This window comes from Halomonas sp. (assembly GCF_029263665.1).
Taxonomy (GTDB): domain Bacteria; phylum Pseudomonadota; class Gammaproteobacteria; order Pseudomonadales; family Halomonadaceae; genus Halomonas.
Genome location: NZ_JAJUFQ010000024.1, coordinates 1 through 57,671, shown reverse-complemented (window position 1 = coordinate 57,671; position 57,671 = coordinate 1). Strand labels below are relative to the sequence as shown.

At 56.9% G+C, this 57,671-nt stretch carries 52 protein-coding genes and 1 tRNA gene (1 of these 53 running past the window's edge); 31 read left to right on the top strand and 22 right to left on the bottom strand.

The features are described 5' to 3' along the window. Positions 1-2, top strand: partial view of a type II secretion system F family protein gene (locus tag Q1K07_RS18290; protein WP_300314364.1) — a 2-nt sliver only. The gene continues 1,207 nt to the left of window position 1, outside the view; just 2 of its 1,209 coding nucleotides fall inside the window; its start codon lies beyond the left edge, outside the window; only part of the stop codon is in view: it crosses the left edge, with 2 bases visible at positions 1-2. 207 nt (positions 3-209) lie between these two features. Here Q1K07_RS18290 and Q1K07_RS18285 read toward each other — a convergent pair whose 3' ends face one another. Beyond that, on the bottom strand, positions 210-728 hold the full coding sequence (locus Q1K07_RS18285) for a L,D-transpeptidase (RefSeq protein WP_300314361.1): 519 nt from the start codon (positions 726-728) through the stop codon (positions 210-212). Then, on the bottom strand, positions 728-1,417 hold the full coding sequence (locus tag Q1K07_RS18280; RefSeq protein ID WP_300314358.1) for a TetR/AcrR family transcriptional regulator: 690 nt from the start codon (positions 1,415-1,417) through the stop codon (positions 728-730). Before Q1K07_RS18280 ends, Q1K07_RS18285 begins: the two co-directional genes overlap by 1 nt. Before the next feature lie 281 nt (positions 1,418-1,698). Here Q1K07_RS18280 and lexA point away from each other — a divergent pair, with 281 nt between their 5' ends. Together lexA and dinB are read left to right on the top strand one after the other, a co-directional pair. Then, positions 1,699-2,364: a transcriptional repressor LexA gene (gene lexA / locus Q1K07_RS18275; RefSeq protein ID WP_300314355.1), complete on the top strand. Its 666-nt coding sequence runs from the start codon at positions 1,699-1,701 to the stop codon at positions 2,362-2,364. Positions 2,365-2,390: 26 nt separating this feature from the next. Further along, positions 2,391-3,449 carry a DNA polymerase IV gene (gene dinB / locus Q1K07_RS18270; protein WP_300314352.1) on the top strand — a complete coding sequence of 353 codons (1,059 nt, stop codon included), beginning with the start codon at positions 2,391-2,393 and terminating at the stop codon, positions 3,447-3,449. Positions 3,450-3,460: 11 nt separating this feature from the next. Here dinB and Q1K07_RS18265 read toward each other — a convergent pair whose 3' ends face one another. Together Q1K07_RS18265 and Q1K07_RS18260 are read right to left on the bottom strand one after the other, a co-directional pair. After that, positions 3,461-3,862, bottom strand: a complete 402-nt coding sequence (locus Q1K07_RS18265; RefSeq protein ID WP_300314349.1) for a hypothetical protein — start codon at positions 3,860-3,862, stop codon at positions 3,461-3,463. 58 nt (positions 3,863-3,920) lie between these two features. After that, positions 3,921-4,238: a succinate dehydrogenase assembly factor 2 gene (locus Q1K07_RS18260; protein WP_149285200.1), complete on the bottom strand. Its 318-nt coding sequence runs from the start codon at positions 4,236-4,238 to the stop codon at positions 3,921-3,923. 224 nt (positions 4,239-4,462) lie between these two features. On the opposite strand from Q1K07_RS18260, the gene Q1K07_RS18255 reads away from it, so the two are divergent. The 3 genes from Q1K07_RS18255 to lapB all read left to right on the top strand — a co-directional run bounded on the left by Q1K07_RS18255 (position 4,463) and on the right by lapB (position 6,358). Then, positions 4,463-4,759 (top strand): integration host factor subunit beta, encoded by a 297-nt coding sequence (locus Q1K07_RS18255; RefSeq protein WP_149285201.1) that lies wholly within the window; start codon positions 4,463-4,465, stop codon positions 4,757-4,759. Between the two features lie 108 nt (positions 4,760-4,867). Further along, positions 4,868-5,173 (top strand): lipopolysaccharide assembly LapA domain-containing protein, encoded by a 306-nt coding sequence (locus tag Q1K07_RS18250; protein ID WP_300314344.1) that lies wholly within the window; start codon positions 4,868-4,870, stop codon positions 5,171-5,173. After that, entirely contained in the window at positions 5,174-6,358 is a 1,185-nt protein-coding gene (gene lapB / locus Q1K07_RS18245) for a lipopolysaccharide assembly protein LapB (protein WP_300314342.1), read from the top strand. 2 nt (positions 6,359-6,360) lie between these two features. Here the strand turns inward: lapB and pyrF are convergent, their stop codons facing one another. After that, positions 6,361-7,065, bottom strand: coding sequence for an orotidine-5'-phosphate decarboxylase (gene pyrF / locus Q1K07_RS18240; RefSeq protein WP_300314339.1), 705 nt, complete (start codon positions 7,063-7,065; stop codon positions 6,361-6,363). 236 nt (positions 7,066-7,301) lie between these two features. Between pyrF and Q1K07_RS18235 the strand changes: the two genes are divergently transcribed. Next, a complete protein-coding gene (locus Q1K07_RS18235; protein ID WP_300314336.1) occupies positions 7,302-7,631 on the top strand; it encodes a ComEA family DNA-binding protein in 330 nt (109 codons plus the stop codon). 223 nt (positions 7,632-7,854) lie between these two features. Here Q1K07_RS18235 and Q1K07_RS18230 read toward each other — a convergent pair whose 3' ends face one another. Then, on the bottom strand, positions 7,855-8,616 hold the full coding sequence (locus Q1K07_RS18230) for an SDR family oxidoreductase (RefSeq protein ID WP_300314333.1): 762 nt from the start codon (positions 8,614-8,616) through the stop codon (positions 7,855-7,857). A gap of 351 nt (positions 8,617-8,967) precedes the next feature. On the opposite strand from Q1K07_RS18230, the gene Q1K07_RS18225 reads away from it, so the two are divergent. The 4 genes from Q1K07_RS18225 (at position 8,968) to Q1K07_RS18210 (ending at position 12,906) form a co-directional block, all read left to right on the top strand. Then, positions 8,968-9,528, top strand: coding sequence for an FxsA family protein (locus tag Q1K07_RS18225; protein WP_300314330.1), 561 nt, complete (start codon positions 8,968-8,970; stop codon positions 9,526-9,528). 281 nt (positions 9,529-9,809) lie between these two features. Then, on the top strand, positions 9,810-10,103 hold the full coding sequence (locus tag Q1K07_RS18220) for a co-chaperone GroES (protein ID WP_149285210.1): 294 nt from the start codon (positions 9,810-9,812) through the stop codon (positions 10,101-10,103). Positions 10,104-10,195: 92 nt separating this feature from the next. Then, positions 10,196-11,839: a chaperonin GroEL gene (groL, locus tag Q1K07_RS18215; protein WP_300314325.1), complete on the top strand. Its 1,644-nt coding sequence runs from the start codon at positions 10,196-10,198 to the stop codon at positions 11,837-11,839. A 323-nt stretch (positions 11,840-12,162) separates the two neighbouring features. Next, complete coding sequence (locus Q1K07_RS18210) at positions 12,163-12,906, top strand: RNA methyltransferase (protein ID WP_300314324.1); 744 nt, start codon at positions 12,163-12,165, stop codon at positions 12,904-12,906. A 111-nt stretch (positions 12,907-13,017) separates the two neighbouring features. Here Q1K07_RS18210 and Q1K07_RS18205 read toward each other — a convergent pair whose 3' ends face one another. The 3 genes from Q1K07_RS18205 to dmeF all read right to left on the bottom strand — a co-directional run bounded on the left by Q1K07_RS18205 (position 13,018) and on the right by dmeF (position 17,159). Beyond that, entirely contained in the window at positions 13,018-14,373 is a 1,356-nt protein-coding gene (locus Q1K07_RS18205; RefSeq protein WP_300314320.1) for a Na+/H+ antiporter family protein, read from the bottom strand. A gap of 313 nt (positions 14,374-14,686) precedes the next feature. Continuing rightward, a complete protein-coding gene (locus Q1K07_RS18200) occupies positions 14,687-15,721 on the bottom strand; it encodes a histone deacetylase family protein (protein ID WP_300314317.1) in 1,035 nt (344 codons plus the stop codon). A 463-nt stretch (positions 15,722-16,184) separates the two neighbouring features. Beyond that, on the bottom strand, positions 16,185-17,159 hold the full coding sequence (dmeF, locus tag Q1K07_RS18195; RefSeq protein WP_300314314.1) for a CDF family Co(II)/Ni(II) efflux transporter DmeF: 975 nt from the start codon (positions 17,157-17,159) through the stop codon (positions 16,185-16,187). 104 nt (positions 17,160-17,263) lie between these two features. Here dmeF and Q1K07_RS18190 point away from each other — a divergent pair, with 104 nt between their 5' ends. The 9 genes from Q1K07_RS18190 to Q1K07_RS18150 all read left to right on the top strand — a co-directional run bounded on the left by Q1K07_RS18190 (position 17,264) and on the right by Q1K07_RS18150 (position 27,094). Further along, positions 17,264-17,962, top strand: a complete 699-nt coding sequence (locus tag Q1K07_RS18190; RefSeq protein WP_300314311.1) for an ABC transporter permease — start codon at positions 17,264-17,266, stop codon at positions 17,960-17,962. Beyond that, on the top strand, positions 17,959-18,684 hold the full coding sequence (locus Q1K07_RS18185; protein WP_300314308.1) for an ATP-binding cassette domain-containing protein: 726 nt from the start codon (positions 17,959-17,961) through the stop codon (positions 18,682-18,684). The genes Q1K07_RS18190 and Q1K07_RS18185 overlap by 4 nt, the downstream gene beginning before the upstream one ends. 81 nt (positions 18,685-18,765) lie before the next feature. Then, positions 18,766-19,611 (top strand): substrate-binding domain-containing protein, encoded by an 846-nt coding sequence (locus Q1K07_RS18180; protein ID WP_300314305.1) that lies wholly within the window; start codon positions 18,766-18,768, stop codon positions 19,609-19,611. A 210-nt stretch (positions 19,612-19,821) separates the two neighbouring features. Next, the gene (locus tag Q1K07_RS18175; protein WP_300314302.1) at positions 19,822-20,991 is read left to right on the top strand and encodes an isovaleryl-CoA dehydrogenase; all 1,170 of its coding nucleotides are present in this window, start codon (positions 19,822-19,824) and stop codon (positions 20,989-20,991) included. Between the two features lie 4 nt (positions 20,992-20,995). Continuing rightward, on the top strand, positions 20,996-22,603 hold the full coding sequence (locus Q1K07_RS18170; RefSeq protein ID WP_300314299.1) for a carboxyl transferase domain-containing protein: 1,608 nt from the start codon (positions 20,996-20,998) through the stop codon (positions 22,601-22,603). 29 nt (positions 22,604-22,632) lie between these two features. After that, the gene (locus tag Q1K07_RS18165) at positions 22,633-23,466 is read left to right on the top strand and encodes an enoyl-CoA hydratase-related protein (protein ID WP_300314296.1); all 834 of its coding nucleotides are present in this window, start codon (positions 22,633-22,635) and stop codon (positions 23,464-23,466) included. 12 nt (positions 23,467-23,478) lie between these two features. Next, entirely contained in the window at positions 23,479-25,581 is a 2,103-nt protein-coding gene (locus Q1K07_RS18160) for an acetyl/propionyl/methylcrotonyl-CoA carboxylase subunit alpha (RefSeq protein WP_300314293.1), read from the top strand. Positions 25,582-25,611: 30 nt separating this feature from the next. Then, positions 25,612-26,523 (top strand): hydroxymethylglutaryl-CoA lyase, encoded by a 912-nt coding sequence (locus Q1K07_RS18155; RefSeq protein WP_300314291.1) that lies wholly within the window; start codon positions 25,612-25,614, stop codon positions 26,521-26,523. 184 nt (positions 26,524-26,707) lie between these two features. Then, positions 26,708-27,094 (top strand): hypothetical protein, encoded by a 387-nt coding sequence (locus Q1K07_RS18150; protein WP_300314289.1) that lies wholly within the window; start codon positions 26,708-26,710, stop codon positions 27,092-27,094. Between the two features lie 100 nt (positions 27,095-27,194). Here Q1K07_RS18150 and Q1K07_RS18145 read toward each other — a convergent pair whose 3' ends face one another. Continuing rightward, positions 27,195-27,794, bottom strand: a complete 600-nt coding sequence (locus Q1K07_RS18145) for a LysE family translocator (RefSeq protein ID WP_300314286.1) — start codon at positions 27,792-27,794, stop codon at positions 27,195-27,197. 123 nt (positions 27,795-27,917) lie between these two features. Here Q1K07_RS18145 and Q1K07_RS18140 point away from each other — a divergent pair, with 123 nt between their 5' ends. Then, on the top strand, positions 27,918-29,330 hold the full coding sequence (locus Q1K07_RS18140; RefSeq protein ID WP_300314283.1) for a PLP-dependent aminotransferase family protein: 1,413 nt from the start codon (positions 27,918-27,920) through the stop codon (positions 29,328-29,330). 118 nt (positions 29,331-29,448) lie between these two features. Here Q1K07_RS18140 and pmbA read toward each other — a convergent pair whose 3' ends face one another. Continuing rightward, the gene (pmbA, locus tag Q1K07_RS18135) at positions 29,449-30,789 is read right to left on the bottom strand and encodes a metalloprotease PmbA (protein WP_300314280.1); all 1,341 of its coding nucleotides are present in this window, start codon (positions 30,787-30,789) and stop codon (positions 29,449-29,451) included. A gap of 190 nt (positions 30,790-30,979) precedes the next feature. Here pmbA and yjgA point away from each other — a divergent pair, with 190 nt between their 5' ends. Continuing rightward, entirely contained in the window at positions 30,980-31,486 is a 507-nt protein-coding gene (gene yjgA / locus Q1K07_RS18130) for a ribosome biogenesis factor YjgA (protein ID WP_300314277.1), read from the top strand. Positions 31,487-31,542: 56 nt separating this feature from the next. On the opposite strand, the gene tldD is transcribed toward yjgA, so the two are convergent. From tldD to Q1K07_RS18095, 7 genes are all read right to left on the bottom strand, one after another. Next, on the bottom strand, positions 31,543-32,994 hold the full coding sequence (gene tldD, locus Q1K07_RS18125; protein WP_300314275.1) for a metalloprotease TldD: 1,452 nt from the start codon (positions 32,992-32,994) through the stop codon (positions 31,543-31,545). After that, positions 32,991-36,971 carry an AsmA-like C-terminal region-containing protein gene (locus Q1K07_RS18120; protein WP_300314272.1) on the bottom strand — a complete coding sequence of 1,327 codons (3,981 nt, stop codon included), beginning with the start codon at positions 36,969-36,971 and terminating at the stop codon, positions 32,991-32,993. Before Q1K07_RS18120 ends, tldD begins: the two co-directional genes overlap by 4 nt. A gap of 4 nt (positions 36,972-36,975) precedes the next feature. Further along, positions 36,976-38,439: a ribonuclease G gene (gene rng, locus Q1K07_RS18115; RefSeq protein ID WP_300314270.1), complete on the bottom strand. Its 1,464-nt coding sequence runs from the start codon at positions 38,437-38,439 to the stop codon at positions 36,976-36,978. Between the two features lie 117 nt (positions 38,440-38,556). After that, the gene (locus Q1K07_RS18110; RefSeq protein ID WP_300314267.1) at positions 38,557-39,174 is read right to left on the bottom strand and encodes a nucleoside triphosphate pyrophosphatase; all 618 of its coding nucleotides are present in this window, start codon (positions 39,172-39,174) and stop codon (positions 38,557-38,559) included. 7 nt (positions 39,175-39,181) lie between these two features. After that, the gene (mreD, locus tag Q1K07_RS18105; protein ID WP_300314264.1) at positions 39,182-39,670 is read right to left on the bottom strand and encodes a rod shape-determining protein MreD; all 489 of its coding nucleotides are present in this window, start codon (positions 39,668-39,670) and stop codon (positions 39,182-39,184) included. Continuing rightward, positions 39,670-40,572: a rod shape-determining protein MreC gene (gene mreC, locus Q1K07_RS18100; RefSeq protein WP_300314261.1), complete on the bottom strand. Its 903-nt coding sequence runs from the start codon at positions 40,570-40,572 to the stop codon at positions 39,670-39,672. Before mreC ends, mreD begins: the two co-directional genes overlap by 1 nt. Positions 40,573-40,990: 418 nt before the next feature. Continuing rightward, a complete protein-coding gene (locus tag Q1K07_RS18095; protein WP_149285252.1) occupies positions 40,991-42,028 on the bottom strand; it encodes a rod shape-determining protein in 1,038 nt (345 codons plus the stop codon). Positions 42,029-42,202: 174 nt separating this feature from the next. Here Q1K07_RS18095 and gatC point away from each other — a divergent pair, with 174 nt between their 5' ends. The 4 genes from gatC (at position 42,203) to Q1K07_RS18075 (ending at position 46,373) form a co-directional block, all read left to right on the top strand. After that, positions 42,203-42,490 carry an Asp-tRNA(Asn)/Glu-tRNA(Gln) amidotransferase subunit GatC gene (gene gatC / locus Q1K07_RS18090; protein ID WP_149285253.1) on the top strand — a complete coding sequence of 96 codons (288 nt, stop codon included), beginning with the start codon at positions 42,203-42,205 and terminating at the stop codon, positions 42,488-42,490. A 243-nt stretch (positions 42,491-42,733) separates the two neighbouring features. Then, positions 42,734-44,194 carry an Asp-tRNA(Asn)/Glu-tRNA(Gln) amidotransferase subunit GatA gene (gatA, locus tag Q1K07_RS18085; RefSeq protein WP_300314373.1) on the top strand — a complete coding sequence of 487 codons (1,461 nt, stop codon included), beginning with the start codon at positions 42,734-42,736 and terminating at the stop codon, positions 44,192-44,194. After that, positions 44,194-45,648 carry an Asp-tRNA(Asn)/Glu-tRNA(Gln) amidotransferase subunit GatB gene (gene gatB / locus Q1K07_RS18080; RefSeq protein ID WP_300314253.1) on the top strand — a complete coding sequence of 485 codons (1,455 nt, stop codon included), beginning with the start codon at positions 44,194-44,196 and terminating at the stop codon, positions 45,646-45,648. Before gatA ends, gatB begins: the two co-directional genes overlap by 1 nt. Before the next feature lie 173 nt (positions 45,649-45,821). Beyond that, the gene (locus Q1K07_RS18075; RefSeq protein WP_300314250.1) at positions 45,822-46,373 is read left to right on the top strand and encodes a cupin domain-containing protein; all 552 of its coding nucleotides are present in this window, start codon (positions 45,822-45,824) and stop codon (positions 46,371-46,373) included. A gap of 1 nt (position 46,374) precedes the next feature. Here Q1K07_RS18075 and Q1K07_RS18070 read toward each other — a convergent pair whose 3' ends face one another. Continuing rightward, on the bottom strand, positions 46,375-47,181 hold the full coding sequence (locus Q1K07_RS18070) for a helix-turn-helix transcriptional regulator (protein WP_300314248.1): 807 nt from the start codon (positions 47,179-47,181) through the stop codon (positions 46,375-46,377). 623 nt (positions 47,182-47,804) lie between these two features. Between Q1K07_RS18070 and Q1K07_RS18065 the strand changes: the two genes are divergently transcribed. Next, positions 47,805-47,881, top strand: a tRNA-Met gene (locus Q1K07_RS18065). Between the two features lie 145 nt (positions 47,882-48,026). On the opposite strand, the gene Q1K07_RS18060 is transcribed toward Q1K07_RS18065, so the two are convergent. Beyond that, positions 48,027-49,352 (bottom strand): M18 family aminopeptidase, encoded by a 1,326-nt coding sequence (locus Q1K07_RS18060; RefSeq protein ID WP_300314245.1) that lies wholly within the window; start codon positions 49,350-49,352, stop codon positions 48,027-48,029. Between the two features lie 213 nt (positions 49,353-49,565). Between Q1K07_RS18060 and Q1K07_RS18055 the strand changes: the two genes are divergently transcribed. The 3 genes from Q1K07_RS18055 (at position 49,566) to Q1K07_RS18045 (ending at position 54,108) form a co-directional block, all read left to right on the top strand. Beyond that, entirely contained in the window at positions 49,566-51,641 is a 2,076-nt protein-coding gene (locus tag Q1K07_RS18055) for a carboxy terminal-processing peptidase (RefSeq protein ID WP_300314243.1), read from the top strand. A gap of 230 nt (positions 51,642-51,871) precedes the next feature. Beyond that, positions 51,872-53,062 carry a zinc-binding dehydrogenase gene (locus Q1K07_RS18050; RefSeq protein ID WP_300314241.1) on the top strand — a complete coding sequence of 397 codons (1,191 nt, stop codon included), beginning with the start codon at positions 51,872-51,874 and terminating at the stop codon, positions 53,060-53,062. After that, positions 53,062-54,108 carry a proline racemase family protein gene (locus tag Q1K07_RS18045; RefSeq protein ID WP_300314239.1) on the top strand — a complete coding sequence of 349 codons (1,047 nt, stop codon included), beginning with the start codon at positions 53,062-53,064 and terminating at the stop codon, positions 54,106-54,108. Before Q1K07_RS18050 ends, Q1K07_RS18045 begins: the two co-directional genes overlap by 1 nt. A 184-nt stretch (positions 54,109-54,292) precedes the next feature. On the opposite strand, the gene Q1K07_RS18040 is transcribed toward Q1K07_RS18045, so the two are convergent. Next, positions 54,293-55,534 (bottom strand): benzoate/H(+) symporter BenE family transporter, encoded by a 1,242-nt coding sequence (locus Q1K07_RS18040; protein WP_300314236.1) that lies wholly within the window; start codon positions 55,532-55,534, stop codon positions 54,293-54,295. Between the two features lie 472 nt (positions 55,535-56,006). Continuing rightward, entirely contained in the window at positions 56,007-56,915 is a 909-nt protein-coding gene (locus Q1K07_RS18035; protein WP_300314232.1) for a LysR family transcriptional regulator, read from the bottom strand. Positions 56,916-57,019: 104 nt separating this feature from the next. Here Q1K07_RS18035 and Q1K07_RS18030 point away from each other — a divergent pair. After that, positions 57,020-57,671: SDR family oxidoreductase (locus tag Q1K07_RS18030; RefSeq protein WP_300314229.1), on the top strand; the 652-nt coding region annotated here is incomplete at its 3' end.

Below are 57,671 nucleotides of genomic sequence, written 5' to 3'. Positions count from 1 at the left end.
AAAGAAACACTGAATAAATTGCTGCGCTCGATATTCTGGTTGCCGGCGGTGCTCAAGATCCTCATTTACCCCCTTGTAAACTGCGGTCTTTCCGCTCGGGCGGCAACCAGCCTTTCATCCTCCGACATTTATACAGCGTTTGCTTAAGGAAGCATTTCTCCATCGGGCTTAGTCATTAACTCATCAGACTTAGCCATTACTTCATAGACTTAGTCATGTATCCACACCGGAGTGCCGGGGGGGGCTTCATCAAACAAGCGAAGCAAGGTTTCATCACGCATCCTGATGCAGCCGTGGGAATCGGCCTCTCCCATGGGTTTATCTGGTGGAGTACCGTGAATATAGATGTAACGGCGCTGCGAATCGACACGACCACCGCGGTTGTAATCCCGCTCCAGCCCTGACAGCCAGAGAATTCTTGTCAGTATCCAGTCCCGCTCTGGATAGGCCTCGCCAAGCGCATCATCATAGACCTCGCCAGTAGGACGCCTGCCACGAAAGACAGCCCCCACTGGCTGCTCTGCCCCTATGGCCGCACGAATCACATGCCATCCCAATGGTGTCTGGCCACTACCTTCTCGCTGGCCAGCACCATTGGCTGCAGTGGATACCAGACAATGCCAAGCCTGGGTATCACCGTGCCATACCGTCATGGTCTGGTTATTGGTATCCACCTCCACCCAGACACCATTCTCTGGCGGTAATTCTGCAAGCAGTGGAGTGACCATCAACCCGCTCCCGTCAGAACAGTTACCGTCTTGTCGGTATCCTGCCCATCCAAATCAGGCAAAGGCGCCTGCATTGCAGCTACCACAACAGGGCGCAGGCGCTTGACCAGATTACGCACCGAAACATGTTCACCATAGTCCTTTTCGGAAATGTCCCGCAGCGCATCAAGTCCAGAGAAGGTAAAGATCACGGTGCCAAGCACAAAGTGCAGGCGCCAGAACCGCTCTGCATCAGGCAATTCTGGGGTGGCTTGACGCACGAGCTCCACGAAACGCGTGAATACTGTGCCATATTGCTCCTGAATATATCGCCTCAGATGCCCTTGGGCCTGGCTGTATGCAAGTCCGAGAAGCCGCATGAACACTTTCAGACTATGCCGCTCTGCCGGGACTTCCAGGACAGTGCGTGCCATGGTTTCCAACAGCACTTCGAGAGGAATGACCTTTTCACCGTAGGTGGCTTCCAACTCATCGATAGCATTATGAAAGCGTTCGGAAAAAGGATCGAGATAGCGGGCAAAGACAGCCTGAATCAAGGCTTTCTTGGAGCCAAAATGGTAGTTCACGGCAGCCAGGTTGACCTTGGCCTTGCCAGTAATGTTGCGCAGTGACGTTTCCGCGAAGCCTCGTTCAGCAAAGAGGACCTCTGCAGTATCCAAGATACGGGTCACGGTATCAGTCTGGGCCATGTGGGGCTCCGTGGTCAGGACACGAGATAGCGTTTCCACAGTTGGAAACAATTGTTTTAATTATGCGCTGAGTGTAAGCGAGCCCCTGCATCGTCTCAATGCCCCAATCATCATTTGCGTTTGAAACAGTGTCGATCGAGCAAATGGCAGGAACTTTTTTACTGGACAAGCATCCATACTGTATACTTAACCAACCCCATGCTTCATTGTCGTCCAAAATAGCTTGATTGCCATCTAAACCCGCTTCGTCGCCATCTGAGCAAATGCCTGTGGGAGGCCGAATGACACGACCCCTGACTCCTCGCCAGCAGAATGTCTATGACTTCATCGTCAAGACCATGAACGAGCTTGGTTACCCTCCCACCCGTGCCGAAATTTCCCGAGCACTGGGATTCCGTTCACCCAATGCAGCAGAAGAGCATTTGCGCGCTCTGGAGCGCAAAGGTGCCATTCGTGTCATTCGTGGTACTTCGCGAGGTATACGCCTACCTGCCCAGGAGGCTGAAACCACCCCATCGCAACTGACTCAGCCAGAGCCCCCGTCTTCTCAAGGCCTACCGATCATTGGCGAAGTTGCTGCTGGCAGCCCTATCCTGGCAGCAGAGCATATCGACCGCTATTGCCCGCTACCTCCAGAGTACTTTACGCCCCGGGCCGATTACCTGTTGCGTGTGCGCGGCTTGTCGATGAAGGATGTCGGCATTCTTGAGGGAGATCTGCTGGCAGTACATCGCACGGATCGCATCCGCAATGGCCAGATTGTGGTTGCCCGCCTGGAAGACGATGTCACCGTCAAGCGCTTTCATCGTGATGGCCATCACGTCACGCTGCAGGCAGAGAATGAAGACTTCGCCCCGATTGAGCTGGACTTGCACCGGGATCATCTGGAAATTGAGGGCATAGGGGTCGGCGTGATTCGAGGGGGTAACGGCCAGGCTCTGGGTTGAACACTTTTCTATAGCCGGTACCTGTCATGACGTCTTCGGTGCGCAAGATTCTGCATGCTGATTGCGATTGCTTTTATGCAGCAGTGGAAATGCTCGATAACCCACAATGGCGCGATATCCCCCTTGCCGTTGGCATTTCTGCGGAACGCCGAGGTGTCATTACCACTTGCAACTATCCTGCGCGCAAGTTTGGCGTTCATTCAGCCATGCCAACTGCCCGCGCATTGCGGTTATGCCCGGACTTGTTGCTGGTGCCGCCAGATTTTGACAAGTACCGCAAAGTATCCCGGCAGATCCAGGCGATCTTCCATGAGCTGACACCGCTGGTAGAGCCTCTCTCATTGGACGAGGCCTACCTGGATGTCAGCGATGTCGATGGCTTTCAAGGCAGTGCAACATGGATGGCGCAGTGGCTGAAGAAAGAATGCCTGTCGCGTACAGGCATTGTTGTTTCGGTAGGCGCCGCACCATCGAAATTTCTGGCCAAGGTAGCCAGCGATTGGGAAAAACCCGATGGACTGACAGTCATTTCTCCCGAGCAGGTTGATGGCTTCATCAAGGCTCTACCGGTGAAAAAGTTGCACGGTGTTGGGCCTGCCACCAGCGCCAGACTGGCAGCCATGGGAATTGAAACCTGCAACGATCTTCGCGCTCTACCCATCGAACAGCTACTTCAGGAATTCGGCAAGTTCGGCAAGCGTCTGTTCGAGCTGTCACGAGGCATCGACGAACGCCCCGTGCAAGTGGCACATGAGCGCAAGTCCATCAGTGTCGAAACCACATTTGATCATGACCTCCCGACGCTGGATCACGTCCACGCCGCTCTTGCCCCGCTGCACGAAAAACTTGAAACACGCATTACCCGATACGACCAGCACGGCCTATCTAGCCTGTTCATCAAGGTTCGTTTCAATAACTTCTCAACGACCACCATGGATGCGCGAGGCATGGAGCCAAGCCTGGACAACTATCATCAACTGGCCGACCAGGCCTGGGCACGAGGAAAGCGTCCAGTGCGCCTGCTAGGCATTGGTGTCAGGCTGCTTCCAGAAGAAGCACGGCAACAGCTATCGCTGCCATTGTAGTTTTGCACTCACTATTCCACCCGCCCCTCGGCTATACCAAGCGGCACTCCCAACAACAATCGCCTCAACGCATGATGCTGCTCAGCTGGCATGGAGTCTGGCCAGATCCATAACGTACGCCGTTGGCAATGCAATCCGATGAGCCGCCCGCCAATAGCCACATGGCGAAGAGAAATGGCATGCCAATCCCCCTGCCCTCGAGGACGCCATTGCCACTGAACGAGTCCAGGAGCTGCCTGCGCCTTGCCTGAAGGTTCATCTGCCCTGCTGCAGCCGTCGACACCTTGAACGCCATCGCCAGGGTCACTATCAGCCAGACAACGCAGCTCCCCTATCGAAGCTTGCCGATAGGAAGAGATGAGCAGGCCCGCACCAACAACTGCAGCAACAGCACCCAAGAGCAAAGACGTCATGGCACCAATCAACAGCGTGACAACCGTCACCAGGGCACCATGAGCAAGGTGCTGGCGGTCAGAGGCCTCGATTGTGACCGTTAGAACTGTTCTCGGCATAGTCGACGATCATCTGCACAATACGCCGCTTCACAGGTTCTTCAGGCCACTCACGACGCATGAGCCATACAAAGAGGTCCTGATCCTCTTCAGTGATCAGAGCACGATAAGCAGCCTTGTCGTCTTCAGAAAGGTCGTCATAGCGGTGCTCCAGGAATGGCAGCAGAAGCAAATCCAGCTCCCACATGCCACGGCGAGAGTGCCAATGCAGTCGCTTTCGCTCAGCCTCGGCACTCGAAGCCACGGGTGAAGATTGTTGCTCCACGGGATACCTCATCGAAAATCCTAGAGTATGGCGCCAGTATACCTGATGCATGTCACCACGTATTGGCCGAGGATATTTGGCAGCCATTAACAGAGTGTTTATGTGCTGTATGATCGTCGTATGTTGAATCCTGTCCTAGTACGTTGTTTTATCTAGACTTGAAAAGTATGCTATCTAAAAAAACAACGACGCTGGGACAGCGCTCGTCAACCAGGCGGGACTCACGGAGAAGACCGATGACCAAGTCCGAACTGATAGAGCAGATCGCTATGCGACAACCGGAGTTGTCGATCAAAGACGTCGAGGCAGCCGTACGCCTCATTCTGGATGATATTACCGAGACTCTCGCCCAGGGCGGGCGCGTCGAAATTCGTGGCTTCGGAAGTTTTTCTCTGCATTACCGGGAGCCTCGGGTCGGCCGCAATCCCAAGACCGGAGAATCGGTCGCATTGGATGGTAAATTCGTGCCACACTTCAAGCCAGGCAAAGAGCTTCGCGAGCAGGTAGACGCCAGCCGAGCCTTGGGGTACTGATGCATTAAGACATTGGTGCCCGGTTGGCCCGACCCGGGTTAGCGTAGCTTATCGATTTCATATTTTTTCGCGCTCATCTTGCGTCTTTACTGATTGGGGAACTCGCACATGCGTTGGCTCAAAGGCTTGATCATGGCCATTATTCTGCTGCTGGTACTGCTCGTCGGCATCCTCTTTGCGACAAACAACCAGCAGGCAGTGCCGCTCAACCTGATCTGGACCGAGCTCCCCGAAGCATCCTTGTCTTTCTGGTTATTGGCGTCTCTGGCTGTCGGCGTACTGCTTGGCATGCTTGCCATGAGTGGCGTCTATCTTCGTCTGCGCGCACTGCTTACCCGAGCCCAGCGCCACAATCAACAACAGCGCAAGGAGCTTGATCGACTCCGCATCCAGGAGATGAAGGAACTCCCCTGAATGCCCGATCTTCTGCTGCTAGGTCTGCTGATTGTTGCCCTGGCCATTGGCTGGGGCCTAGGTCGACGCGAGCGCCAACGCAAGGAGAGGACAACCTCCTCTCCTACGTTGTCCAGAGATTATTTTGTTGGCTTGAACTACCTGCTCAATGACCAGCAGGATCAAGCCATTGAAACGTTCATCTCCGCCCTGGAAGTCAATAGCGATACCATCGAGACCCATGTCACCCTGGGCAACCTGTTCCGCTCCCGGGGCGAAGCTGATCGTGCCGTCAAGATCCATCAGAACCTTCTGGCCCGCCCTTTTCTCGACAACCAGCAGAGTGCTCGTGTACAGCTGGAGCTATCACGGGACTTCTTGCATCTTGGTCTGCTCGATCGAGCCGAGCGCATTCTTCATGGACTGATTCGCGAAGAGCCTTCCAGCGAAACTCAACATCATGCAAAACGCCTGCTCGCAGACCTGTTCGAGCGCGAAGGCGAATGGCAGCAGGCGTTGGATGTCGCCGTACCCCATCTGACTCGCCAGCATGAAGACCTGCGCCGCGCTGCCGCCCACTGGCTATGTGAACTGGCCGAACAGGAGCGCCGCTCTGCTGGCCATGGTTTAGCGCGCAAGCACCTCAAGCAAGCGTTATCCATAGATGACCGCTGCGTACGTGCCAACCTGATCAAGGCCGAACTGCAGCATGATACCGGCCAGTATCGTCAAGCCATCAAGTATCTTGACCTCATTCCACAGCAGGACCGGGGCTTCATCCCCACCCTGCTTGAACCGCTGGAACGCAATTACCTTTTGCTCGACGATGCTGAAGGCCTCATCGCCCATCTCTATCGGCTGCTCGATCATGCACCTTATACCAGCGTCATCATTCTGCTGGCTCAGACACTGCGCCACCAGCGTGGCAACGATGATGAAGCCATCGCCCTGGTGACAGCCCAATTGAACCGAGAGCCCAGCCTGGGCGGGGTGGATTACCTGATAGGGCTTTATCAGGAATCGAGCAACGATGGCCATGACGAGCGCATCGAGTTACTGCGCCAGCATACTCATACCCTGATCAAGGCCTTGCCTCGCCACCGCTGTGGCCGTTGTGGATTTACCGGTGATCACCTGCACTGGCAGTGCCCTCGCTGCCGCACCTGGGGTGCAACCAAGCCAATCACCGGTATCGAAGGGGAATAGGCTTACGCCTCCCCCAGCAGTTCCTGTTCAATAGCAGCAAGCGCGACCATCGGATCCTCTGCCTGAGTCACCGGACGTCCGACGACCAAATGGGTACTCCCTGCCTGCATTGCCTCCAGTGGTGTCATGATGCGCCGCTGGTCTCCTGCCTGAGCGAAACTCGGACGAATACCCGGTGTCACCTTGAGGAAATCTGCCCCGCAGGCCGTCTTGAGCATGGCAGCTTCCCTCGCAGAGCACACGATGCCATCCAGGCCACAGTTCTGAGCCAGGCGTGCCAGACGCTCGACCTGCGCATCAAGCGCGCCCTCAACCCCTGTACCATTCAGCTCATCCTGCGTCATGCTGGTAAGTACAGTGACAGCAATCAGAAGCGTCTTGAGGCCATGTTGCTCAAGGCGCTCTCGCGCAGCCGCCATCATTCGCTCGCCACCACAGGCATGCACATTGACCATCCATACTCCCTGCTCCGCCGCGGCCTGAACAGCACCAGCCACAGTGTTGGGAATATCGTGGAACTTGAGATCCAGAAACACCTCGAAGCCACGCCCATGCAACGCGTCCAGCACATCCGGGCCACTGCGCGTGAACAGTTCCTTGCCCACCTTCAGGCGGCAGCGCGCAGGATCCAGACGATCCGCCATGCATAGGGCAGCATCCAGGGAAGGATAGTCGAGAGCGATGATCAGGGGAGATGTAGTCGTCATGCACGGCTCCGGGAGATGTTCGAATCGAGGCAGTATATCAGCCATGACGTCAGCTGCAGCCCCCGAGGGCGACATGCAAGAGCCTTTGATCGCTTACCGAGGTTTAAGCGATCCGCGATACATGGTCATGAACACAAGACGGTAGGTTATAAGCGAGTGCCGTGAAGGTGCTTTGATCAATCCATTGTCTTTCTTTTGAGCTCCCTCTACTCGGGGATACCAAGGAGTTGGAATCCATGACCAAATTTTCAGCAAGTCCCGTCCATGCATATCGCTCAGGCAAACATTGGTTGGCCACTCTGACAGCAGCGCTATGGTTGGCATGTAGTCTTCCTGCACTGGCCGAGGATGGATTGAAGGTCGAGCCTATCAATATCAATGAAGCCAGCGCTGAGTTGCTGGCAGAACTCCCGGGGATTGGACCGAGCAAGGCCGACGCCATCATTGCTGAACGTGAAGCCAATGGCCCGTACAAAGATCTGGAAGACCTGACCCGCGTCAAAGGCATCGGCCAGAACACCGTGGCACGACTGACGGATGAAATCCGCTTCAGCAACGCCAACTAGCTTGTCGCACCTTTCTCGCCATACTTTTCCTCTACTGCACTACTGCACTACTGCACTTTCCACTATCTGTCTTAACAACACCTGTCTTAACAACATCTGCCTTAACAACATCTCTCTAACAGCAGATCTGTTAACAACACCTCCCTCACGACACCTTTCCTCGGTGTCGTGAGGAGCTCTCGCATGTTGCCTGCCGCATCATGTGCAAGCACAACAGACATCATTACAAACGCAGGCCACCATCGACCTCGATCACCCGCGCCGTGAAATAGTCATTCGTGAAAATGAACGCCACTGACTCAGCAATCTCCTGCGGGTCGCCCAGGCGCTTGAGTGGAACCCCCTGCGTCAGCTTGTCGAGCATATCCTCACGCATCGATGCCGTCATCTCAGTCTCAATGAAACCTGGCGCCACCGCCCCGACACGAATGCCATAACGCGCCAATTCCTTGCCCCAGGTAACCGTCAAGGCCGCCACCCCAGCCTTGGCTGCTGCATAATTGCTCTGCCCCATGTTCCCCGCACGAGAAATGCTGGAAATATTGACGATGACACCCCGGCGATCATCTTCGACCATGGCAGCGGCAGCAGCACGACCACAGAGAAAGACACCCGTCAGATTGACATCGATCACAGCCTGCCATTCATCAAGGCCGAGCGTGCGCTCCACCTTGCCATCCTTCGCCTTTACCAACAGGCCATCACGCAGAATCCCTGCATTGTTGACCAGGCCATCCAAGGACCCCATGGAACTTCGTATATCCGCAAAAGCCTGGGAGACGGAGGCTTCATCGGCGACATTGGCGACAAAGGCTTGGGCAGTGATGCCTTCCTCATATAATGAAGACACTGCCTTATCGAGCTGGTCGCCATCCGTATCGATCAAAGCCAGACGAGCACCTTGGTTTCCCAAGCGTCGAGCCATGGCAAATCCCAGACCACGTGCACCACCGGTAATCGCGATGAGCGCATCATCAAGCTTCATGGGCAACCCTCCCGCTGCAATAGTATCCCTTGAACATGGCTTTCCATGTCCGTGATTTTCTTTGTATACGGCATATCCATAAACATGGCGTTTCTCTGAACATGTTCTTCTATCGATATACCCTCAGATATACCTTCTCGATAGTGCACTGCACCATAGCGCATGACAAGAAAGTCACTGTCATGGTGGAAAGGTCAGCGATGGATACAGCAGAACATGGCTGGTTAAGCATAGTTTGGTAACACCCACGGGAGGAATAGGTCGAAACTAGAGAAAGCTCTTGAGATCATCCTTGAGAAAGCTGCCCGACACCCCAATGTAAGAGACCTCAGGATCCAAAGCGGAGCAATCATGCCCTTTCTTATTGCCTTCACTATCTTCGCCTTGCTGGACTTCACCGTACTGTTTTCCGTAGGCAGCCAGATTGGCCTGTTGCCTACCATCGGTCTGGTACTGGCCACTGGCTTTATCGGCCTGCACCTGATCCGCAAGGAAGGCGTCGCCACCTTTGTCCGCGCCCAGGAGCGCATGTCACGGGGTGAAATACCGTCTTCAGAACTGCTGACCGGCGCTGCACTGATCTTTGGTGGCGCCTTGTTGATGGCGCCGGGCTTCCTCTCCGACGCCTTGGGTTTCATGTGCCTGATTCCCAATGCCCGCCGCCTCCTGGGCAAGCTACTGGCCAAAATCGGCATCCGCACCCAGGGGTTTCATGTCGGGGGCAGCTTTAATGGCCGCACGGACACATCATCCAGCTGGGACGATACAGTGAACCAGCGAAACCATACCGCTGATAGCGAATACACAGAGCAGCAGGATGCTCAATACCAGCACTCGCAACAAAGCTCTGACAAGACATCCGATGAGCCACTGGAAGGTGAGTTTATTGGCAAGAACGAGCGCCGCTACTGATTCGCTGCAAGTGATAGGACAGGAGTGATCGGCAGCATCGGCAACGACAAAGTAAAAAAATTTTTGCCGTCCCCCTTGAAAGCCTCTTGAGCAGCCCCACTTACCTGTCAGTACCAAGATTTGGCGAGCCCCACCAAGGGTTTTGCCTTTAACCAGGAGGGCTTCGAGCCCTCTCCTCTCGGCGAGACCGGCCCTCGCGTCCGGCTCCGACGAGAGTTGACAACGAAACCACCGTGGGCGGATTGCCCCGGTCAAGCAAAACCATCAGGAGAACGTGAGCAATGAACATCCGTCCCTTGCACGATCGCGTCATCATCCGTCGCGTTGAAGAAGAACAGAAGACCGCAGGCGGCATCGTGCTTCCGGGCAGCGCCCAGGAAAAGCCGACTCGTGGTGAGGTTCTCGCCGTCGGTAACGGCCGGATTCTCGACAGCGGCGATGTTCGCCCTCTGGACGTCAAAGTTGGTGACACCGTGATCTTCAAGGATGGCTTCGGCGTCGAAAAGCAGAAGGTCGATGGCGAAGAAGTCCTGATCATGAGCGAGTCCGACATTCTGGCAGTCGTAGAAGGCTAAGGCCTCAGGGGCAATGCTTTTCAAGCCGCCCCGTCAGCCGAGCCCTTCACAACGTTCACTGTTGACGCATAGATTCAAAGGAATTTACGAAAATGGCAGCGAAACAAGTCAAGTTCTCTGATGATGCCCGCAAGCGCATGGCGCGCGGTGTCGACGTTCTGGCCAATGCCGTCAAGGCTACTCTGGGTCCGAAAGGCCGCAACGTGGTACTGGAGAAGTCCTTCGGCGCTCCGACCGTCACCAAGGATGGCGTCAGCGTCGCCAAGGAAATCGAGCTCAAGGACAAGTTCGAGAACATGGGTGCTCAGATGGTCAAGGAAGTGGCTTCCAAGACTTCTGACGTTGCTGGTGACGGCACCACCACCGCGACTGTTCTGGCCCAGGCTATCGTCAATGAAGGCCTGAAAGGCGTGACTGCCGGCATGAACCCGATGGACCTGAAGCGCGGTATCGACCAGGCCGTCATCGCCGCCGTCAAGGAAATCCAGGCGCTGTCCGTGCCCTGCACCGACTCCAAGGCTATTGCCCAGGTAGGTACCATCTCTGCCAACGGCGACACTCGTATCGGTGAGATCATCGCCAAAGCCATGGAGAAAGTCGGCAAGGAAGGCGTCATCACCGTTGACGAAGGCCGTGGCTTCGAAGACGAGCTGGATGTCGTCGAAGGTATGCAGTTCGATCGCGGCTACCTGTCTCCGTACTTCGTGACCAATCAGGACACCATGGCGGTGGAACTGGAAGATCCGTTCATCCTGCTGGTCGACAAGAAGATCTCCAACATCCGCGAGCTGCTGCCGACTCTGGAAGCCGTGGCCAAGGCAGGCAAGCCGCTGGTGATCATCGCTGAAGATATCGAAGGCGAAGCTCTGGCAACGCTGGTGGTCAACACCATGCGTGGTATCGTCAAGGTTGCTGCCGCCAAGGCTCCTGGCTTCGGCGATCGTCGCAAGGCCATGCTGCAGGATATCGCTATCCTGACCAACGGCACTGTGATCTCCGAGGAAGTGGGTCTGAACCTGGAGCAGGCTACCCTGGATCACCTGGGCACTGCCAAGCGCGTGACCATGTCCAAGGAAAACACCACCATCATCGATGGTGCAGGCAACGACGGCGATATCGAAGCTCGCGTCAACCAGATCCGCGCTCAGATCGAGGAAACCTCCTCTGATTACGACCGCGAGAAGCTGCAGGAGCGCGTTGCCAAGCTGGCTGGCGGCGTTGCCGTCATCCGCGTCGGCGCAGCAACTGAAGTCGAGATGAAGGAGAAGAAGGCTCGCGTCGAAGACGCCCTTCACTCCACTCGTGCAGCCGTTGAAGAAGGCGTTGTGCCTGGCGGCGGTACTGCACTGGTTCGCGTCCTCAGCAAGATCGCTGACCTCAAGGGCGAGAACGAAGATCAGACTCACGGTATTGCCATCGCCCTGCGCGCCATGGAAGCTCCGCTGCGTCAGATCGTCACCAATGCTGGCCAGGAAGGCTCTGTCATCGCCAATGCCGTCAAGGCCGGCGAAGGCAACTATGGCTACAACGCCCAGACGGGCGAGTATGGCGACCTGTTCGAAATGGGTGTTCTGGACCCGGCCAAGGTCACGCGTACTGCCCTGCAGTCCGCTGGCTCCGTGGCTGGTCTGATGATCACCACCGAAGCCATGATCGCTGACGATCCGGAAGAGAAAGATGCAGCCCCTGACATGGGCGGCATGGGCGGAATGGGTGGCATGGGCGGTATGATGTAATCATCCCCCAGCTCCAAGCTGCAAAGCCCCGCCGGGATTTTCCCGGCGGGGCTTTTGTTTGTGGGTGATTTAGCTTCGAGCCGTGGGCTACGAGCTACGAGCAGACCAAGGACCAGCTACGAGACTCGAGCAACGAGTGGCGAACAGGCGGTGCCAAACTGGCAATTCCGCGCATTACTTCGGGGGTCGGGGTTACTTATAGCTTAAGACTTACAGCTTATAGCTCGAGCTGCTCGTAGCTCGTAGCTCGTAGCTCGTAGCTCGTAGCTCGTAGCTCGTAAGGTTACAATGCTGGCCTTGATTCTCCCGGCGACTGTATCCGCATGCTCACCAATATTCGCGTTGTTCTGGTCCAGACTTTCCATCCCGGCAACATCGGTTCCGCGGCACGTGCAATGAAAACCATGGGACTCAGTGACCTGGTCCTGGTATCACCCAAGGACTTTCCCCATAGCGAGGCGACTCGCCTGGCGGCAGGTGCTACAGACCTGCTCGACAATGTTCGGGTAGTGGATACGCTGGAGCAAGCCATTCAGGACTGTGTACGCGTGGTAGGCGCCAGCGCACGCTTGCGCAGCCTCCCTCTGCCCCACTATGACGAGCCGGATGATATGGCGGCGGATCTCGTGGAGGATGCTCAGACAGATCCTGTCGCGCTCGTATTTGGGCGGGAGCGCTATGGCCTGACCAACGAAGAGATCCAGTGCTGCAGCCATCAGGTAAGCATTCCTACCAACCCGGACTACGGCATTCTCAATCTGGCTCAGGCCGTCCAGGTACTCGCTTACGAGGTACGTCGAGCCTGGCGACGCCACCCACAGGGTGATGCACGCGTGCCACGTCCCACAGATGAACGCATGCCCAGCCGCGCACAGATGACCCACTTCCATGAGCATCTGAGCCGGGCCATGCATCAAAGCGGTTTTCTCACCCAACCTCATGCCAGAACCGAGGCACACCTGCAGGCTCTGTTTGCTCGTGCAGAACCATCACGCAAGGAGCTTTCTCTACTGCGTGGATTGCTGGCATCGCTGGAAACGCATCTTGAAGATGGGCGGCAGGGTTGACCAAGGCGTCATCAATGCATTCGCCCGTGAGCTGGGTTTCCATGATCCTCCAGCAGCACGGGCGAATGGTATCTCACCTCTTGTCAGGTAGCTTGTCGTTCGGCAGCGTGATCACAGCATCATGGCAGCAATCCAACCGAAGGCGATCAGAGGAATATTGTAGTGAATGAAGGTGGGCACCACGCTGTCCCAGACATGGTCATGCTGGCGATCCACATTAAGCCCGGATGTCGGCCCAAGAGTGGAATCAGACGCCGGGGAGCCTGCATCACCCAATGCTGCCGCCGTACCTACCAGGGCCACCGTAGCCAATGGCGAAAATCCAAACTGCACCGCCAGTGGCACAAAAATGGCAGCAATAATGGGAATGGTCGAGAATGACGAGCCAATCCCCAGGGTAATGAACAGGCCGACCAGCAGCATCAGCAGTGCTGCCAGCCCTCTGTTGTCACCGATGATGTCGACACTGGTGCTGACCAAGGTTTCGATCTGCCCGGTGGCATTCATCACCGAGGCAAAACCGGACGCCGAAATCATGATGAAACCGATCAGGGCCATCATGCGCATGCCATTGGTGAAAAGGTCATCAGCTTCGCGCCATTTGAAGATCCCCCCCATGGATAGCAACGAAAACCCGACCAGGCCACCAAGAATCATGGAGCCGGTATACAGCTGAATCCCCAGGGCAGCCACGATAGCCACCACAGACATCACCAGTCCCAGCGTGTGAGGCTCTACGGGAGTCTCATCATGGTGATGCCCATGCGGATTGCCATTCCCCACCTCAACCGCCTCATAGACCCTGGGCTTGCGGTAGCTGATGAACACCGCCACCAGCAGCCCCAGGAACATGCCCGCCACAGGAATGCCCATCGCCACGGGCACCATATGCCGATCGATATTCAGACCTAACGCTTCACCTGCCTGATTGATATTGGCCAGGAGAATATCGTTGAGGAAGATGGCGCCAAAGCCTACCGGAAGCAGCATGTAAGGCGCTGTCAGACCGAAGGTCAGCGCACAGGCGACCGCTCGGCGATCCATGCGCAGTTGGTTCATTACCTTGAGCAATGGCGGAATCAGAATGGGGATAAAAGCGATATGCACAGGAATCAGGTTCTGGGAAGAAATCGCCACCAGCAGCACACAGGCCAGCAACAGGTACTTGACTGTCGCCTGGCGAGATGCAGAGGCTTCCTGCCCAAGCAAGGCGATCAGCTTTCGGGCCAGCATGTCCGGAAGACCAGAGCGAGAGATCGCCACAGCAAAGGCCCCAAGCGTTGCATAGGCCAGTGCCACCTTGGCACCACCGCCTACCCCATCATTGAAGGCTGTCAGGGTGTCTTCGATGGAAAGGCCTCCTGCCAGACCTCCAACCAGGGCACCCACTACCAGCGCCAGCACGACTGAAACGCGCGCCAGAGATAGCCCGACCATCACCAGCACCGCGAGTATGACTGCGTTCATATATGCACTTGCGTCCGAGTTTGGAAAGGGAGAGGAAAAACGGCAGAGATCTTACCAGAAAAGCACCTGCCAGGCGGATGCCACATTCTTGTCACAATAACGTGATGGCATTGTCATCAAGTTGGGCGAAGATGATCTCGTGTCTTCAGGAGGCACTGGGCAAAGGATACTGCCCCACGAGCGTCACGGATGCGATGGTGCAGGAAGCACCAAGGGAGATTGGGCTTCGGGAGGGAGCCCCAGGGAGGAAACCTGCCAACTTCACGCCACGGCTTTTGCCGTGGCGTTTTTATTTAGGTGTCCATGGAAAGGGTCAGGCAGAACGAAATCCACTCAAGAATGCAGCCAGGTTCTTGCCGAGGCTAGCTGTCGGGTGACCACCTTCCTGCACAAACAATGTCGGTATGCCCAACTCACCAATCTGGCGGCCAATGATCTCGAAATCCTCGGTTTCCAGACTCATGCCCGCTTGAGGATCATCCTTGTGAGTATCCAACCCCAGTGCCACTACCAATGCATCGGGGCTGAAACTGGCCATGGAATCGATCAGCTTGTCGAGCCCCGCCTGGAAGGCTTCAAGACCGCTGCCAACGGCCAGTGGCACATTGAGGTTGGCTCTGTTGCCAGGGCCGATACCCGTCTCTTCCTCCGTCCCCCAATAGTAGGGATAGAAATCAGAAGGATTGACGTGCAGCGATCCGGTCCACACATCCCCACGACCGTAGAAGATTTCCTGGGTACCATTGCCGTGATGCAGGTCGATATCCAGGATAGCAACCTGCGAGACCTTCTCACGTAGTATCGTTGCCGCCAGCGCCGCATTGTTGATGAAGCAGAAACCACCCGTACGCTCCGGACCGGCGTGGTGACCAGGCGGACGGCACAAAGCATATGCCGAACCTTCCCCCTCATTGAGGCTTTCTGCGGCAGCCTGAGCTGTCGCCGCACTGGCAAGAATGCCCTGAAAGCTATCGGCATTCATTGCGCATGCATAATCATTGAGATGCCAGCCAGCCTGGCCTACAGGATGTCTTGGATAATGCCTTCCTGCACCGCAGGGATGGATGCTGGGCGTAACGAAATCAGCAGCGCCGGAAAGAGCGCGCCAACGAGCATGGATAGTTTCGAGAAAATCCAGATAGCGTTCCGTATGAATCTGCTTCAGGCGCTCCCTGAGCTTGGGACTATCAACTTCTGCGGGCGTGCTTAGGGAAAGGCCCAGTTGCTGAATCCCTTCCGCCAGCAGTTCTGCCCGACGTGGTCCTTCAGGGGAAGCAACGAGAGCGCCTCGACGCAGGTACTGCGTCGGCGCATGGCGTTCCTGGTCGGGATGATAGAAAAGTTTCATCAATATCTGTCTCCGGTCATGACGGTCCCTCAATCGCTACTTACAGTGTCAGCAACAGAGAGACGTACATCAAATAGTGCCGGAAAACAGGCCAGGAACACCACCACAAACTACTGCGTTGGCTCAACTAAGATCAATCAGTTTCGCAGAAGTGTCAGTGATAATAGCCGCAACGACCCTTCTTGGCCTGCCCTGGCGGACAGAAATTGCCACCACGCGAATGGCCGTCGTGATGATCATCACCTAAGATGATCAGCGGTTCAGGATCTATACGTGCAGGGTGGTAACTACATCCAGCCAGCGCTAGCAGCGAGGCCACCAAAGCGATCAATGGCATACTGCGCATGATCATTCCTCATCGTCTAAAAGAGGTAGAATACCAGCTTGATATCATTTTCCCCATGTCGATCATTACCGACATGGAGTGTCTCCATTAACAGACACCAAAGTCCTGGCGCATTCATCACGATTCGCGATGCCCGCCATGCTCCAGGCTCTGCTCCACTTCAATGGTGATATGTACCAATTGAGGCAAGCGTTGCTGAATCTTCTCGCGATAGACATGAGGAGCCTGCGGCATATCCGACACCAGGGCAATGATGCCCGCATGCATTCCTGGAGCAATGGTCCAGAGATGCAGGTCACTGATGCGATCCATCCCTCCCTTTTCGATCACCTCGCGAATCTCTGCATCAAATTCACTCACCTGCCGGTCTAGCAATACGCCACTGGTATCTCGCAGCAAGCTAATGGCCCAACGAATGATCAGTACTGCCCCAAGAATGCCCATGGCGGGGTCTATCCAGCTCCATTCCAGGTATTTGGCCGTCAACAAGGCAAATATCGCCATGAAGGACGTCAGAGCATCCGCCAGCACATGCAAATAGGCTGATCGCTGGTTATGGTCGTGGTGTTCATGACCCGCATGAGAGTGATCATGATGGGCGTGATGATGGAAATGCCCCTGTCCATGATGACGATCCCCCACACTCAGTATCCATGCGGAAATGCCATTGACCAGCAAGCCGATGACAGCCACCAGGATCGCACTGTTGAATACGATCTCGACCGGGTTGAACAGGCGTACGACACTTTCGACAGCCATGACCAGGGCAAAGCCGAACAACAGCAGGGCTCCCGTATATCCTCCTAGCGCATTGACCTTGCCGGTACCGAAGCTGAACCGCCGGTCGCGGGCATGACGACGGGCATAGATATAAGCGAAGGCGGAAATGCTCAGTGCTGTCGCGTGCGACCCCATGTGCAGGCCATCTGCCAATAGCGCCATGGACCCGTAGCTTATGCCGGCAATGATTTCGACGATCATGGTCACCAGCGTCAGCACCACCACGATCAACGTCCGGCGCTCCCCTGCTCTCACCTGGTCCTGAGCGAAGACATGCTCATGCTTCCAGTCATCTACCCCGTGAGGATTCATGCCAGTTCCTCTATCTCGCACATGAGCGCTATCTTGTACTTCTTTCGAGTGCGTTTTTATCTCTCTCATTGCACTTTAGCGCGCCTCTCAGCATATTGAATGACATGAGTGATTCCGCTTTCATCACCGCCTTGCAGTTGATCGCCAACTTCGATCCGGAGCTGCTTGCCATTGTCAGCCTATCCCTGCGTGTATCCCTGAGCGCAGTGATCATTGCCGCCTTCATTGGCCTGCCTCTAGGTGCAGCTCTGGCACTCTATCGTTTTCCAGGTCGCGCCATCATCATTGTGGTGTTCAATGCATTGATGGGCCTGCCGCCCGTGGTTGCGGGCCTGAGTGTCTATCTGCTGCTTTCCCGTGCCGGCCCCCTTGGCGAGTTCGGCTTGCTGTTCACCCCTACCGCCATGATCGTTGCACAAGTCATTCTGATACTACCGATTCTGGTCTCTCTGACTCGTCAACGCATTGAGGAATTGCATGGCGAGTATGCCGAGCAACTCAGTTCCATGAGCGTTTCCAAGGCTCGGCGCATTCCTACTTTACTTTGGGATGCGCGCCTGGCCTTGATCACCGTCATCCTCGCCGGCCTTGGCCGTGCAAGCGCCGAAGTCGGTGCGGTCATGATCGTCGGTGGCAACATCGACGGCGTGACCCGCGTCATGACCACCGCCATCGTTCTCGAGACCAGCAAGGGAAATCTGGCCCTGGCGCTTGGTCTGGGCTTGATCTTGATGCTGCTCGTGGCATTGCTGAATGGCATGGCCTACCTGATTGGCGAAGGCACGAAAAGGAGCCTTGGATGACCAGCCTGTCTCTTGCCCATCCGACATGCATGCCACGCCTGCATTTCCATGATGTGGCATACCAGGCGGCAGGTCAGTTGCTGCTTGGCCCGCTTTCCCTGCAGTTGGAAGGAAACCACCGCACCTTGATAATGGGCCCCAACGGGGCGGGAAAGAGCCTGTTGATGCGCCTGGCTCATGGCCTCGTCAAACCATCTTCAGGCCACCTGCACTGGTGCGGACATGTGCCCCGACAGGCCATGGTATTTCAACATCCTGTTCTACTGCGCCGCTCTGCTCGGGCCAATCTCGAATACGCGCTGGCAGTACAAGGATGCCCTCGCAACAGGCGCCGTCAGCGTGCCATGGAGGCTCTTGAACACTTTGGCCTGGCAAACGTCACCAGACGACCTGCCAGAGTGCTTTCCGGAGGAGAACAACAGCGCCTTGCCCTGGCTCGCGCCTGGCTACTGGAGCCCGAGGTCCTCTTTCTTGATGAGCCCACCTCGGCGCTTGACCCAGCCGCTATTCGTGCGGTCGAAGACGCCATCAACACCTTTCATCATGCAGGCGTGCGCATCGTCATGAGTAGCCACGACCTGCACCAGGCCCGTCGCCTGGCTGATGACGTCATCTTCCTCCACCATGGCAAATTACTGGAACACTCACCTGCCGACACTTTCTTCCAGGTTCCTGCTACCGTGCAGGCCAAGGCTTTCATCCAAGGTGAGTTGATGGACTAGGCTCAGTGACGAGTATCACTTTCATTTAACAAGCATGACGCTCTATTGCCTTGCGCCTCAACACAAAGGAAGCGCCATCACATGACAAAAACATGGCTACCGGTACTGCTCGGCATAACCCTGGCTGCGTCATTCATCACGCCAGCGCTCGCAGAAGACCCCGTATCTACAGAAGAAAAAGCGCCTTTCATTACACTGGCGTCCACCACATCCACGGAAAATTCGGGGTTGTTCGATGCCATCCTGCCCCAATTCAAGAAAGCCAGAGGCATTGATGTCCATGTCGTGGCAGTGGGTACCGGCCAGGCTTTCGAAATGGCTCGCCGTGGAGATGCAGACAGCTTGCTGGTTCACGACAAGACTGCAGAAGAATCGTTCGTCGCGGAGGGTTACGCCACAGAACGTGATGACGTGATGTACAACGACTTCGTGCTGATCGGTCCTAAGGATGACCCTGCGAACATTAACAGTGCTGAAAGCGTCACAGATGCCCTGGCACGCATTGCCGACAGCGAAGCCCCTTTTGCTTCACGCGGCGACGACAGCGGAACCAACCGCGCCGAACTGCGGCTATGGGAAGCCGCTGATATCCAAGCACAGGGTGAATGGTATCGAGAGCTTGGCAGTGGCATGGGCGCCACACTCAACACTGCCGCTGCCATGGATGCTTACACCTTGTCTGATCGTGCCACCTGGGTGTCCTTCGATAACCGCCAGAACCTGGATCTGCTCTATGCTGGAGACGAGGCCTTGTTCAACCAATATGGCAGCCTGTTGATGTCTCCCGAAAAGTATCCCCATCTCAAGCATGACCTGGCCGCCCAATGGCACCAATGGCTGTTATCGGATGAAGGTCAACAGGCGATTGCCGACTTCAGGGTAAAAGGTGAGCAGCTGTTCTTTCCGAATGCCGCAACGAACAAATGACGCCTCTTGTGGCCAGTTTTCTGCTGGCCATTCTTTCGCTCTGGTTCCGCTTGCCAACGGAACCAGAACAGGAGTTTCCCCATACGTTTCTTACGCGATGCAGGAGATCATCATCCGACTTTAGTACAAGCAAACAAAGTTGCACTTTACGTTAACGTAAACCTTTTCTAGGCTGTGTTCACTACTTCTTACCGTCATATGGTGTCTGCCATGCACAGCCCCTACACCCCCTTGGACTTTGGCCTCGACGAGACCCTGGTCATGCTGCGAGATCAAGTCAATGCCTTCGCCCGCGACGAGATTGCACCACGCGCCTCCGAGATCGATGCCAACAACGAATTCCCCAATGATCTATGGCAGAAATTTGGCGACATGGGACTGCTGGGCATCACCGTTCCTGAAGAGGATGGAGGCAGTGGCATGGGCTATCTGGCCCATTGTATCGCCATGGAAGAAATCTCACGGGCCAGCGCCTCGGTTGCTCTGTCCTATGGCGCTCACTCCAACCTTTGTGTCAACCAGATCAAGCTCAATGCCAGCCCCGAACAGAAAGCCAAGTACCTGCCGAAACTGATCAGTGGCGAGCATGTGGGTGCCCTGGCCATGTCAGAGCCCGGTGCCGGTTCTGATGTCGTTTCCATGAAACTGCGTGCGCGCAAGGATGGTGACCGCTACATCCTCAACGGCAACAAGATGTGGATCACCAATGGTCCTGACGCCGATGTTCTGGTCGTCTATGCCAAGACTGACCCGGAAGCAGGCTCCAAGGGCATTACAGCCTTCATCATCGAAAAAGGCTTCAAGGGGTTCTCTACCGCTCAGAAGCTCGACAAGCTGGGCATGCGTGGCTCCAATACCTGTGAACTGGTCTTCGAAGACTGCGAAGTTCCGGCCGAAAACGTGTTGGGTGAAGTGAACAGAGGCGTGCGCGTGCTGATGAGTGGCCTCGACTTCGAGCGCACCGTATTGGCAGCAGGCCCCATCGGTATCATGCAGGCCGCCATGGATGTGGTCGTGCCCTATATCCACGAACGCAAGCAGTTCAACCAATCCATTGGTGAGTTCCAACTGGTTCAGGGCAAGCTGGCTGATATGTACACCACACTGAATGCTTGCCGCGCCTATCTCTACGCCGTTGCCGCTGCCTGCGACAGAGGCCAGTGTTCGCGCAAGGATGCCGCCGGCGTCATTCTCTACTGCGCCGAAAAAGCGACTCAGGTTGCCCTTGATGCCATCCAGCTACTTGGCGGCAATGGCTATATCAATGAATTCCCCACAGGCCGCCTGTTGCGCGATGCCAAGCTCTACGAGATCGGCGCAGGAACCAGCGAAATCCGCCGCATGCTGATCGGTCGCGAACTGTTCAACGAATCACGGTGATCCCATGGCGATTCTGGATACTCGCATCAATACGCGCTCCCAGGAGTTTCAGGCCAAGGACGCCGCCATGCGCGCCGAAGTCGATAAGCTCTTGTCCTTGACCGATGCCATCCGCCAGGGCGGCGGAGAAAAGGCCCGCCAGCGTCATGAATCGCGCGGCAAGCTGTTCGTGCGTGATCGTATCGATCACTTGATCGATGAAGGTTCGCCATTCCTTGAATTCTCTGCCCTGGCCGCCCGCGACATGTACGATACCGATGTGCCTGCTGCCGGCATCATCACGGGCATCGGGCGTGTCAGTGGCGTGGAGTGCATGATTGTGGCCAACGATGCCACGGTCAAGGGCGGTACCTACTTCCCCATGACCGTGAAAAAGCACTTGCGTGCCCAGGAGATTGCCCGCAAGCATCGCCTGCCCTGCGTTTACCTGGTGGACTCCGGTGGTGCTTTTCTGCCGCGGCAGGATGAAGTGTTTCCCGACCGTGATCATTTCGGCCGTATCTTCTATAACCAGGCAACACTGTCGGCAGAGGGAATACCGCAGATTGCCGTCGTCATGGGCTCCTGCACAGCAGGCGGTGCTTATGTGCCAGCCATGGCCGATGAGTCAATCATCGTCAGACAGCAAGGCACCATCTTCCTCGGTGGGCCTCCTCTGGTAAAAGCTGCTACCGGCGAGAATATCAGCGCTGAAGATCTTGGTGGAGCGGACGTGCACACCCGCATCAGCGGCGTGGCCGATCACCTGGCCGATAACGATGCTCATGCCCTTCAACTGGCCCGCCGCTGTGTCGCGCGCCTCAACTGGCAAAAGCGCGGATCATTGAAGATGGCAGAACCCCGCCCTCCCAGATTCGCCCCCGAAGAACTCTACGGCATCGTCGGCACCGATCTGAAAAAGCCCTTTGATGTCCGCGAAGTTATCGCCCGTATCGTCGACGATTCCGAGTTCGATGAGTTCAAACGCTACTACGGTGACACACTGGTCACCGGATTTGCCCATATTCATGGATATCCTGTCGGCATCATCGCCAATAACGGCGTGCTGTTCTCGGAAAGTGCCGTCAAAGGGGCTCACTTCATCGAACTCTGCTCCCAGCGCAAAATTCCCTTGATATTCCTGCAGAACATCACCGGTTTCATGGTGGGTTCCAAGTACGAACACGAAGGCATTGCCAAGCATGGCGCCAAACTGGTTACCGCGGTGGCCTGCGCCAAGGTCCCCAAGTACACCGTGCTGATTGGCGGCAGTTTTGGTGCCGGCAACTATGGCATGTGTGGGCGAGCCTACGACCCTCACCTGCTGTTCATGTGGCCCAACGCTCGTATCTCGGTCATGGGGGGCGAACAGGCCGCAGGGGTGCTGGCCCAAGTCAAGCGTGAACAGATCGAACGGTCCGGTGAGAGCTGGTCTGCAGAGCAAGAGGAAGCCTTCAAGCAACCGACTCGCGACCAGTATGAGCACCAGGGACACCCGACCTATGCCAGCGCACGCCTATGGGATGACGGTGTCATCGATCCGGCCCAGACCCGGGATGTCCTTGGCCTGTCCCTGGCCGCCGCCATGAATGCCGACATCGAAGAGACCCGCTTCGGCGTGTTCCGCATGTAGCGCCCAACGTTATTCGACAGAGGTCCAAGATGCCTGACAGCTCCCTTTCACAACTGCGTATCGATGAACGTGGTGTGGCCTACCTGACCTTGAACCGCCCCAAGGTCCATAACGCTTTTGATGATGTACTGATCGAGGAATTGAACCAGCATCTGGTCAGCCTCGCTGATGCAGCGCGACGTAGTGAAGTTCGCGTCGTGGTGTTGGGCTCCACTGGCAAGAGCTTTTCTGCTGGGGCCGACCTGGGCTGGATGAAGCGCATGGTCGACTATGATGTTGAGGACAATCTGTCCGACTCACGCAAGCTCTCTGCCCTGATGCACGGCCTCGATACGCTTCCCTGCCCGACCATTGCACGCGTTCAGGGAGCCGCCTTTGGCGGAGCTGTCGGCCTTGCCGCCTGCTGCGATATCGTCATCGCTGCCGACTGTGCAAAATTCTGTCTCTCCGAAGTCCGTATAGGCCTGTCACCGGCCGTCATCAGCCCTTATGTGCAGCGTGCCATTGGCTCCCGCCAGATGCGACGATATGCACTGACAGCAGAAATCATCAACGCCGACACGGCCCAACAACTGGGCTTGGCTCATCAGGTCGTGCCACTGGACGACCTCGATGCTGCCGTGGGAGGCATGCTCGACACCCTGCTCGCCACATCTCCCCAGGCCAGCCGAGCCACCAAGGACCTGCTCTCGGTAGTGGCCAGAGCTCCAGACAGCGATGAGACTCGCGAACATACCTGCCACGTCATCAGTCAGTTGCGTGTCAGCGCTGAAGGTCAGGAAGGGCTGGCCAGCTTTTTCGACAAGCGCCGCCCCTCCTGGGCCATCAATGTTCCTCCTTCACAAAAACGCCCGCAACAATAAGGAGCGCCGCTCATGAGATCTTCCTCCACCAACGGCGCCAGCGACCACATCAATAGCCGGTACTTCGACACACTACTGATTGCCAACCGCGGTGAAATTGCCTGCCGCGTCATGCGAACCGCCCGGCGACTGGGCCTGCGAACCGTGGCGGTATATTCCGATGCCGATGCCAATGCCCTTCATGTACGTGAAGCGGACGAAGCGATCCGGCTTGGGCCTGCAGCGGCCCGCGAAAGCTATCTGGATGTGAACAAGGTCATCGATGCTGCCCGTCGCAGCGGCGCCGGAGCCATCCATCCGGGCTACGGCTTCCTTTCCGAAAACGGTGCTTTCGTACACGCATGCGACGATGCCGATATTGTCTTCGTCGGGCCTCCCGCTTCTGCGATTGCCGCCATGGGCGATAAATCCGCAGCCAAGACACGCATGACCCAAGCCGGGGTGCCATTGGTCCCGGGATATCATGGAGATAATCAGGAGGATGCCCTGCTCAAGGCCGAGGCCGACAAGATGGGCTATCCCGTTCTGCTCAAGGCCAGCGCGGGCGGAGGGGGAAAAGGCATGCGTGTCGTCGAGACCTCTGCTGCCTTCCAGGCCGCTCTGGAGGGCTGTCGCAGGGAGTCGCTTGCTGCCTTTGGCGATGATCGCATGTTGATCGAGAAATATCTGACCCAACCACGTCACGTGGAAGTTCAGGTGTTCTGTGACACCCACGGTAATGGTGTCTATCTATTCGAGCGTGATTGCAGCGTGCAGCGCCGTCATCAGAAAGTGCTGGAAGAAGCCCCTGCTCCGGGCATGAGCGAGGACCTGCGCCGTGACATGGGCGAGGCTGCGGTACGCGCGGCCCGAGAGATTGGCTATGTCGGCGCAGGTACAGTGGAATTTCTTCTCGATGCGGACCAGCAGTTCTATTTCATGGAGATGAACACACGTCTCCAGGTGGAGCACCCCGTTACCGAAATGATCACGGGACAGGACCTGGTCGAGTGGCAACTACGCATTGCCATGGGAGAACCACTGCCACTCAGCCAGGAGGAACTGGCCATCGAAGGCCACAGTTTTGAAGCCCGCCTCTATGCAGAAGATCCTGACAATGATTTCCTGCCGGCCACGGGACAGCTACGCCGCTTCAGGCTGGATCTCGAGGGAGCTTCCCTGTTGCCTGAACAGGTGCGTCTGGATAGTGGTGTGGAAAGCGGTGATAGCGTTTCCATGCACTACGATCCGATGCTGGCAAAGTTGATCGTCCATGGCCCTGACCGCGGCGCCGCCCTGGCCACGCTCAACCGTGCCCTGGCCGCACTGGATGTACAAGGCGTCGTGACCAACCGGGGCTTCTTGATGCGCTTGGCCAGCCATCCCGCATTTCAGGCAGCCGAACTGGATACCCGTTTTATCGAACGCCATGAAGACAGCCTGTTTGCCACCCATGGTCTGTCCCGCGAAAGCCTGGCATCCGCCGCCCTGATCGCGTTGCATCAGTTGGCTCGGGAGTGTGAAAGCACCTCCCCCTGGGACCGCCATGATGGTTTCCGGATCAATGGTCCTCGCCGCATTCGTATCTTCCTTTGCGACCCCAAGGAAGGCATGGCCAAGAACCCGGCATCCCGCACCCTGATCGAAGGCAGCTACCACCCCGGCGCTAGCGCATGGCAGCTCAAGGTGACGCCTGCCGAGCAGGAGATGTCGACCCACTCGGCCAGCCTGACCACGTTGTCTGGAGATGCTGTCGCGATCACCCTGGATGGACATCGTCATCGCCTGCTGGCTCGCCGTGATGGTAATGAGATCGTGCTGACCACGCCACTCTCACCCAGCATGCAGGGCGAAGTACGCCTGTTCTGGCGCCGTATCGACACGATTGATCATGGCCAGCATGAAGAGGAATCGACACTGACGGCTCCCATGCACGGTACGGTGGTAGCGCTGTTGGTAGAACCCGGTAAATCCGTGGCCAAGGGTGATGCCTTGATGGTAATGGAAGCCATGAAGATGGAGCACACCCTGACCGCCCCAGTCGATGGAAGCGTGGAAAACTTCCACTTCCAGGCGGGTGATACAGTAGGCCAGGGGGACGTGCTGCTCGACTTCTCTGCTGCCGAAACAGATTGATGATTCAACAATATTGAAAAGGAGCCCCTCATGGCCCTACCCGCTTCTGTGCGCCTGGTCGAAGTCGGCCCCCGCGACGGCTTGCAGAATGAACCTGAGCCGATTTCCACCGAGATCAAGCTGGAACTGATCGAGCGCCTGGCTGATGCCGGCCATACCCATATTGAAGCGGCCAGTTTTGTATCACCCAAATGGGTACCGCAGATGGCCGATCACAGCCAGGTCATGCGAGCCTTGATGCATGAGGGCAAAGGGCGCTCAGATGTCAGCTATTCCGCTCTGACCCCAAACCTGAAGGGGCTGGAAGAGGCGCTCGCCTCAGGCGTTCAGGAAGTCGCGGTATTCGGTGCCGCGTCCGAATCGTTCTCGCAGAAGAACATCAACTGCTCCATCGCCGAGTCCCTTGAGCGCTTCGCTCCCGTCATCGAACGTGCACGTACCGAAGGCGTGAGAGTGCGCGGCTATGTCTCCTGCGTGCTCGGCTGTCCTTACGAAGGGGAAATTTCTCCTGCCATGGTCGCCCAGGTAACCAGAGCCCTGAATGACATGGGCTGCTATGAGGTCTCGCTGGGAGATACCATCGGTACCGGAACACCGCTCAAGGCCAAGCGCATGCTCGAAGCCGTGGCCAGGGAGGTCCCCATGGAGCGCCTCGCCGCACACTTTCACGATACCTATGGCCAGGCATTGGCCAACCTGATGGCAGTGCTCGAAGAAGGTGTGGCTGTCGTGGACAGTTCCGTGGCAGGTCTGGGCGGCTGCCCCTACGCCAAGGGTGCGGCAGGCAATGTGGCTACCGAAGATGTGGTCTATCTGCTCAAGGGGCTGGGCATTCAGTGCAGCGTGGACCTGGAACGCATCGCCGCAGTCGGTGACTGGATGACACGCGCCATAAATCGCCCTAACCGCTCCAAGGCGGGAGTCGCCCTTTCCAGTCGCTGACCAGCGACTCACGTAGTCGGCTTGAGAGCTTTTACTGCAGGGTGCATCGAATACTCCAGAACTTCCCTAATGAAATCATCAAGCAGAACTCGGAACTTCCACCGAATCAGTTAGAATGTCGCAGCCACCTCAACAAGGTGGCTGCCTGATTTTGCCTTGGCGCTTTCTCAAGGAGAGACACTGCATGAAAATCGCTTGGCTTGCTGCCACTGCCCTGACCATCACCCTCGCAGGCTGCGCCGGGGGCCAATCTGATGCCGATAAAAAGACAGAGGCCGCCACAAAGCCCCAGACATCGGCTCAAACCAGCACCTTCAATGCAAGAACTGCCATCTACACCTGTAATAGCGGCAGTGTCTTCACCATGGAGTTCACGGCGCCAGAAGCCGCGACGATGCACCTCAATGGTCATGGGCAAAGCATTGAGCTTGCACCTCAGAATGGCACGTCAGGCCTGGCAATGGACTATGTTTCTGCCGATGGCCGCTATCAGTTCAATGGCAAGGGAATGACAGCGATCGTCACCATGCCCAAGATGGCGCCAGCCACGTGCTTCACTTCCAACTACTGAGCCCTCAGTGCTGAATATTCCGCAGCCGGCGCAACATCGCACCGGCTGCGATTGCTGTTCATGGCAGTTTCTGGCCATGGCGCACAATCATTTCCCTGCTTCAGCCCAGAATCATCACCACGCAAGCTGCCGTCATGGCCCCCATGGTGCCATTGAACCAGCGCCAGCTGGTGGCTGACTTGAGCACCTTGCCGATTGCCGTACCAAACCCTGCCCACAGCGCAATACAGGGCAACCCCACCAGTTCCGCCACTCCTGCCAGCACCAGCGCATTCAGCCACGGGTTACCGGCTTCTGGTAAAAAGCCCGCCATCAGCGCAATTCCCATCACCCAAGCCTTGGGATTCGCGAACTGAAAAGCGGCACCCTGCCAGAAACTCAAAGGGCGAGCGCCTTCCGTTCTGAATTGAGGTGGCGGGGCCGTAGCGATCTTCCAGGCCAGATACAACAAATACACACTGCCTACCACCTTGAGCACGCTCTGCACCGCGGGATAGCGCTCGAACACGACGCCCAGCCCCAGGGCGATGCTGGCGAACAAGACAAAGCAGCCTGCCAGAATGCCAAACAAATGCGGCAACGTACGCATGAAACCATAGTTCGCCCCGGATGCCGTGAGCATGACATTATTAGGTCCCGGAGTGATGGTCATGGAGACCATGAACAGTGCGGCGGGAATCAGGAATGCCCAGTCTTCCATAACGGTCTCCTCAACCTTTTCTTTAAAATTGAACCCCTACAATTCACACATCAACGCCTATCAATAGCGTTGAACATTGAGCATAATAAGTACAATTTTTACGTCAAAGGTTTTATTGTCACCATGACAATCTGGACCCCGGAACTTGGTGCTTCAGAGTCTGATGCCAAGCCCATTCCTCGCTATCGCCAGATCGCAGAGTCCATCGGCAAGGCAATCGAGACAGGCGAATTAGGCCCTGGAGACAGACTGCCTCCTCAACGTCAGTTGGCTGATCGGTTGAATGTTACCGTCGGCACCATCACCCGCGCCTATAACGAGGCTCATCATCTTGGCTGGGTACAATCTCGGGTCGGCAGCGGCACCTACGTCTGCGATCAGAATTCGTCAACTGCCTCGGCCTTCAGCATGCAGCCACGCGAGTGCAGCGATGGCGTCATCGACATGAGCCTGAGCTTCGCTCCTCCCCACCCCTGGCGCCAACAATGCCTCGGCGAAGTATTGGCCTCCATCGCTAGTGACCCGGCGACGGTTGCGGAAGTCTGCGAATACCAAGCGGACATTGGCACTCCCCATCATCGCCGGGCACTCGCAGCCTGGCTCGACAGCCTGTCATTTCCGGTGTTTGGCTCATTAGTCGTGACTCAGGGGGGCCAACACGGCATCGATCTCTGCCTGAGAATCCTCACACGCCCTGGCGAACTTGTGGCTGCCGATGCCTTGACCTATCCCGGCTTCAACAGTGCGGCACGTCACGCACATCTCAAGACGCTGGGAATTCCGCTGGACGAATACGGCATGGACATCGCGGCTCTGGAACGCTTGTGCCAACGCCAGGTTCCTAGCCTGGTCTATGTCACCCCGGACCAGAACAACCCCACGGGAGTTCAGTTGACGGAAGAAAGGCGCATCCAATTGGCTGAGCTCGCCAGGAGGCACAACTTCTGGATTGTAGAGGACAGCGTCCAGTACGTACCCTCTGCAGACCGAGGTACCTCCATGGCACACCTGGCACCAGAACGTACCCTGCATATCTTCAGCACGTCGAAACTACTGTCGGGAGGATTACGGGTCGGCACCTTGCAGGTACCGGATGTGCTACGAGAACGACTTGGTAGCGCATTGCGCGCCCAATCCTGGATGGTGCCCCCTTTGATGGTGGAATCTGCCTGTCGCTGGATCGCCTCCCCTCGCGCCCAGCAGCTCCATGACTGGCAGATAGAAGAACTCCAGTTCCGCCAGGAACTGGCCCAGCACCGCCTGGCGGCCTATCACCCGCGTGGTCTGACACGGGGTTCCAACCTGTGGCTCCCCCTGCCAGAAGGCCGTCGTGCCAGTGAAGTACATGCCCTGCTCGATCAAGCGGGTGTTCGTGTCGCGACGCCAGAGCCATTCTGCACGGGGAGCGAGCCCGCTCCCCAGGCATTGCGTCTATGCGTTGGCTCTCCGGATAGTCGCGACGCCCTGGAGCGCGCGTTGAACATCATCCTGGAAGTGTTGGAAGATGAAGGCACCTCTCCCTGGAGCACGCTGTAGGCATGCGTCATGAAGTCAGTGCCTCCCCCTCATCAGGAAACATACGGCCCTGAACCATCAAGCCCAGCGCTTTTGCCGCTGGGCTTGATGGTTCATTCTGTCAGGAGGCTGACAGGTTTCAGTCGCCGGCGATCGTCATCTCATCGATCAACCAGCTGCCGGTATGGATGCTGCCACGAGTATCAATGTCGTCACCAACCGCCGCCAGCCCCGCGAACATCTGGCTCAAGTTGCCGGCGATCGTGAACTCTTCCACTGGGTACTGAATCTTGCCATTCTCCACCCAGAAGCCAGCAGCACCGCGAGAATAGTCTCCCGTCACACCATTGACCCCCTGTCCCATCAACTCTGTCACCAGAATCCCACGGTCCATACGCGACAATAGCGCTTCACGACTTTGCAGTGGCGCGTTGATACGCACATTGCGCGCGCCACCGGCATTGCCGGTAGTTTGCAGTCCCAAGCGGCGTGCACTGTAGGCTGACAGCATATAACTGGCTAACTTGCCGCTATCGATAAAGACATTGTCGCGGGTCTGGACACCATCTCCATCGAAGGGGCTGCTGGCCATACCGCGCATCAGCATGGGTTTCTCCCCAAGACTGAACCACTCAGGAAACAATGATTCCTCCAGCCGACCACAGAGGAATGAGGCATCCCGGTAAATGGCACCGCCGGAGATAGCGGACATCAAGTGCCCAACCAGGCCACTCGCCATACTGGGATCAAACAAGACCGGGAAACGGCCCGTTGCAGGGCGCCGCCCGCCGAGGCGACGCAACGTGCGCTCAGCGGCATTGCGACCGACAGTTTCAGGAGTCCACAACTCCTTGGGGTCGCGGCTGCTGGTGTAATCGTAGTCACGCTGCATGCCATTGCCGTTCTCTGCGATCAACATGCAGGACAACGAATGACGGCTACCCGCCTGGCTACCGAGAAAGCCATGACTGTTGGCATAGACGCGCACGCCCTCACCACTGGACAGACTAGCGCCATCAGAACTGCGAATACCTTCCTGGCCAAGCCCTGCACTCTCGCACGCCAACGCCAGCTCAACGGCCTGTTCGGTACTCAGCTCCCACGGATGGTGGACATCCAGGTCAGGAAACTCTGTCGCCATCAGCTCTGCATCGGCAAGCCCTGACGCCGAGTCCTCACCGGTATAGCGGGCGATGGACAGAGCGCGCTCCACCACACTCTGAATGGAGTCATCATTGGCATCGCTGGACGAAGCGCTACCCTTGCGCTTGCCAACATAGACGGTTACGGCAATACCCTGGTCTCGCGATAGCTCCACGGATTCCACATCGCTTTCGCGAACGCTGATACCAATCCCCTGATCGACGCTGGCACCTACCTCGCAAGCATCGGCCCCCAAGCGCCTGGCCAATTCCAACGCTTTCTGGGCACGGTCTTCCAGCGTCTGCTGTTGCGCCTTGGCATCGAACGCCTGTGTCATGAATCATCTCCTGTCATGGCCGATATTCCGGCCCCATCAATCTGTTATCGCCCGGCGGCTAATGGTATGACCACAATGCCCCATACAAAGCAGCTTGCCGGTGCTTGCCTGGCATTTCCACCCTTGGGCCGTGCGGCTGGTATACTTGGGGCCATTTCATTTCCCCCGCATCTTTACCCAGGGACCCGGTATGAACCAGGATGATCGCTCCACTATCGATGAGCGCCCCAGCAAGTCTCAACTCAAGCGCGAAATGCATGAGCTGCAGGAACTTGGCGAACGCTTCATTGCCATGAAGCCAGCGGAGCGCGAACGCTTCCCGCTGTCCGACGAATTCAAGCGCGCCATCGAAGAAACCGATCGTATCCGCGCTCGCGAGGCTCGCCGGCGCCATATGCAATACGTCGGCAAGCTCATGCGCAAGGAAGACCTTGAGGGCATTCAGGCGATATTCGACGAGATCGAGCAGACCCAGGTCAACCGTGAACATGCCTTCGTGCGCCTGGAAAGGTGGCGCGACCGTCTGGTTGAAGAAGGCGATGAAGCGGTGGAAGCCTTCCTCGTTGAATATCCAGATACCGACCGCCAGGCCCTACGCCAACTGATTCGCAACGCTCGCAAGGAACGCGAGCAAAACAAGCCGCCAACCAACGCGAAACGACTGTTCAAGTTGATGCGCGACACTGCCGGTCTATAACCGCCAGCTACGAGCTACGGACCTCGTAGCTCGTAGCTCGTAGCTCATGCATCAGCCTACGACTGCGTTCCGCCGACAGTCAGTTCATCCAGCTTCAGTGTGGGCTGTCCAACCCCAACAGGCACACCCTGGCCTTCCTTGCCACAGACTCCGATTCCCGTATCCAGCGCCATGTCGTGGCCGATCATGGAAACCCGTCCCATGGCCTCGGGACCATTGCCAATCAACGTGGCCCCTTTCACCGGCGTCGTGATCTTGCCATCCTCAATCAAATACGCCTCACTAGCCGAGAACACGAACTTGCCGGAGGTAATATCCACTTGTCCGCCGCCAAAGCTCACTGCATAGAGCCCCTTGGACACACTCTTGATGATGTCTTGCGGATCATCCTTGCCGGCACGCATATACGTATTGGTCATACGCGGCATCGGCATGTGGGCAAAGGATTCACGACGAGCGTTGCCGGTCGGCTGCATGCCCATCAGACGCGCATTGAGCTTGTCCTGCATGTAGCCGGTAAGGATGCCGTCTTCGATCAATACGGTGCACTGGCTCGGCGTACCTTCATCATCCACTGACAGCGAGCCACGACGGTCGGCCAGGGTGCCATCATCGACCACCGTGACCCCTGGCGCTGCAACACGCTGACCAATTCGACCAGCAAACGCGGAGCTGCCCTTGCGGTTGAAATCGCCTTCCAGGCCATGCCCCACGGCTTCGTGCAACAGAATGCCTGGCCAGCCCGCCCCCAACACCACCGGCATCTGCCCAGCAGGCGCATCGATGGCCTCCAGATTGACCAGTGCCTGGCGCACGGCTTCCTTGGCATAGGTCTCGGCCACACCTTCATCGCGCAGACGCGCCATGGGATATCGCCCACCTCCGCCTGCACTGCCACGCTCGCGCCGTCCATTGCGCACTGCAATCACACTAACGTTGAAGCGCACCAGAGGACGAATATCCGCAGCCAGAGTGCCATCGCTGGCCGTCACCAGCACCACTTCATAGAGACTGCTCAAGGAAGCGCTGACCTGGGTGACGGCAGGATCGGCTGCACGAGCGACCTTGTCGGCCAGCTTGAGCATGGCCACCTTGTCTTCCGCGGACAGGCCGGACAACGGGTCGATGCCCGCATAGCGTGGGGTATATCCCACCTGGATGCGCGGAGCCTGGTCAAGAAGGCTGCCACTACGCACGATGCCAGCGGCGGTTTTCCCCGTTTCGGCCAGTGCCTCTGCATTGATCTGGTTGGAATAGGCAAAACCTGTCTTTTCACCAGCCATGGCACGCACACCGACGCCACCGTCGATGTTGTAGCTGGCCTCTTTCACCTCACCATCTTCCAGAATCCAGCTCTCATTCCAGGCACGCTGGAAATAAAGGTCGGCGTAATCGATTCCCGGACCGAGAGCATGTCGAATGCCGCTATCGAGAGCGTCCAGATCGAGCCCACCTGGGGCAAGCAGTGTTTCTACTGCTTCGTCGAAGGTTGTTCGTTCAACTGTCATTGAGCACTTTCCAGAGAAATCTGTGGTGCAGTCCAGGGACCCTGCACCTGATAGTGAATGCGCGTCACCCGGTCGATGACATCACCAAGAATCATGTCAGCCACATAAAGGGCCCCCCCCACCAGAGGCGCTCCGGCAACCACGGCAGCCAGGGGCAGATTGTTGCTTACCGGCACGGTAACCCCCAGAGACAGGTCCAACTTGCGCTGAGCCAGGTCAGCATTGCCCTCAAGGGTGAAGTCGGTGGCCGGCCCATTGATCTTGATGGGTCCCTGTGTTTCCAATACTCCACCATACAGGGTTGCCGCTCCCTTGACACTGTCGAAAGCCGTGCCGGAGCGTGTCACATCGGAAAAATCCAGGCGTAGCCGGCGCAGCAGGTTATCGACATTGAGCAGGCCAATGACCTTGGCTGAAGGAGCGTTGATATTGACGAATGAGCCATCCTGCAAGTCTACGCTCAAGTTGCCCCGCGAATTCGCCAGAGCGAACTGCCAAGGCGCCCCAGGCCAGGCCAACTGGCTATCTACCCGGAGTTTCTTGCTACGCACCGCCTCGGCCTGACCCAGTGCCTCCAGAGCCGTTCCTGGATCACCGCCATCAATGGCCAGACGTGAGCGTGTCAGACTATCGCTGCTGCCGGAAGCTTCCCAGATCATGGAGCCCCTGGCCGTCAACTCACCGAGTTCGAGTGACAGTGGCTCCAGCGACAGTCGCTCATTGCTGGCTCGCCACTCGCCAACGAAAGGACCAAAGGTCTTGCCCTGACGTTCAATGTTGTCGATGACCAGCTTGCCTGGAGGCAGATCCCCCAGACGATGAGCATATGGCTCAGGATCCACCCCCAGGTCCAGTTCGCTATACACCGACCCCACTGAGCCACTGACCGGCGCGCGCTCTGACGTCGACGCTTCAGCCATCAAGTCATCCAGGCTCAATCGCTGGAGATGAATGTCCAGGGGCTGCAGGACACCTTGCTGATAGTCAACGCGCCCGGTAAGCAGACTGCCGTCCAATGTTACTTGCCAGTTTCTGCCATGAGGTTCTGCATCGAGTGACAACGAACCGAGGCAATGAGTACCGGCACTGAGACATTGCGTATCGGCGTGCAATCGATTGACAGAGGGCATGCCACCACCTGCTGAAGCATCCACGCCGGAGAGCACTGGCTTGAGAGCGTCACTCCAGGCACTGAGGTCAAGGCGTGGCAATGAGGCCAATACCGACCATCCCGGCACCGAAGGCCAGGCCTGTGGCACTGAGCGCCCTACCCATATCTGGCCCTGGCTACGCTGAGTACCTTGGCCTTCCAGCTCACGCCAACGCATGCCAACCTGATTCCCCAGGACACCAGACAACTGGGTGCCGGAATCTCTCAAGGCCACATCCAGGTGAAACGCCCTGGAGGCATTTGCGCTTTTGCCCAAAGGTGCAGGCAGGGCAATATCCAGCCCCTCCAGAGCGCTATCAATCGTCAACTGGCGCTGTTCAATATCGAACTTTCCCTGCCAGGGAAAGATGCCGGATATCAAGCTACCCGCGGGCAGGCCTCCCCAGGCACTCAGTTCACTTGCATCACTGCGGCCAGAAAAGTCGATGACATCGCCACCATCCATCTCGGCACGCACCTGGCCACCCAACATGCGACCTTGCAGACGCCCTTCCATGCCACCGTCTTCGCCTCGCTGCTGCCATTTCAATGGACCAGACACATCGTCAATGGAGAGGCCAGTCAGCAAGTGCTCCACCTTGGATGCCTGAGCCTGGGAATCCACCGTCAACTCCAGCGCATCGATGTCATCCATGGGGAGACGCAATGCCAGCGTACCGTTCATGTTACCTTCCGCACGCCAACTCTCAGCCACTTCAGCCCCATCCACCGGCATGGCAGCCAGGAACGACAAAGTGTCATCAAGCGATGCCGACAAGGGGCCATCGACATGCAATATCCCGTCAGCCAGGTTGACCTTGGCGTCCTTGACCTTGACACCGTGGCTCTCGGCATGCGCCACATCAGCCTCAAGATTTTCGTCTTCCAGGGACAGACGACCACTGACGTTGGTCAGTGCCGGCCAACCTTCGGCATAAGGCAGGCGCCCATCGACAACATCCAGGTTCAGCTCCAGACGGGGATCCAGCTTCGCCCCCGACAACGCCCCCTGCTCACGCAATGGTACATGGATACGCAGGCTACCTTCGGGCACTCTCCCGGCCAGGCCACTGGTCAACCAGTCCGTGAGCTCACCACTCACCTTCTGGCGCAGCAAGGTCAACGGCAACCAATCGGCCAGAGGATGCTTGACGGCATCAACATCGTGCAGTTGGAGAGTGAGGCCGAACCCTCCCCGCTGATCTTCGGCCAGAGCAAGGCCAAAATTGCCGTCCACATTGGCATCACGCCAACCAACCCTGAGATTTCGCCCACTGACGAAGGTACGCGGCCCGTCATAGGACCACCCGACTTGCCCTTTGGCATAGTCCAGCGCCAGTGGCTCGGGAAAGATCTCAGGAAAAGACATCTGTGCCGCACCACTATCCACGAAGTCGACATGCCCTCGGGTTCCCTCAGCCTCTACCCATATATTCAAGGGGCCGCCACCAGGCGCACTTTCCCACGGATCGACTTCTACTTGGGTGGCTGCCACCCGGGCCTTCCACTCCCCTTCGAGTCGTCCAAAGCCCAACCCCGTCACCTGCCCTCTAGGCTTGAGGGCATCTACAGCTCTCTCCAGCCCCTCCGGTAGCCTTACTCGCTCGCGCCATTGCGCTAGCGCAGCCAGCTCGAACCCTGAGGCATTGGCCCACCAGCCATCAGAACGGCTCATGATATGCCAATGACGTGGTACGGGTTTGCCTTCTGGAGCTTCCTGGCCATCACTTCCCGTCCACTCCACATGCTCGGAGTGACCTTCTACCCAAGCCTCCCAATCCTTTGCTCCACGACGCAGCCACTGTGCACGCAACTGGGCATTGGTAAAGACAATCCCTTCAGGAGGCAACTCGACTTCTTCTGTTGCTTCTGATGCATCCTGCCCAGTAACGGTATCTGTGCCCGTCGCCCCGGAACTCCCTTCCTCCTGAACCTGAAGACGTGCCTGCTGATTCAATACCAGAATGGGTGCGTTGATATTCATGCGCGCATCAGCCAGGCGACCTTCCTCCCAACGCCCCCAGATTTCAGCCTGACCACTCGCTTCATCCAGGCTCACGACATGATCGATACCCAGCAGCTGCGACAACACTTCCAGGCTATCGAGCTGCATGCGACCCTGCAGGGCCGCGGAAAAACTCTTGTCGCCTTCCTGACCAGGAGCCAAGCTCATCGCCACCTGAATCGCTTCTCCATCCAGGCCTTCGATGAAGACTTCTCCCTCCACATGGGTATTGGCATCGTCACTGGCAATCAGAAGGCGGGGGGCATTTATCACGGTGGTGCCATCGTCGCGGTGCAAGACGAGTTTCAGGTCGTCAACCCATCCCCGCTGCTGCAGCAACACACCAACCCAGAAGTCGATACGCTCCAGGCTAAAAGTACTTTGGGGCATCAGCTCAGGAGGAATTCGAGCGGGATCAGGCCAGCGCCAGCGCTGCTCATCATCCTGATAGAGGTGCAGTGTCACCCCACTGAGATGAAGGTTCTCCGCCACTGGTACCCCTTGGGCCAGACTGGCTGAAGTATCCAGACGTACTTCTCCGTGACGGACTTCGATCAGGGGCTGCTCTTCCGCCCCCGTGCCGACACTGAGTTTCAGGTCATTCAACGCCAGGCGAGGATCAACCCCTTCGAGAGAGCCATCAAGATAACCAATGCTGGCATCGGCTCTGAAGCGCAGATCGACAAGATCGACCAGGCGTTGCTGGAGGTGATCGACCTGTCCCAGGGAAAGACGCACCACGACCAGCAGCAGTGCGACCAAGGCCAACCCCACTGCGATAAGCGTCAACAGCCAGCGCGTCAACAAGCGAAACGGCGCCATGGCATCACATCAGCACGATATCGTACTGCTCCTGGGAGTACTGCGTTTCAACCTGAAAGCGGATGGTCTTGCCGATAAACTCCTCTAGATCCGCCACTGCCGCAGACTCTTCATCGAGTAATCGGTCGACCACGGACTGAGACGCCAGAACGGCATAGGTCTCAGCATTGTAGGCTCGCTCTTCTCGCAGAATCTCACGAAAGATCTCATAGCACACGGACTCGGCCGTCTTCAAAGTACCGCGCCCCTGGCAGGACGGACAGGATTCGCACAGAGTCTGCTCCAGGCTCTCCCTGGTGCGCTTGCGTGTCAGCTGCACCAGCCCGAGCTCAGTCACTCCGGTGCACTTGGTCTTGGCGTGATCCCGTTCAAGGGACTTTTCCAGCATACGCAGGACTTGGCGCTGATGTTCAGGGTCCACCATATCGATGAAATCGATGATGATGATTCCGCCAAGGTTGCGCAGGCGAAGCTGGCGCGCAATAGCCGTGGCAGCCTCGAGATTGGTCTTGAAGATGGTCTCTTCAAGATTCCGGTGGCCGACATAGCCTCCTGTATTCACGTCGATGGTCGTCATTGCCTCAGTGGGATCTATGACCAGATAGCCACCGGACTTGAGTTGAACCTTGCGCGCCAAGGCTTTCTGGATTTCATCCTCGACACTAAACAGATCGAAGATTGGCCGCTCCCCAGCGTAGTGCTCGATACGATTCACTGCGTTGGGCATGAACTCTTCAGCGAACTCGACCAACTTGACATAATTTTCCCGAGAGTCGATGCGCACTTTCTCGATATCGTCACGCATCACATCACGCAGAGTGCGCATGAATAGTGGCAGGTCGTCGTAAATGGCACTGGGAGCCGGCGCCGTGATCTTGCGCTCACTGACCTTGCGCCATAGACGCAGCAGAAAATTCATGTCCGCTGTCATTTCATCAAGGCTGACCCCTTCAGCAGCGGTACGCACGATGAAGCCGCCACTGACCTCCAAGGCCTGTTCGGTAGCTGCCGTATCGACCAGCTCTCGCAGACGCTCGCGCTCGGTTTCGTCTTCAATTCGCTGGGATACACCGTTATGCGGTGAATCCGGCATATATACCAGATAGCGGGATGGTACCGAGAGATGCGTGGTCAGACGGGCTCCTTTGGAGCCGATAGGGTCCTTGGTCACCTGAACGACCAGGGACTGTCCCTCATGAAGCAGATGGGCAATGGATGGCTGTTCCTCGGAAGACGCTCCCGGTGCAGCGATATCATGGGCATGGATAAAGGCGGCCCGCTCCAGCCCAATATCGATAAAGGCCGCTTGCATCCCCGGCAGTACACGGACCACACGCCCCTGATAGATATTACCGACGATGCCCCGCCGTCGTGCTCGTTCGATGAAAGCTTCCTGGAGAACCCCGTTCTCCACTACAGCAACACGAGTTTCCATTGGCGTCAGGTTGATGAGCACTTCACCACTCATGCAGCTGTCCTTGTCCAGAAAAGTCTCACAGCATTATGACATAGAACAAGGCCACTCCGAGCCCTGTGCTAAAGGCAGCCCCCTGCTGATTTTTATGACAGGTCAATAGGCCAGACATTACTTTGATGTCACGGTACTTCCATGCCATAGCACCACGCCCTGACGTTCCAGCAATTCTGCCGTCTCGAACAGTGGCAACCCTACCACAGCTGAATGGCTGCCCTCGATACGCGAGATGAACACCGAAGCCAAGCCCTGGATAGCATAGCTGCCGGCCTTGTCCTGCGGTTCACCAGTATGCCAATAGGCGTGGATCTCGTCATCGCTGATACGACGCATTTCGACCTCACTGGTCACAACGGTCTCGATGACTTGCCGCTCGCTTCTGCCTGTGGGCCCCACCACCGCGACAGCCGTCAGCACCTGGTGGCGACGCCCCGAGAGCATTCGCAACATGGCAAAGGCATCCTGTTCACTCTCGGGCTTGCCAAGAATGACACCATCACATACCACCGCCGTATCTGAACCGAGCACAGCCAGTTCACTGAGCTTCGAGCCTGCCAGGGCCTTGGCTCGTGCCAAGCGTGCCACATAGGTCTCTGCGGCTTCTCCAGGCAAGGGAGTCTCATCGACATCCACTGGCCTCACCTCGACCTTTACTCCAATGGATGCAAGCAGCTCACGGCGGCGTGGCGATGCCGACGCCAGACACAGAATGGCTGCATCATTGGACATGTGGCATTCACTCATTGGCTGACCGGCGTCCCAGTGCCTTGAACAGCGTCGCCAACCATGGCCATAGGGCTGCACTGATCAAAGACGGCAACAGGAAGGAAAGATGCATGGAAAATGGCCCGAACAAGGTTCTCAGCCATTGATTGACGAGTTGCACCAAGCCTAGCAGGACAAAAATCAACACTGCCTGCTGAATCAGGGAGTAGGTACGGAAGCGTGGATAAACCAGGGCACCAAGAAAGGCCAGCAGCGATAGCGACAAAGCATTCTGCCCCAATGGCGCACCCTCGATCAGATCGAGTAACAAGCCCAGGATGAAGCCGTGGAACACACCGACCCGGTCTGGCTGCTTCATGCACCAATAGAGCAACATCAAGCCGAGCCAGTCAGGGCGCCAGACCTGCCAACCATCGGCCATGGGCATGACCCGAAGACACAATGCCAAAAGCAACGTCAACCATACCCATAACAAACTCAGGCGTGCAACAGCGGCCATCACTCCTCCTCTTTCTTCTTTTCGACAGGCGGAGGTGACAGCCACTCACCCAATCGAATGGCAGCCTTTACAGCCAGAGGATCCAGATCAGGGTGCCAGCGCCCCTCACTCACATCCAGTGCAGGATGTGGCGGAAACAGCAAAAGGAAATGCCGCGAACGCTGTAGCTGGGCAACCGGCTTGGCGCTCACCTTGGCAAAAGGCCCTCCAGAGCCATGAACCACCTCAGTGACACGCGCGACCGGATACCCTCCCGGGAAACGGCCGCCTATGCCCGAAGTGACCAGCAGGTCACCCTCACGGATATCGGCACTATCCGGGACATGCAATACCTGGAGGTCGTTGTAATTGCCCGTACCTTGAATGATGAAACGCAGGCCATTGCGATTCACCTGAATAGGCAATGCATGGCTGGCATCCGTCAGCAGCAGCACACGGCTCGAGTAGGCGGAAGTTTCACTGACCTGCCCCGCGATGCCGGACGCATCCATCACCGGTTGCCCCATGTAGACACCATCCCGGCGACCACGATCAATGACGATCTGATGGGTAAACGGATCAGGGTCAAGCGACAGCAGCTTGGCAGTCAGATAGGGGACATCGTGCTCCTGGGCAGCTCCCAGGAGCTCACGCAAGCGAACATTTTCAGCAGTCAGGCTTGCCATCAATTGAACACGCTGGGATAGGGTCAGCAACTGTTCACGGAGACGGCTGTTCTCTTCAAGCAGAGCACGCTGATCAGACAGCGCCAGAGACCCCCAGTTGAGTACATCACTGGGCAGGCTCACTACCCACTGAATCGGCGCCACCAGGGTCGACAACTGGGCACGCAACGACTCCATCCGGGTGAAATGAGTGTCAACGAACATCAGCGCCCCAGCCATCACCGCACAGATCAGCATGCGATAACCAGGCACTGAGCCGTGCGAGAACAGCGGTTTGATAATCCAACTCCCTTTACGAAAACCTTAAAGGCCGACCATTGCCAGGCTCTGTACGATAAAGTGCCTGCGCTTGCTCATGCGGCGTTGAGCCAGAGCGTAGCGGAGACAATAGCCGAAGGGCGAGCGAAGCGAGTCTATCGATCTCAAAACGCTCATTTACACCCTGTAAACTCCGCTTTTTGACTCGCGGCATCCCTGCCGCTCGCTCTACGAGCAGCGGAGCTGCCCAGATCGCCATTCCTGACGATTTGTCGATCGATTCCGCCTTGTCTGATCATCGCTCGCCGACTTTTCATACAAAGCCAAGGACGCCCCTATCTCCTGTCGTAGCCTGCGCCACGGCGAAGACTATGCGACGACCAGACACCAGACGGGATCAGTCGCTGGAGAGCAGTTCAAAGGTGCGCTGATCAATCATTTCCAACGCCTTGCCACCACCACGAGCAACACAGGTCAACGGATCATCAGCGACAACCACAGGCAAACCGGTTTCTTCCGCAATCAGCTTATCCAGGTCACGCAGCAAGGCACCACCGCCGGTAAGCACCAGGCCACGTTCGGCAATATCCGAAGCCAACTCGGGCGGAGACTGCTCCAGGGCGCTCTTGACGGCAGATACAATAGAACTCAGAGGTTCCTGCAGAGCATCGAGAATTTCGTGGGAATTGAGCGTAAAGCTACGCGGAATGCCTTCAGCCAGGTTACGGCCACGCACATCGATCTCGCGCAGCTCACCACCCGGGTAGGCACAACCAATTTCTTCCTTGATACGTTCGGCCGTAGCTTCACCGATCAGGCTACCGTAATGGCGACGAACGTAGGAACTGATCGCTTCGTCGAAGCGGTCGCCACCAACACGGATGGATTCGGAATAGACCACCCCATTGAGGGAAATGATGGCGATCTCACTGGTGCCGCCACCAATATCGACCACCATGGAACCTTGGGCCTCTTCGACCGGAAGCCCGGCACCAATAGCGGCCGCCATCGGCTCTTCGATCAGGAACACTTCGCGGGCACCCGCACCCTCGGCCGATTCCTTGATGGCGCGACGCTCGACCTGCGTCGACATGCAAGGCACACACACCAGTACGCGCGGGCTAGGCGTCAGGAATGTGCTCTGGTGGACCTTGCGAATAAAGTACTGAAGCATCTGTTCAGTCACAGTGAAGTCGGCAATCACGCCGTCCTTCATTGGGCGTATGGCGGTAATGTTTCCGGGGGTGCGACCCAGCATACGCTTGGCATCGGAACCCACCGCAGCCACACTGCGCATATTACCCGACTGCCGAATGGCCACGACGGACGGCTCGTCCAGCACGATGCCGCGATGGCGCACATAAATGAGCGTATTGGCCGTTCCCAAATCGATCGACAGATCGCTGGAGAACACACCTCTTAAACGTTTGAACATGGAGACAATACCTAGTGCAGACCGGAAACCTGTGCGGATGCAAACGGTATCACTGCCCCCCCTTTGCGGCAAGCGCCAGGAACGCTATACATTGCTTTATGACTCTGCCAGACACGTCTCGAATGTGGTACCTTTTGCGGTCATTTCAGCGAACCTCCTGTGAGGAACACGACCATGGCGCTTGAACACGCCGAAGTCCTCCGCGCCGCACATCTGGCCCGGATCGACCTTTCCGAGAGCGATGCAGCACACTATCTCGATGATATCCGTAGAATCCTCGAAATGGTTGACCAACTGCAATCTCTGGATACCGAGGGCGTAGCCCCCCTTGCCCACCCACTTGAGGCAACTCAGCGTCTACGCGCTGACGAGGTCACCGAGACCAGCCTGCGTGATGAGTATCAACGCTGTGCCCCTCAAGTCGAGAACGGCCTTTATCTGGTGCCCCGTGTTGTCGAGTGAAGTCATCAGGCAGTCGGCAAGGAAAGCACACTGATGCAAAGCAGTTGCCCTCAAATGGAAGCTGCGTCTGAAATCGCTGCCAAGTATCTGACCAGGCATCTCGACATGAACAATGCGGAACGATAGCCGACTTATAGGCAGACCAGGAGCAAGCCAAAAGATTGATCTCGATCATCCGACGCTTGCACCAGATCACTTCGGAGCCACACCCCAGGAAGCCAGGCCTCCCAAATGACTGATAAATTGCACCACATGACACTGACCGAGACTGCAAAGGCCCTTGATGCCGGCATAGTCTCCAGCCGCGAGCTGACACAAGAGCTGCTCGGGCGCATCGACCGTCTTGACGGTCAACTCAACAGCTTCATCACCGTTACCGCCGACCAGGCTCTGGCAGCCGCCGACCGTGCCGATCAGTGCCGAGCCAAGGGAGAAGCCGGTCCGCTCACTGGTGCCCCCATCGCGCTCAAGGACATTTTCTGCACCAAAGGTGTGAAGACCACCTGCGGCTCGAAAATGCTCGATAGCTTCGTAGCGCCTTACGATGCCACAGTGGTCGAGAAGCTTCAGGCTGCCGGCACCGTGAGCCTCGGCAAGACCAACATGGACGAATTCGCCATGGGGTCTTCCAACGAGACCAGCTTCTATGGCGCAGTGAAAAACCCCTGGGATCTCAACGCAGTTCCTGGAGGCTCCTCCGGTGGCAGTGCCGCCGCCGTGGCAGCTGGCCTGGTACCTGCCGCCATGGGTACTGACACCGGTGGCTCCATTCGCCAGCCCGCTGCCTATTGCGGCATTACCGGACTCAAGCCAACCTATGGTCGCGTCTCGCGCTATGGCATGATCGCCTATGCCTCCAGCCTGGACCAGGGCGGCCCCATGGCTCGCAGCGCGGAAGACTGTGCCCTGTTGATGAATGCCATCGCCGGCCATGACTCCCGTGATTCCACCAGCATCGCTCGGGGCGTACCGAATTACAGCGAAGAACTTTCCGCGCCGCTGGCCGGCCTCAAGATTGGCTTGCCCAAGGAATACTTCGGGGAAGGTCTGGCGACAGATGTCGGCAATGCCATTCAGGATGCCATCAAGGTATTCGAAGGCCTTGGCGCCACTGTGCGTGAGGTCAGCCTGCCGCATACCTCCTACGCCATTCCCGCGTACTATGTCATTGCTCCCGCAGAGGCATCTTCCAACCTGTCGCGCTATGACGGTGTACGTTTCGGCCATCGCTGCGAGAACCCCACTGACCTGATCGACTTGTACAAGCGCACACGCGCTGAAGGCTTCGGGGAAGAGGTCAAGCGTCGCATCCTGATCGGTACCCACACCCTGTCGGAAGGCTTTTTCGATGCCTATTACAAGAAAGCCCAGCAGGTTCGGCGACTCATTCATCAGGACTTCCTCGATGCCTTTGAAGAAGTCGATGTCCTGATGGGGCCCGCTGCTCCGACACCGGCCTTTGACCTGGGCGCCAAGAAGGACCCGGTGTCCATGTATCTGCAAGATATCTACACCATCGCCATCAACCTGGCGGGCATTCCTGGCATCAGCGTTCCCGCCGGCTTCTCCAACGGCCGCCCCGTAGGCTTGCAGATTCTCGGTACCCATTTCGCCGAAGCTCGCCTGCTCAATGTTGCTCATCAGTTCCAGCAATCTACCGACTGGCACCTGCGCCGCCCTGAGTTCGCCGAGGAGAACGCCTGATGCAATGGGAAACCGTGATCGGGCTGGAAGTGCATGTCCAGCTTGCCACTCAATCCAAGATCTTTTCGGGCTCTTCCACCGCATTTGGTGCAGAGCCCAACACCCAAGCCAACGCCGTTGACCTGGGTTTGCCTGGCGTCCTTCCTGTGCTCAATGAACAGGCCGTTGCCATGGCACTGAAGTTCGGCCTCGGAATCAACGCCGATATTCCAGAGGTGTCGATCTTCGACCGCAAGAACTACTTCTATCCGGACCTGCCCAAGGGCTACCAGACCAGCCAGATGTATCACCCTATCGTCGGCCGTGGCGAAGTGGAGATCCTGCTGGATGACGGCAGCTCCAAGATCATTCGTGTACATCATGCCCATCTTGAGGAAGATGCCGGCAAGTCTCTGCACGAAGATTTCCATGGCATGACCGGCATTGACCTCAACCGCGCTGGCACGCCATTGCTGGAGATTGTTTCCGAACCGGACATGCGTTCGGCCAAGGAAGCCGCTGCCTACCTCAAGGCCATCCACTCCATCGTCACCTATCTGGGCATTTCCGATGGCAACATGGCCGAAGGTTCCATGCGTTGCGATGTCAACGTGTCGGTACGCCCCAAGGGGCAGGAAGCTTTCGGCACCCGTGCCGAAATCAAGAACGTCAACTCCTTCCGTTTCGTCGAACGCGCCATCGCTTATGAAGTGGAACGCCAGATCGAACTGATCGAGGACGGCGGTGAAGTGATACAGGAAACTCGCCTGTACGACCCTGACGCAGACGAAACTCGCGGCATGCGCACCAAGGAAGAAGCCAACGATTATCGCTACTTCCCCTGCCCTGATCTGCTGCCAGTAGTGGTGGACAAGGCTTATGTGGATCACCTCCGCGAGACACTTCCGGAGCTACCGGCCGAAAAGCGCGCACGCTTCCTGAATGAATTAGGACTTTCCGCCTATGATGCCGGTGTGCTGTCCTCTAGCCGCGAGACTGCCGAATATTTCGAACGAGTCAAGGATGTATGCGGTGATGCCAAACAGGCAGCCAACTGGGTACAAGGTGAGCTTTCTGGGGCGCTCAATCGCGACAATCTGGATATCGCCGACAGCCCAGTGACGGCAGAAGCGCTCGGAGGATTGGTCGCAAGGGTGATTGACGCCACCATCAGTGGCAAGGCTGCCAAGCAGGTCTTTCAAGCCCTGTGGAATGGAGAAGCCGAAAGTGCCGACGCCATCATCGAAGCCAAGGGCTTGAAACAGGTTACCGATACCAGTGCCATCGAAGCCATGGTCGATCAGGTAATCGCCGATAGTCCTGCTCAGTTGGCCCAGTATCGTGATGCTGAACCAGACAAGCGCGGCAAGATGATCGGCTACTTTGTTGGGCAGGTCATGAAAGCCTCGCGCGGCACAGCCAACCCACAGCAGGTCAATGCCCTGCTGAAAGCAAAACTCGATGCCTTGTGCTGATGCGATTATGCCAAATGAAACGATTGATTTACTTCATCAGCACAGATAGGTTGTCGCTGCTGGTGCGTGACAGTCAGTCAACGTTACTCGAGACATGATCATGACAGGGCCGGCTCAGCCGGCCCTGTCATATATCATTAACGGTTAAGGAAGTTACGATTAAGGAAGTTTCGATGTCAGACGATGTCGGTGCCCGATTGCGGGCTCTGCGAACCCTGCGTGGCATTTCCCAGCGTGAGCTGGCCAAGCGCTGTGGCGTCACTCACTCCAGCCTGTCGTTGATCGAGCAAGGCAAGGTCAGCCCTTCGGTCAGTTCTCTGAAGAAGATCCTTGACGCTATTCCCATGAGTGTCGGCGATTTCTTCACCATGGACCTGGAGAGCAGAAATCAGGTCTTCTACAGTGCTGAAGAACTCGTCGACGTAGGTAGCGGCGATGTCGTCTTCAAGCTGATAGGCGCCAACCGGGAGTCCCGTGCCCTGTCCTTCATGGTCGAGACGTACCCTCCGGGGAGTGACACAGGACGCGAGATGATTGCCCACCAAGGAGAAGAAGCAGGTGTCATTCTCGAAGGGGAAATCGAAATTACCATTGGCGCCGAAACCCGCACCCTTACCGCAGGCGAAGCCTACTATTTCGACACCAATGTCCCCCACCGCTTCCGCAACCCTGGCAACCTACCCTGTCGTCTAGTGAGCTGCGCCACTCCCGCACGAACGTTCTGAATTACTCTTCTTCCAGCACAGGCAGGCGCAGCTCCAGTCCATTGTGAGACTTGACCAGCTGTGGTGCGTCCCCACTGAGGTAGACCCCATGTTCTGACATGCTGCGGCAGGCCATGAACATCATGGCACTTCCCAGCTGCGAGCTATCTACAAGGTCAATGCACGCATAACGCTGGGCCGGCATCATCACCAGGCGGAAAGGCAAGGGCAGAGCCAGGCGATGCGCATGCTCTTCATCAACATGCACGCCAATGTCGATTCGAGGCGCTTCGCTGGCCATCGGGTGATCGTGCAGGATGGCAATAGGCGCGGCGTTATTCAGACGTGCAGGCAAATCGTATGCCCCTTCCACATTCGCCTTCCAGCCATCCAGGTTATCGATGAGCTCCGGCGGCTGGTACAAACGAGTCACGGCAGCACGACGCAACGGAAGATCCTGCAAGCGGACAGAAAAGTGCGGCAGACTATGGCGTTGACGATACAGCTCCAAACGCTGGTTCTGGCGATATTCACGAGGTGCGACCCGATAGCGACGCTGGAAGGCACGCGTAAACGCAGAATGATTGCGATATCCGCAGCACCGAGCAATGTCGTGCACCCCATATGGTGTGTGAATCAACATTCGGGCGGCTTTTTCCAGGCGCAGCATATCCCGATAGGCACTGGGAGATATTCCGAATGACTGACGGAAACGCCGCCGCACCTGTGACGAAGAATATCCCATTCGCGTTGCTAGATCCTCAATACTGAGTTGGCTATTCAGCGTCTCTTGCAACCAGATTTCTGCGCGCATCATTTCATTGAACATGCTCATGCCTCCCTGGGCTTGTAGCCCTGCGTGGCCAGTGCCACATTAGCCTCAATTCCCTTGATTACAGATACAAAAAATCACACAAACAAAAACATCCGCTACACTTGCTTAAAGCCCTCGAATCCGTGAGCGCCTGCCCCCCAACGGGAAGCCATGCATTTCAATAAGCCAAGTGCCAGTGACGAAAAACATGCTTGATAATCAATTGACCAAATCCACTAAAGGAGCTTTGGGCCGGTAGTACAATGGTGAGACATCAACTAGCCATTGACAGGTTTTGTCCCACTTGGCTTTGCTTCCTTCCCGGACGTCTTCTGCCCACTGTGGATTTTCTATCCAGCATGGTTTCACCGTCTCTCGTTACTATTCTTCGCCTTTGCGGCACAGAAAATCTGTCAGACTTTTCTGGGCTCACGCATAGAAATGTCTTTTCAAAACCTGAGAAAATCCCGACTCAGGGTTCAATCCTGATTTCCTGATATCGCCCAGGTAGTTCCCTGCCCCATGTTTTCCGTCACGTGATGGCACGCAGTTTCTCCAAACCCTCTCTATCCACACATCAGGATCGGTAGGTTTGCTTGACACGAGACATCAGGCGGGTACAATGCAGCCGCGTGAAAGGCTACATAGCTCAGTTGGTTAGAGCACATCACTCATAATGATGGGGTCCCCTGTTCGAGTCAGGGTGTAGCCACCAGACACAAAAAAGCCCGCTGATTCGTGATCAGCGGGCTTTTTGCTTCCATCAGATATGCTCTGTCAGCCAGACATGTCTCTCGCTTGCATGTGCCTCCAGCGGCAAGTCAGCATCCTTCTGCCCTGAAAGGCCTGGGGCAACTCGATCAAGACAGCTCAGCTCGGTTGAAGAAGGTCGTCAGAGCACGAATCAAATACTCGATATCCTTGGTACCCGCCGTCTCCCGGATGGAGTGCATGGCCCACTGAGGCACCCCAACATCAAGCGTCGGCACGCCAACTTCGGTGGCCGTTATTGGACCGATGGTACTGCCACACGCCATGTCAGCACGGATGATGAAGGTCTGTACCGGCACGCCTGATTCCTCGCAGATGTCGCGGAACATGGCAGCAGTGGCACTGTTGGTCGCATAACGCTGATTGGCGTTGACCTTGATCACAGGCCCTGCATTGATCTCCGGTCCATGTTCTGCATCATGCTTGTCCTTGAAGTTCGGATGCAGAGCATGCGCATTGTCACAGGAAATCATGCGTGACGACTGAATCAAGCGGATATAGCCTTCATCCCCTGCTTCACCCACCTGGGAATTGATTCGCTTCAGCACATCAGCCAGGAAAGGCCCCTGTGCACCGCAGGCACTGGCACTACCGACTTCTTCATGATCATTGGCCACCAACACCATGCCTTGGCTACCGTCGGCCTCAAGCATGGCTTCCAGGCCAATGAAGCAGGACAGCAGGTTATCGAGACGAGCACTGGCGACCAACTCCTGACCAGCCCCTACCACAGAGGGAGGTTGCAGGTCATGAAATCCGAGCTCGAAATCCAGCACCGAGATATCGGTCAAGCCATGTTGGGCTTCCAGCCATTCCAGCAACAAACGATGGAAATCACCGACATCGCCATGCTGTAGCAAGACCGGAGCCATCTGGGTCTGAGCATTCATCGCTCGCCCTTCGTTGGCCTCACGATCCAGGTGAATCGCCAGGCTGGGAATGATCGCAACGGGAGCAGCGACATTGATCAGCACGCCCTCCAGGCGGCCATCAGCATGGCGGACATGTACACGACCCGCTATCCCAAGGTCTCGATCAAACCAGGGCGCCAGCAATGCACCACCATAGACTTGCACGCCCAGCTGCAGCCATCCGGCAGATGTCTTAGCGGCATTGGTCTTGAGCCGCAGGCAAGGGCTGTCGGTATGGGCGCCCACCATGCGCAGAGTCTCAAGCGGCGCCTTGGGCAGATTCACCGCAATAATCGAAGAGTCATTGCGTGTGACATAAAAACGATCGCCAGGTGTGAGTGACCATGCTTGCGTTTCTTCCAGGCAGCGGTAACCTGCATCTTCCAGACGCCTGGCCATGGTCCTGGCAGCGTGCCAGGGGGTCGGAGAACAGCGCAGAAAATCCAGCAGACGCTCGAGCCTGGGCGAGTGAATAACATCCTTTAACAGGCACTCCTGTGACATGTGCGTCCTCTATGTGCATGATAGTGGGGTCATAGGAACAAACCAAGCTGCTACAATAGCTCGCTCAGCTCTGAAACCAAGGCCTGGCTTCCATGACTTGGTTTCAACGATTGGGTGGTAAACCCGGGGTTGTAAAACTGTTGTGAAACCATGGAACCGCACAGGGTCGGTATCAGACCGACGAGTGTACACGAATCCTGGAGTGCTTCATTGATGAGCCTGTTTGAGTCTGCGGGTCGCGCCTTGGCGCTGTCGCTGCTAGTCGCGGCCCCCACGGCGTTGGCCCTCCCTTCACCAGGGGAAGATCAGCGTCAGGCGGCCATGGAAGTGGCCGAATCGTTACGCTACGGGCACTATGCCGATGTGAGACTCGACGACCAGTGGTCCACTCGCGCCTTCCAGCGTTATCTCGACATCCTGGACAGTCAGCGGGCCTACCTGCTGCAAAGTGATGTCGATGATTTCAGCGATCTGCGCACCACCATGGATGATGCCATCAAGGATGGTTCTCTGGGCCGAACCTACGAGCTTTATGGCCGCTATCAGGATCGTGCCGAAGAACGCCTGGACTGGTTGCTGAGTCAGCTCGACAAGCTCGACATGAGCTTCGACAGTGATGAACGCCTGGTACTGGACCGCAAGGAAGAGCCCTGGGCCAAGAACAAGTCCGAGCTTGATGCACTATGGCAGAAACGTCTGGCCAATGCGGCGCTGACGCTGTCCATCAGCGGTCAGGACGATGATGAAGTCATCGATACGCTGCGCGAACGCTACCAGACGCAGAAACACCGTCTTGAGCAGACCAACGCGGATGACATCCTCACCCTGGTGATGGCGGGTGCAACCAGCACGGTGGATCCTCATACCGAGTATCTGTCACCTCGCCAAGGCGAGTCCTTCGATATCCAGATGCGCCTGTCCCTGGAAGGCATCGGTGCGCTGCTCCAGGCCGATGGCGAATACGTCAAGGTCGCTAGCCTGGTACCTGGTGGTCCAGCGGACAAGGGAGGTTCCCTCAAGCCTGCTGACCGCATCATTGGTGTTGGCCAGGAAGGCGAGAACATCACCAACGTGGTCGGCATGCGCCTGGATGACGTGGTCGAGCTGATCCGCGGCCCCAAGGGTTCCAAGGTGCGCCTGGAGATCGTCCCGGGCGAGTCTGCCGATACCACCCGCTCCACTGTCATCACTATCACTCGAGATACCGTCAAACTCGAAGACCAGGCTGCCAGCAGCGAGGTCATTGAAGTCAAGCGCGAGGATGGTTCCCATAAAGTCGGCGTGATCAAGGTACCGGCCTTCTACGTAGACTTTGATGCGTGGCGGGCTGGCGAGGAGAACTACCGTAGTACCACACGCGATGTCGCCGCGGAGATTGCCAAGCTCAAGGCAGAAACGGTCGAAGGCATTGTCCTCGATCTGCGCAACAATGGTGGCGGCGCTCTGCAAGAAGCCAACTCGATGATCGGCCTGTTCATCGATCGCGGACCTACCGTCCAGGTACGCGATGCCCGTGGTCGCATCAGCTTGTATGGCGACACCGAAAGTGGCACTGACTACGATGGTCCTCTTGTCGTTCTGGTCAATCGTCTTTCCGCTTCAGCCTCGGAGATCTTCGCCGGCGCCATTCAGGATTACGGTCGAGGCCTGATCGTCGGCTCCAATACCTTTGGCAAGGGCACCGTACAGACACTCAACGACCTCAGCTATGGCCAGATCAAGCTGACTCGAGCGAAGTTCTACCGCATCTCCGGTGAAAGCACCCAGAACCGCGGCGTCAAGCCGGACATTGCCTATCCCAGCCTGCTAGATCCGAACCTGATCGGCGAAAGCGCCTTGGACGATGCCCTGCCCTGGGACACCGTGCGAGAAGTGCAATATCGCACTTATGGCACCCCGCGCCAGCACCTCAAGAAGCTACAGTCTCGCCATCAGCAGCGCGCGGATGAATCACCCAATTTCCACTATCTGGAACAACGTGCAGATCTTGCCAGCAAGCTACGCGAACAGCTCACCAGCGTCAGCTTGAACCGCGAAAAGCGTCAGCAGGAAGCCAACCAGCAGGATGACGAAATGTTGTCCCTGGAAAATGAGCGTCGTGAAGCACTGGGTCTGGAGCCACTCAAGGAGTGGAGCGAAGCCCGCGAAAGCGAGGAAGAAGCGACGACCACTGACGAGAGCAAGGAAGATCAGCCGGTTGACCGCGCGGAAGTCGAGGAGTCTGCCGAAATCCTGCTCGATTTTGTCGACCTGGGCCCCAGCTGGCAATTCGCCACAAAGCTCAACTAAAGCAGCAACCTACCTTCAGCAAGCAAAAGAAACCGGGGCAAAGTCCCCGGTTTTTTGTGTTCTTGGCCAGTAGATATCTCGCCAGCCTCAAGAATCCCTTCAGGAAACAAGGCGGAATACCAGTAGGATTTTTCCCAAAACATCCGCTGAAAACCAAAAAAACCACCCTCGGTCTCAGCCCAGCGCTTTGATATTGTCACTGCAGGTAATCAAACCAAGGGAGATAATCGATGGATCACGGCACCCCAGCACCAGTGCCCTCCAGCATGTCGGCCATGCTGCTGACAGGGCATGGTGATATCGACAAGCTGGCCTATCGCAGCGATGTACCCACTCCTACCCCAGGAGCCGGCGAAGTGCTGGTATGCATTACCGCCACAGCCAAGAACAATACCGACCGCAAGGCCCGCGAGGGACTCTATCCCACCAAGGACAAGGGCGAGATGACCTCCTTCGCCATGGGAGGTGAGCCAACACTGACCTTCCCCCGCATCCAGGGTGCAGATATTGTCGGGCGAATCGTGGGAGCAGGAGACGGTGTCAGTCATTCACGCATTGGCGAACGCGGCCTGCTCGATTTCAATCTCTACCCCGACGCTCGTCGTGATATCAACCTGACGCCCGACTACTATGGCCATGGTGCGGATGGCGGCTATGCCGAGTACGTTGTCGTGCCCTCCGATCAGTTTCACCATGTGGCCAACCCCGAGCTTGCCGACGCGGAACTCGCTGCCATGGGCATGTGCTCCTACCAGACGGCTTACCACATGATGACCTCGGCCAGGGTTTCGGCAGGTGAACGTGTCCTGATCAGCGGTGCCAGCGGTGGCGTGGGTACTGCACTGATCCAGTTGTGCCGCATCATCGGGGCAATTCCTTATGCCGTCAGCCAGCGCGAGAAAGCAGATGCCCTGCTCGAACTAGGTGCCGAAGCCGTCATCGACCGTGGCGACCTGAACACCTTTGTCGAGCGAGTGCTCGACGCTACTGATGGCACCCCTATCGACGCAGTGATGGACCTGGTAGGCGGCGAGATGACGGATCGCTTCATTGACACCATGATCCACGACATGAAGGCTCGTACCACCTACCCAAGGCTGTCCATCGCCGGGGCCAGTGGCGGTAACATCAGCGAGATCATGTGGACCCGCATTTATCTCTACCAGGTACAGATCTTCGGTGTTTCCCATGGTACCCGCGAAGAAGCCGAGCAACTGATTGCCTGGATTCGCTCCGGCCAACTCAAGCCCGTACTGCATGCCGCCTTCAAGCTCTCCGAGCTGCATGATGCTGAACGTTATTTCGTCAACCGCAGCAGCAACTTCCTTGGCAAGATCGTGATCGTGCCGGATTCCCAGTGGAGCGAACATGGCGCTCGCTTTTCCCTCACCTCCTCTCCCTCCAATCAGGAGGCTCGCTAATGGAGCAGCGCCTGACCATCAAGCTGATGGATACCCATGCCGGAGGTGACGTCAGCCGCATTGTGCTGAGCGGCATCACGCCACTGCCTGGCGCCAGCGTTCGCGACCAGATGCACTACCTCCGTGACGACGCCGATGGTCTACGCAACCTGCTGCTTTTCGAACCCTACGGCATTCCCGAAATGTCGGTGGACCTGATCGTGCCGGCAACTGACCCTGATGCTGTGGCTGGCTATATCATCATGGAAGTGATGGGTTACCCCATCTATTCCGGCTCCAACACCATCTGCACTGCCACCGCAGTACTGGAAGCCGGTATTGTGGCCAAGCAAGAAGGCACGCAATATTTCGTACTTGAGTCCCCGGCAGGCCGGGTCAATATTGAAGCCCAGGTGGAAAATGGCGTGGTAGAAGCCATTACCTGTGAGGGCCTGCCCAGTTATATCGATACCCACCTCGCCAGCATTCACGTACCAGGCCTTGGAGATGTGACCTATTCAGTGGCATATAGCGGCGGCTTCTATGCGCTGGTGGACGCCACCGAGCTGGGTTTTCAGCTCACCCTTGACGAAGAACGAACCCTGACCGAGTGTGCCCACAAGATTGTCGAAGCCATCCAGGCGGAACGAGGCTTCTCCCACTATACTCTGGGCGACGTGGGCCCCCTGCCATTCCTGCACTTCATGGGGCCAGTCGAGCAAATTGCCGATGATTTCTATCGCTCACGCTCAACCACCTATGTGCATCCAGGAGTCATCTGCCGAAGTACTACGGGAACCGGGACGTCAGCCCGCCTGGCCCTGATGCATCACGAGGGAAAATTGAAGCCTGGAGATCGCCTGGAGACTGTCTCCCTACGTGAGACCGGCTTTATTGGCAAACTTACAGGAGTCCGCCAGGAGGGCTCGCACCAAGTGGTGGAAAACACCATCACCGGCAAGGGCTATGTACTCGCCAGCTCAGAGATCGTCATCAACTGCGACGATCCCATGGTGGAGTGCAGCGGCCTGCGCCATATCCTGCAGGATGACCAACCACCCCGCTAGGCAAAGCGCCTGCCAAGCAACCCCGCGCCGGGGCCTCGACAATGCTGGCCATTTAGATTGCTTTCACTGACCTGATCCGTTGCTCCTCACTGTCAGCACCAAGACACCGGGCCTGTGGCATATACCACAGGCCCGGTGTCTTTTGTCCTTTCGCTATCCTTTCCTTGACCCGTCTTGCCATACCTCAGGCAGCTTCCACTTCATTGCCCTGCTCTCGGGAAAAATCAAAGTCCTTGAACTCCACCAGCATCGAGATACCCGCCCCCAGCACCAAGGCCCAGAACGAAGCACCAATGCCAAGGATCTGCAAACCAGATACGGCAATCAGAAAAGAGAACAGAGCCCCCACCTGATGCTTGCCACAGAACGTCATTTCCATGGCAGAGCTGATCACACGCAACAGCGCAAGCCCCGCTACGATTGCAATGAAGTACTTCGGCATGGCTTCGATCAGGCTCACCACGAAACCATAGAACGGCGCCGCAATAATGAAGATGGCACCTGCAATGACCGCAGCAACCCAACGCTTGTCATGCTTGCCGGCTTCAGGGCCGGAACAGATACCTGTCATCGGCGCAGCAATACAAGTGCTATGTAAATTGAAGAAGGCAGAAATCATGGTGGCAAAGCCACCCACTGCGGTAATGGCGTTAGCCGGTACCTCACGAAAGCCCATGCCCTTGACCAGCCCCACGCCAGCGGGGGTTTCCATTCCCACCAGAATCAGCGTCAGCGGAAGGCCATAGGCGAGAAACGCCTCAAACGTAAAGGTTGGCACAATGAATTCAGGGAAAGTTATCGAGAATTCGACATCGGAGAAATCCACACCAGACATGGCCATATAAGCGATGCCGACCACCATGGTGACAACCAATGGCGGCACCCGGCGCAGATAACGAGCAGAGAAAAAATATGCCAGGATCATTACAACAGCAGGTACCATGGCCGTCTGCAGTGGCATCACCATGTTGGTGCCGAACTTGAGCAATATCCCGCCAACCATAGCCATGACAATCGGCATTGGGATGAGGCGCATGATAATCCCCATCCAGCCGGCCAGGCCGACAACCATCGACAGCGCACCGGCAACCAGCGTCGCGCCCAAGGCAGCTTCTAGACCTACAACAGGAATGATGGCGGCAAACAACAACGCACCGGGAATAGAATTGGCCATCGGCAATGGCAGGCGATAATAGGCTGGCATCAATAAACCGAAGAAACCATTGATCATCAGATAGGCGATGACCCAGATCATGATGAAGTGCGGATCAAGTCCTGCCGCAGTACCAGCACTAATGTGAATCACGCCTGCACTCAGGCCGAAAATCCCGGCCACCAAGCCAGCGCTGACGTTATCGACATTCATGTCACGGATGAATGCTGCGGGCGCACTACGCAGCCCAGCACCATGTTCGATATGTTTCACGGCGACCTCCGAGGAAGTGTTGTAATTGGAGTTATCGCGTGAATTCTGGCCATCACTCCAGGCCCGAACCAATATCGAATGAGTCCTTACCCATACTGTAAAGGTATTTCCAGGAGGTTGCCTGACACCCCATCTCTTATCCCGCCAGCACGCCTAACGACGGATATATCTTCCATATAACAGCAAGTTACATAAATATCACTGCCCCTCTACAGAACAGATCCTTATCCTTGGCCGCAGCATGAAGGACAACCTATGCAGTATTTTGCTGCACTGGCACTCCATAATAGGTTCCTCAGATACTTCATTAGCAAGCAAAATTTGGACAAAAGAATAAGCGGTGCTGAGAGCGAGCAAGACCAATATGTTCAGTGGTCCGACCCACGCCGACCAGAACCATTGAGAAGGAAGGCATCAGCTTTCCAGTGCTTGTCGCTGGTCAATAGTGTCCATGGTGAATCGACGGCGATCTCTAACGACCTCCGTCAAAATAATCCGCATAAACTGATGCAACCCACTCAAGAAATACTCTCACCCGCCGCGATAGCTGCCGCCGTTGCGGATAGACGGCGTGCAGTGGCATAGCGGGTTTTTGCCACTCAGGTAACACTTCCATGAGTTCCCCCCTTGCGAGCATGGGTGCGACATGGAAGCGCGGCAGTTGAATCATGCCACAGCCCTGGCGAGCACTTTCCACATAGCTCGAGGCATCGTTGACCGTCATCCATCCGCCCCCCGGAAAGGATCGAGTCTGGCCATCAATGATCACGTCGAGAGTACTATCCACGGCGTTATTACCCGAGAAGAAGCCAATCACCTGGTGCTTATGCAGTTCGTTCGGATGACTCGGATGACCGGCATGCTGCAGATACTCCGGGCTGGCACAGATCACCTGAGGGAGATCCACCAGCTTGCGAGCTATCAGGCTGGAATCCTCAGGGATGCCGGAGCGTAATGCGCAGTCCACGCCCTCGCCCACCAAGTCCACTTGCCTGTCTCCACTGGTGAGAATCAGGTTCAGCCGAGGGTAGCGATGATGAAACTCCTGAATCCGCGGCAATACAATCAATCGGGCCTGGGCACCATGCATCTCGACACGCAGCACTCCGGCGGGATTATCCGCCTCGGTCCACAGCGTCGTCTCGGCGTCCTCCAGCTCCGCCAATAGATGAACACAGCGCTCATAGAAGGCCCTGCCTTCAGGAGTGATTCGCACCTGTCGTGTGGTGCGCTCCAGCAACCGCACTCCCAACCGCCTCTCCATTTGTTGAATGGCCAGAGTGGCGGAGGCTCGTGGGATACCGAGTCCGTTGGCTGCTCTAGTGAAACTGCCACTCTCCACGATGCGTACGAACAGAGTCATCGCATCGAATCGATCCATAAAGATTGTTTTCCTGTATTGAATAATGATTGCAGACTAGCTGATTTATTCGTGTGGATCGAACGTCAATACTGAGCTCCTCCATTCACACAAGGAGTCGATTCATGGCGAATGCAACTCAACAAGTCGCACTGGTTACCGGGGCTTCTCGGGGAATTGGCCGCGCCATTGCGCTCAAGCTTGCCAAGGATGGTTTCACCGTGGTGGTGACCTATGCCGGCAATGCGAAATTGGCGGAGCAGGTTGTAGCCGATATCAAGGCCAATGGTGGTCACGGATTGGCGCTGCAGGCTGATATTGGCGATTCGATGTCCGTCACCCAGCTGTTCGATGCCGTACTGGAGGCATTCGGGCGTCTTGATGTTGTGATCAACAACGCTGGCGTCATGCAGATGGCGACCATCAGCAGCGACAATGTCGAGATTCTCGACCGCATGCTGGCGACCAACCTTCGCGGCAGTTGGCTGGTAATGGCCAGGGCTGCGGAGGTGCTGGGCAATGGTGGCCGTATCATCGCCTTGTCATCCAGTGTGCTGGCGAAGTCCTTCCCCGCCTATGGCGCCTATATCGCCAGCAAGGCTGGCGTCGAGGGGTTGGTCAAGGTACTGGCCAATGAAATGCGCGGACGCGGGATCACCGTTAATGCCGTGGCGCCAGGACCAGTGGCCACCGAGATGTTCTTCGAAGGCAAGAGCGACGAGCAGATCGCATCGATTGCCGCCATGGCACCACTGGAGCGCCTGGGACAGCCGGATG

Coding starts and splice junctions, on each gene's coding strand:
- Q1K07_RS18050 (WP_300314241.1), top strand. CDS start 51,872: ATGGATCACGGCACCCCAGCACCAGTGCCCTCCAGCATGTCGGCCATG.
- Q1K07_RS18045 (WP_300314239.1), top strand. CDS start 53,062: ATGGAGCAGCGCCTGACCATCAAGCTGATGGATACCCATGCCGGAGGT.
- Q1K07_RS18265 (WP_300314349.1), bottom strand. CDS start 3,862: ATGACGTCTTTGCTCTTGGGTGCTGTTGCTGCAGTTGTTGGTGCGGGC.
- lexA (WP_300314355.1), top strand. CDS start 1,699: ATGACACGACCCCTGACTCCTCGCCAGCAGAATGTCTATGACTTCATC.
- Q1K07_RS18035 (WP_300314232.1), bottom strand. CDS start 56,915: ATGGATCGATTCGATGCGATGACTCTGTTCGTACGCATCGTGGAGAGT.
- Q1K07_RS18220 (WP_149285210.1), top strand. CDS start 9,810: ATGAACATCCGTCCCTTGCACGATCGCGTCATCATCCGTCGCGTTGAA.
- Q1K07_RS18190 (WP_300314311.1), top strand. CDS start 17,264: ATGAGTGATTCCGCTTTCATCACCGCCTTGCAGTTGATCGCCAACTTC.
- Q1K07_RS18145 (WP_300314286.1), bottom strand. CDS start 27,794: ATGGAAGACTGGGCATTCCTGATTCCCGCCGCACTGTTCATGGTCTCC.
- Q1K07_RS18165 (WP_300314296.1), top strand. CDS start 22,633: ATGCCTGACAGCTCCCTTTCACAACTGCGTATCGATGAACGTGGTGTG.
- Q1K07_RS18235 (WP_300314336.1), top strand. CDS start 7,302: ATGACCAAATTTTCAGCAAGTCCCGTCCATGCATATCGCTCAGGCAAA.
- mreD (WP_300314264.1), bottom strand. CDS start 39,670: ATGGCCGCTGTTGCACGCCTGAGTTTGTTATGGGTATGGTTGACGTTG.
- Q1K07_RS18170 (WP_300314299.1), top strand. CDS start 20,996: ATGGCGATTCTGGATACTCGCATCAATACGCGCTCCCAGGAGTTTCAG.
- Q1K07_RS18160 (WP_300314293.1), top strand. CDS start 23,479: ATGAGATCTTCCTCCACCAACGGCGCCAGCGACCACATCAATAGCCGG.
- Q1K07_RS18255 (WP_149285201.1), top strand. CDS start 4,463: ATGACCAAGTCCGAACTGATAGAGCAGATCGCTATGCGACAACCGGAG.
- Q1K07_RS18185 (WP_300314308.1), top strand. CDS start 17,959: ATGACCAGCCTGTCTCTTGCCCATCCGACATGCATGCCACGCCTGCAT.
- Q1K07_RS18180 (WP_300314305.1), top strand. CDS start 18,766: ATGACAAAAACATGGCTACCGGTACTGCTCGGCATAACCCTGGCTGCG.
- Q1K07_RS18070 (WP_300314248.1), bottom strand. CDS start 47,181: ATGTTCAATGAAATGATGCGCGCAGAAATCTGGTTGCAAGAGACGCTG.
- Q1K07_RS18285 (WP_300314361.1), bottom strand. CDS start 728: ATGGTCACTCCACTGCTTGCAGAATTACCGCCAGAGAATGGTGTCTGG.
- Q1K07_RS18095 (WP_149285252.1), bottom strand. CDS start 42,028: ATGTTCAAACGTTTAAGAGGTGTGTTCTCCAGCGATCTGTCGATCGAT.
- gatC (WP_149285253.1), top strand. CDS start 42,203: ATGGCGCTTGAACACGCCGAAGTCCTCCGCGCCGCACATCTGGCCCGG.
- Q1K07_RS18260 (WP_149285200.1), bottom strand. CDS start 4,238: ATGAGGTATCCCGTGGAGCAACAATCTTCACCCGTGGCTTCGAGTGCC.
- groL (WP_300314325.1), top strand. CDS start 10,196: ATGGCAGCGAAACAAGTCAAGTTCTCTGATGATGCCCGCAAGCGCATG.
- Q1K07_RS18155 (WP_300314291.1), top strand. CDS start 25,612: ATGGCCCTACCCGCTTCTGTGCGCCTGGTCGAAGTCGGCCCCCGCGAC.
- pmbA (WP_300314280.1), bottom strand. CDS start 30,789: ATGACACAGGCGTTCGATGCCAAGGCGCAACAGCAGACGCTGGAAGAC.
- Q1K07_RS18110 (WP_300314267.1), bottom strand. CDS start 39,174: ATGTCCAATGATGCAGCCATTCTGTGTCTGGCGTCGGCATCGCCACGC.
- Q1K07_RS18150 (WP_300314289.1), top strand. CDS start 26,708: ATGAAAATCGCTTGGCTTGCTGCCACTGCCCTGACCATCACCCTCGCA.
- Q1K07_RS18205 (WP_300314320.1), bottom strand. CDS start 14,373: ATGAACGCAGTCATACTCGCGGTGCTGGTGATGGTCGGGCTATCTCTG.
- tldD (WP_300314275.1), bottom strand. CDS start 32,994: ATGACAGTTGAACGAACAACCTTCGACGAAGCAGTAGAAACACTGCTT.
- Q1K07_RS18060 (WP_300314245.1), bottom strand. CDS start 49,352: ATGTCACAGGAGTGCCTGTTAAAGGATGTTATTCACTCGCCCAGGCTC.
- dmeF (WP_300314314.1), bottom strand. CDS start 17,159: ATGAATCCTCACGGGGTAGATGACTGGAAGCATGAGCATGTCTTCGCT.
- Q1K07_RS18075 (WP_300314250.1), top strand. CDS start 45,822: ATGTCAGACGATGTCGGTGCCCGATTGCGGGCTCTGCGAACCCTGCGT.
- rng (WP_300314270.1), bottom strand. CDS start 38,439: ATGAGTGGTGAAGTGCTCATCAACCTGACGCCAATGGAAACTCGTGTT.
- mreC (WP_300314261.1), bottom strand. CDS start 40,572: ATGCTGATCTGTGCGGTGATGGCTGGGGCGCTGATGTTCGTTGACACT.
- Q1K07_RS18210 (WP_300314324.1), top strand. CDS start 12,163: ATGCTCACCAATATTCGCGTTGTTCTGGTCCAGACTTTCCATCCCGGC.
- Q1K07_RS18175 (WP_300314302.1), top strand. CDS start 19,822: ATGCACAGCCCCTACACCCCCTTGGACTTTGGCCTCGACGAGACCCTG.
- pyrF (WP_300314339.1), bottom strand. CDS start 7,065: ATGACGACTACATCTCCCCTGATCATCGCTCTCGACTATCCTTCCCTG.
- yjgA (WP_300314277.1), top strand. CDS start 30,980: ATGAACCAGGATGATCGCTCCACTATCGATGAGCGCCCCAGCAAGTCT.
- lapB (WP_300314342.1), top strand. CDS start 5,174: ATGCCCGATCTTCTGCTGCTAGGTCTGCTGATTGTTGCCCTGGCCATT.
- gatB (WP_300314253.1), top strand. CDS start 44,194: ATGCAATGGGAAACCGTGATCGGGCTGGAAGTGCATGTCCAGCTTGCC.
- Q1K07_RS18280 (WP_300314358.1), bottom strand. CDS start 1,417: ATGGCCCAGACTGATACCGTGACCCGTATCTTGGATACTGCAGAGGTC.
- Q1K07_RS18120 (WP_300314272.1), bottom strand. CDS start 36,971: ATGGCGCCGTTTCGCTTGTTGACGCGCTGGCTGTTGACGCTTATCGCA.
- Q1K07_RS18230 (WP_300314333.1), bottom strand. CDS start 8,616: ATGAAGCTTGATGATGCGCTCATCGCGATTACCGGTGGTGCACGTGGT.
- dinB (WP_300314352.1), top strand. CDS start 2,391: ATGACGTCTTCGGTGCGCAAGATTCTGCATGCTGATTGCGATTGCTTT.
- Q1K07_RS18225 (WP_300314330.1), top strand. CDS start 8,968: ATGCCCTTTCTTATTGCCTTCACTATCTTCGCCTTGCTGGACTTCACC.
- Q1K07_RS18140 (WP_300314283.1), top strand. CDS start 27,918: ATGACAATCTGGACCCCGGAACTTGGTGCTTCAGAGTCTGATGCCAAG.
- Q1K07_RS18200 (WP_300314317.1), bottom strand. CDS start 15,721: ATGAAACTTTTCTATCATCCCGACCAGGAACGCCATGCGCCGACGCAG.
- Q1K07_RS18055 (WP_300314243.1), top strand. CDS start 49,566: ATGAGCCTGTTTGAGTCTGCGGGTCGCGCCTTGGCGCTGTCGCTGCTA.
- Q1K07_RS18250 (WP_300314344.1), top strand. CDS start 4,868: ATGCGTTGGCTCAAAGGCTTGATCATGGCCATTATTCTGCTGCTGGTA.